The organism is Acinetobacter sp. Ac8 (assembly GCF_055392545.1).
Genome location: NZ_AP043689.1, coordinates 1,725,999 through 1,783,669, shown reverse-complemented (window position 1 = coordinate 1,783,669; position 57,671 = coordinate 1,725,999). Strand labels below are relative to the sequence as shown.

The 57,671-nt window shown below is 40.6% G+C and carries 50 protein-coding genes and 1 pseudogene (1 of these 51 only partly in view); 21 read left to right on the top strand and 30 right to left on the bottom strand.

Features of this window, described 5'->3' with window-relative positions; all coding sequences use genetic code 11:
- Positions 1 to 141, top strand: the 3' end of a protein-coding gene (locus ACZ5QH_RS08370; protein ID WP_234622947.1) for a 3-hydroxyacyl-CoA dehydrogenase NAD-binding domain-containing protein. Its footprint begins 816 nt before the window's first position; the window shows 141 of its 957 coding nt (coding positions 817–957); its start codon lies beyond the left edge, outside the window; the stop codon is at positions 139 to 141.
- Positions 142 to 1,290: 1,149 nt separating this feature from the next.
- Here ACZ5QH_RS08370 and paaG read toward each other — a convergent pair.
- A complete protein-coding gene (paaG, locus tag ACZ5QH_RS08365; RefSeq protein WP_303577338.1) occupies positions 1,291 to 2,079 on the bottom strand; it encodes a 2-(1,2-epoxy-1,2-dihydrophenyl)acetyl-CoA isomerase PaaG in 789 nt (262 codons plus the stop codon).
- A 40-nt stretch (positions 2,080 to 2,119) separates the two neighbouring features.
- Complete coding sequence (locus tag ACZ5QH_RS08360; RefSeq protein ID WP_303577339.1) at positions 2,120 to 3,922, bottom strand: acyl-CoA dehydrogenase C-terminal domain-containing protein; 1,803 nt, start codon at positions 3,920 to 3,922, stop codon at positions 2,120 to 2,122.
- Positions 3,923 to 4,251: 329 nt separating this feature from the next.
- On the opposite strand from ACZ5QH_RS08360, the gene ACZ5QH_RS08355 reads away from it, so the two are divergent.
- On the top strand, positions 4,252 to 4,686 hold the full coding sequence (locus ACZ5QH_RS08355) for a PaaI family thioesterase (protein WP_303577340.1): 435 nt from the start codon (positions 4,252 to 4,254) through the stop codon (positions 4,684 to 4,686).
- A 25-nt stretch (positions 4,687 to 4,711) separates the two neighbouring features.
- Here ACZ5QH_RS08355 and ACZ5QH_RS08350 read toward each other — a convergent pair whose 3' ends face one another.
- Genes ACZ5QH_RS08350 through ACZ5QH_RS08325 form a run of 6 tightly spaced genes read right to left on the bottom strand, consistent with a single transcriptional unit; the run spans position 4,712 to position 11,173 of the window.
- Positions 4,712 to 5,920: an MFS transporter gene (locus ACZ5QH_RS08350; protein WP_303577341.1), complete on the bottom strand. Its 1,209-nt coding sequence runs from the start codon at positions 5,918 to 5,920 to the stop codon at positions 4,712 to 4,714.
- Between the two features lie 18 nt (positions 5,921 to 5,938).
- Positions 5,939 to 7,255 (bottom strand): outer membrane trimeric porin-like protein DcaP, encoded by a 1,317-nt coding sequence (dcaP, locus tag ACZ5QH_RS08345; RefSeq protein ID WP_004721452.1) that lies wholly within the window; start codon positions 7,253 to 7,255, stop codon positions 5,939 to 5,941.
- Positions 7,256 to 7,296: 41 nt separating this feature from the next.
- The gene (locus ACZ5QH_RS08340) at positions 7,297 to 7,950 is read right to left on the bottom strand and encodes a 3-oxoacid CoA-transferase subunit B (protein ID WP_004820535.1); all 654 of its coding nucleotides are present in this window, start codon (positions 7,948 to 7,950) and stop codon (positions 7,297 to 7,299) included.
- Entirely contained in the window at positions 7,950 to 8,618 is a 669-nt protein-coding gene (locus ACZ5QH_RS08335; RefSeq protein WP_004721455.1) for a 3-oxoacid CoA-transferase subunit A, read from the bottom strand. Before ACZ5QH_RS08335 ends, ACZ5QH_RS08340 begins: the two co-directional genes overlap by 1 nt.
- A gap of 47 nt (positions 8,619 to 8,665) precedes the next feature.
- Entirely contained in the window at positions 8,666 to 9,961 is a 1,296-nt protein-coding gene (locus ACZ5QH_RS08330; RefSeq protein WP_016539715.1) for an MFS transporter, read from the bottom strand.
- A 57-nt stretch (positions 9,962 to 10,018) separates the two neighbouring features.
- Positions 10,019 to 11,173, bottom strand: coding sequence for an acyl-CoA dehydrogenase family protein (locus tag ACZ5QH_RS08325; protein ID WP_004721459.1), 1,155 nt, complete (start codon positions 11,171 to 11,173; stop codon positions 10,019 to 10,021).
- 312 nt (positions 11,174 to 11,485) lie between these two features.
- Here ACZ5QH_RS08325 and ACZ5QH_RS08320 point away from each other — a divergent pair, with 312 nt between their 5' ends.
- From ACZ5QH_RS08320 to ACZ5QH_RS08295, 6 genes are all read left to right on the top strand, one after another.
- The gene (locus tag ACZ5QH_RS08320) at positions 11,486 to 12,274 is read left to right on the top strand and encodes an enoyl-CoA hydratase (protein ID WP_303577342.1); all 789 of its coding nucleotides are present in this window, start codon (positions 11,486 to 11,488) and stop codon (positions 12,272 to 12,274) included.
- Positions 12,275 to 12,303: 29 nt separating this feature from the next.
- Positions 12,304 to 13,065 carry an SDR family oxidoreductase gene (locus ACZ5QH_RS08315; protein WP_303577343.1) on the top strand — a complete coding sequence of 254 codons (762 nt, stop codon included), beginning with the start codon at positions 12,304 to 12,306 and terminating at the stop codon, positions 13,063 to 13,065.
- A gap of 88 nt (positions 13,066 to 13,153) precedes the next feature.
- Complete coding sequence (locus ACZ5QH_RS08310; protein ID WP_303577344.1) at positions 13,154 to 14,677, top strand: 3-hydroxyacyl-CoA dehydrogenase; 1,524 nt, start codon at positions 13,154 to 13,156, stop codon at positions 14,675 to 14,677.
- A gap of 14 nt (positions 14,678 to 14,691) precedes the next feature.
- Positions 14,692 to 15,897, top strand: coding sequence for a 3-oxoadipyl-CoA thiolase (locus ACZ5QH_RS08305; RefSeq protein WP_303577345.1), 1,206 nt, complete (start codon positions 14,692 to 14,694; stop codon positions 15,895 to 15,897).
- Positions 15,898 to 16,018: 121 nt separating this feature from the next.
- Positions 16,019 to 16,861 carry an IclR family transcriptional regulator gene (locus ACZ5QH_RS08300; RefSeq protein ID WP_004721464.1) on the top strand — a complete coding sequence of 281 codons (843 nt, stop codon included), beginning with the start codon at positions 16,019 to 16,021 and terminating at the stop codon, positions 16,859 to 16,861.
- Positions 16,862 to 16,950: 89 nt separating this feature from the next.
- Positions 16,951 to 18,126, top strand: coding sequence for an MFS transporter (locus tag ACZ5QH_RS08295; protein WP_239045939.1), 1,176 nt, complete (start codon positions 16,951 to 16,953; stop codon positions 18,124 to 18,126).
- Between the two features lie 63 nt (positions 18,127 to 18,189).
- Here ACZ5QH_RS08295 and ACZ5QH_RS08290 read toward each other — a convergent pair whose 3' ends face one another.
- The gene (locus ACZ5QH_RS08290; protein ID WP_004721466.1) at positions 18,190 to 19,161 is read right to left on the bottom strand and encodes an NAD(P)H-dependent flavin oxidoreductase; all 972 of its coding nucleotides are present in this window, start codon (positions 19,159 to 19,161) and stop codon (positions 18,190 to 18,192) included.
- A 50-nt stretch (positions 19,162 to 19,211) separates the two neighbouring features.
- Between ACZ5QH_RS08290 and ACZ5QH_RS08285 the strand changes: the two are divergent.
- Positions 19,212 to 19,337 (top strand): annotated as a pseudogene (locus tag ACZ5QH_RS08285) (enoyl-CoA hydratase); the annotation flags it as partial.
- Between the two features lie 95 nt (positions 19,338 to 19,432).
- On the opposite strand, the gene ACZ5QH_RS08280 reads toward ACZ5QH_RS08285, so the two are convergent.
- On the bottom strand, positions 19,433 to 20,278 hold the full coding sequence (locus ACZ5QH_RS08280; RefSeq protein WP_004721467.1) for an IclR family transcriptional regulator: 846 nt from the start codon (positions 20,276 to 20,278) through the stop codon (positions 19,433 to 19,435).
- A gap of 190 nt (positions 20,279 to 20,468) precedes the next feature.
- On the bottom strand, positions 20,469 to 21,686 hold the full coding sequence (locus tag ACZ5QH_RS08275; RefSeq protein WP_262781827.1) for a CaiB/BaiF CoA transferase family protein: 1,218 nt from the start codon (positions 21,684 to 21,686) through the stop codon (positions 20,469 to 20,471).
- Between the two features lie 329 nt (positions 21,687 to 22,015).
- Between ACZ5QH_RS08275 and ACZ5QH_RS08270 the strand changes: the two genes are divergently transcribed.
- From ACZ5QH_RS08270 to ACZ5QH_RS08255, 4 genes are all read left to right on the top strand, one after another.
- A complete protein-coding gene (locus tag ACZ5QH_RS08270; RefSeq protein WP_303577346.1) occupies positions 22,016 to 23,167 on the top strand; it encodes an acyl-CoA dehydrogenase family protein in 1,152 nt (383 codons plus the stop codon).
- Between the two features lie 61 nt (positions 23,168 to 23,228).
- Entirely contained in the window at positions 23,229 to 24,479 is a 1,251-nt protein-coding gene (locus ACZ5QH_RS08265; RefSeq protein ID WP_004820519.1) for an MFS transporter, read from the top strand.
- A gap of 174 nt (positions 24,480 to 24,653) precedes the next feature.
- Complete coding sequence (locus tag ACZ5QH_RS08260) at positions 24,654 to 26,366, top strand: electron transfer flavoprotein-ubiquinone oxidoreductase (protein WP_303577347.1); 1,713 nt, start codon at positions 24,654 to 24,656, stop codon at positions 26,364 to 26,366.
- Positions 26,367 to 26,630: 264 nt separating this feature from the next.
- Complete coding sequence (locus ACZ5QH_RS08255) at positions 26,631 to 27,221, top strand: tetratricopeptide repeat protein (protein ID WP_434277656.1); 591 nt, start codon at positions 26,631 to 26,633, stop codon at positions 27,219 to 27,221.
- Positions 27,222 to 27,298: 77 nt separating this feature from the next.
- Here the strand turns inward: ACZ5QH_RS08255 and ACZ5QH_RS08250 are convergent, their stop codons facing one another.
- Complete coding sequence (locus tag ACZ5QH_RS08250; RefSeq protein ID WP_004721480.1) at positions 27,299 to 27,628, bottom strand: hypothetical protein; 330 nt, start codon at positions 27,626 to 27,628, stop codon at positions 27,299 to 27,301.
- A 730-nt stretch (positions 27,629 to 28,358) separates the two neighbouring features.
- On the opposite strand from ACZ5QH_RS08250, the gene ACZ5QH_RS08245 reads away from it, so the two are divergent.
- Both ACZ5QH_RS08245 and ACZ5QH_RS08240 read left to right on the top strand, forming a co-directional pair.
- Positions 28,359 to 30,041: an arylsulfatase gene (locus ACZ5QH_RS08245; RefSeq protein ID WP_303577349.1), complete on the top strand. Its 1,683-nt coding sequence runs from the start codon at positions 28,359 to 28,361 to the stop codon at positions 30,039 to 30,041.
- Complete coding sequence (locus tag ACZ5QH_RS08240) at positions 30,038 to 31,042, top strand: SUMF1/EgtB/PvdO family nonheme iron enzyme (protein WP_303577350.1); 1,005 nt, start codon at positions 30,038 to 30,040, stop codon at positions 31,040 to 31,042. The genes ACZ5QH_RS08245 and ACZ5QH_RS08240 overlap by 4 nt, the downstream gene beginning before the upstream one ends.
- A 127-nt stretch (positions 31,043 to 31,169) precedes the next feature.
- Here ACZ5QH_RS08240 and tatC (ACZ5QH_RS08235) read toward each other — a convergent pair whose 3' ends face one another.
- The 17 genes from tatC (ACZ5QH_RS08235) to ACZ5QH_RS08155 form a co-directional block, all read right to left on the bottom strand.
- The gene (gene tatC / locus ACZ5QH_RS08235) at positions 31,170 to 31,943 is read right to left on the bottom strand and encodes a twin-arginine translocase subunit TatC (RefSeq protein ID WP_239045947.1); all 774 of its coding nucleotides are present in this window, start codon (positions 31,941 to 31,943) and stop codon (positions 31,170 to 31,172) included.
- The gene (tatB, locus tag ACZ5QH_RS08230; RefSeq protein WP_303577351.1) at positions 31,940 to 32,458 is read right to left on the bottom strand and encodes a Sec-independent protein translocase protein TatB; all 519 of its coding nucleotides are present in this window, start codon (positions 32,456 to 32,458) and stop codon (positions 31,940 to 31,942) included. The genes tatC (ACZ5QH_RS08235) and tatB (ACZ5QH_RS08230) overlap by 4 nt, the downstream gene beginning before the upstream one ends.
- A 17-nt stretch (positions 32,459 to 32,475) precedes the next feature.
- Entirely contained in the window at positions 32,476 to 32,700 is a 225-nt protein-coding gene (gene tatA / locus ACZ5QH_RS08225; protein WP_303577352.1) for a Sec-independent protein translocase subunit TatA, read from the bottom strand.
- A 143-nt stretch (positions 32,701 to 32,843) separates the two neighbouring features.
- The gene (locus ACZ5QH_RS08220) at positions 32,844 to 34,607 is read right to left on the bottom strand and encodes an alkaline phosphatase D family protein (RefSeq protein ID WP_303577353.1); all 1,764 of its coding nucleotides are present in this window, start codon (positions 34,605 to 34,607) and stop codon (positions 32,844 to 32,846) included.
- 106 nt (positions 34,608 to 34,713) lie between these two features.
- Positions 34,714 to 35,727, bottom strand: coding sequence for a lipase secretion chaperone (locus ACZ5QH_RS08215; protein ID WP_303577354.1), 1,014 nt, complete (start codon positions 35,725 to 35,727; stop codon positions 34,714 to 34,716).
- 77 nt (positions 35,728 to 35,804) lie between these two features.
- Positions 35,805 to 37,028 (bottom strand): alpha/beta hydrolase, encoded by a 1,224-nt coding sequence (locus ACZ5QH_RS08210; RefSeq protein ID WP_303577355.1) that lies wholly within the window; start codon positions 37,026 to 37,028, stop codon positions 35,805 to 35,807.
- 714 nt (positions 37,029 to 37,742) lie between these two features.
- Positions 37,743 to 38,783 (bottom strand): NAD(P)-dependent alcohol dehydrogenase, encoded by a 1,041-nt coding sequence (locus ACZ5QH_RS08205; RefSeq protein WP_303577356.1) that lies wholly within the window; start codon positions 38,781 to 38,783, stop codon positions 37,743 to 37,745.
- A gap of 198 nt (positions 38,784 to 38,981) precedes the next feature.
- The gene (locus ACZ5QH_RS08200; protein ID WP_303577357.1) at positions 38,982 to 40,163 is read right to left on the bottom strand and encodes a maltoporin; all 1,182 of its coding nucleotides are present in this window, start codon (positions 40,161 to 40,163) and stop codon (positions 38,982 to 38,984) included.
- A gap of 188 nt (positions 40,164 to 40,351) precedes the next feature.
- Complete coding sequence (locus tag ACZ5QH_RS08195) at positions 40,352 to 41,866, bottom strand: aldehyde dehydrogenase (NADP(+)) (protein ID WP_303577358.1); 1,515 nt, start codon at positions 41,864 to 41,866, stop codon at positions 40,352 to 40,354.
- A 30-nt stretch (positions 41,867 to 41,896) separates the two neighbouring features.
- Positions 41,897 to 42,895, bottom strand: coding sequence for an ABC transporter permease (locus ACZ5QH_RS08190; protein WP_034616067.1), 999 nt, complete (start codon positions 42,893 to 42,895; stop codon positions 41,897 to 41,899).
- Between the two features lie 55 nt (positions 42,896 to 42,950).
- Entirely contained in the window at positions 42,951 to 44,459 is a 1,509-nt protein-coding gene (locus tag ACZ5QH_RS08185; protein ID WP_303577359.1) for a sugar ABC transporter ATP-binding protein, read from the bottom strand.
- 61 nt (positions 44,460 to 44,520) lie between these two features.
- A complete protein-coding gene (locus ACZ5QH_RS08180) occupies positions 44,521 to 45,630 on the bottom strand; it encodes a sugar ABC transporter substrate-binding protein (protein WP_303577360.1) in 1,110 nt (369 codons plus the stop codon).
- Positions 45,631 to 45,872: 242 nt separating this feature from the next.
- Positions 45,873 to 46,586 carry a ribose 5-phosphate isomerase A gene (rpiA, locus tag ACZ5QH_RS08175; RefSeq protein WP_303577361.1) on the bottom strand — a complete coding sequence of 238 codons (714 nt, stop codon included), beginning with the start codon at positions 46,584 to 46,586 and terminating at the stop codon, positions 45,873 to 45,875.
- A gap of 47 nt (positions 46,587 to 46,633) precedes the next feature.
- Complete coding sequence (locus ACZ5QH_RS08170) at positions 46,634 to 47,473, bottom strand: MurR/RpiR family transcriptional regulator (RefSeq protein ID WP_004721513.1); 840 nt, start codon at positions 47,471 to 47,473, stop codon at positions 46,634 to 46,636.
- A gap of 39 nt (positions 47,474 to 47,512) precedes the next feature.
- Entirely contained in the window at positions 47,513 to 48,160 is a 648-nt protein-coding gene (locus ACZ5QH_RS08165; RefSeq protein ID WP_303577362.1) for an HAD family hydrolase, read from the bottom strand.
- Positions 48,161 to 48,176: 16 nt separating this feature from the next.
- Positions 48,177 to 49,694 (bottom strand): xylulokinase, encoded by a 1,518-nt coding sequence (gene xylB / locus ACZ5QH_RS08160; protein WP_303577363.1) that lies wholly within the window; start codon positions 49,692 to 49,694, stop codon positions 48,177 to 48,179.
- A 3-nt stretch (positions 49,695 to 49,697) separates the two neighbouring features.
- Positions 49,698 to 51,182 carry an aldehyde dehydrogenase family protein gene (locus ACZ5QH_RS08155; protein ID WP_303577364.1) on the bottom strand — a complete coding sequence of 495 codons (1,485 nt, stop codon included), beginning with the start codon at positions 51,180 to 51,182 and terminating at the stop codon, positions 49,698 to 49,700.
- 291 nt (positions 51,183 to 51,473) lie between these two features.
- Between ACZ5QH_RS08155 and ACZ5QH_RS08150 the strand changes: the two genes are divergently transcribed.
- The 6 genes from ACZ5QH_RS08150 (at position 51,474) to tatC (ACZ5QH_RS08125) (ending at position 56,426) form a co-directional block, all read left to right on the top strand.
- Positions 51,474 to 52,619, top strand: a complete 1,146-nt coding sequence (locus tag ACZ5QH_RS08150; RefSeq protein ID WP_303577365.1) for a fumarylacetoacetate hydrolase family protein — start codon at positions 51,474 to 51,476, stop codon at positions 52,617 to 52,619.
- Positions 52,619 to 53,572, top strand: a complete 954-nt coding sequence (locus tag ACZ5QH_RS08145) for a C-terminal binding protein (RefSeq protein ID WP_303577366.1) — start codon at positions 52,619 to 52,621, stop codon at positions 53,570 to 53,572. Before ACZ5QH_RS08150 ends, ACZ5QH_RS08145 begins: the two co-directional genes overlap by 1 nt.
- 25 nt (positions 53,573 to 53,597) lie before the next feature.
- The gene (locus tag ACZ5QH_RS08140; protein WP_239045964.1) at positions 53,598 to 54,359 is read left to right on the top strand and encodes an SDR family NAD(P)-dependent oxidoreductase; all 762 of its coding nucleotides are present in this window, start codon (positions 53,598 to 53,600) and stop codon (positions 54,357 to 54,359) included.
- 566 nt (positions 54,360 to 54,925) lie between these two features.
- A complete protein-coding gene (tatA, locus tag ACZ5QH_RS08135; RefSeq protein ID WP_004721526.1) occupies positions 54,926 to 55,144 on the top strand; it encodes a Sec-independent protein translocase subunit TatA in 219 nt (72 codons plus the stop codon).
- Between the two features lie 17 nt (positions 55,145 to 55,161).
- Positions 55,162 to 55,644: a Sec-independent protein translocase protein TatB gene (gene tatB / locus ACZ5QH_RS08130; RefSeq protein ID WP_303577367.1), complete on the top strand. Its 483-nt coding sequence runs from the start codon at positions 55,162 to 55,164 to the stop codon at positions 55,642 to 55,644.
- Positions 55,641 to 56,426, top strand: coding sequence for a twin-arginine translocase subunit TatC (tatC, locus tag ACZ5QH_RS08125; protein WP_034616039.1), 786 nt, complete (start codon positions 55,641 to 55,643; stop codon positions 56,424 to 56,426). Before tatB (ACZ5QH_RS08130) ends, tatC (ACZ5QH_RS08125) begins: the two co-directional genes overlap by 4 nt.
- 118 nt (positions 56,427 to 56,544) lie before the next feature.
- Here the strand turns inward: tatC (ACZ5QH_RS08125) and ACZ5QH_RS08120 are convergent, their stop codons facing one another.
- A complete protein-coding gene (locus tag ACZ5QH_RS08120; RefSeq protein ID WP_464016790.1) occupies positions 56,545 to 57,660 on the bottom strand; it encodes an NAD(P)-dependent alcohol dehydrogenase in 1,116 nt (371 codons plus the stop codon).
- Positions 57,661 to 57,671: the final 11 nt, after the last annotated feature.

Here is a 57,671-nt window from a genome sequence, read left to right as displayed (position 1 = left end):
TTGTCTGAAGAAAAAATTGAGATGCTGAATGAAGAAACTCAGCAGTTTGTTAAAAAGCTAGGCGATAAAAATCTTCAATTACTTCGTGATCAGGCATTACTGCGATCTTTAAAGATGCGTAAAGAATTAGATTTGCCTTAATAGGGTTTTACAAAAGTGAGCTTCACTGATTCTCCAGAATTCTCATCTGGAGAATTTAGTCTTCAAAAATTTAGCCAAGGGAATCAGGATCATTGACCTTCCCGATCCAAAATTGAATCAACAGATCAAAGCACCCCAAGCAACAATTTCAGACTGAACCTTGTTGCTTATTTTTGAACTACATCAAAAATGCCCATCAGCTTTTAGATTGTTCGAAAATTCGAATAGACATGCCAAGTTTCATATCATTATTGTTCTACTAAAAGCAGTTATCGTTGTCTTATCCGCTACTTTAATCATTAAGTCGCCCAAATAAGGGAAGTATTATGCTCAACAATAAAATAAAGTTAAAACAAATGTGGTAAAGCAATTTCAGTACAACGAATGAAAAATATAAACAATTCCTAATTCAAATGGTGACCCAATATGCGAACTTTCTATACGATTCTGATCGGTATAATACTATTCCTTGTAATGCTTTTTATAAGTCGAATATTACGTGGTCGCTTTAGTCCAACATTATTTTTTATTCTGTTCATCTTGATTTGGTTTGTAGCAATGAGCTGGAATATGTATATGGGCATACAAGCAGGATATGCAGTTAAAGAAGAATTCTTAATATTTTTACTTAATTTTGGTATTCCTTCTCTTCTCGCAACTTACTTCATATATAAAAATAAAAGCTCTATTTAGCTTGCTAAGGTTAAAAACCATCATGTAAACAACGATCAAAACTAGGGTCTGTTGACATTTCATAAATAGCTTGCGTTGTAGGTTAAAATTGAGCAGGCAAGGCATGAAATGAAGAGAATAGCGAGACTATTTTCAAGTTTCATAACGCAGGCTGAGATAATTTTAACCACAACCCTGAGCAAGAACAAAGCACTACTTTGTTTGCAGCGCAAGGCGCAGCGGGGGGACTAGCGTGTTTTTTGTCGCTTCGTCGTTACCTTGCGAAACAGTGTTTCTCATCATTTAGAATGACTAAATTTCGTATTTCGCGCCTAAAATCGCCTAAAAAATACACGTAGTCGCAAGCATAGACGAATTGTAAACAGACCCTCTTATTACTTATTGTAAAGCACTCTCCCAAGAGAGTGCTTTTTGGGTTAACTTTTACTGGTTAAACATGATTAGGTATAGATTTAATCAAGTAAAATTAGCTTTCCTTTTTTCGATAAAGGCCGCAACACCCTCTTTATAATTGTCTGATTGTCCAGCAATACGCTGTAACTCTCGTTCCAACTGTAACTGTTCAGCCAAAGTATTTTGCGAGGCAGTATTTAAGGCCTTTTTAATTAGCGAAATCGAACTGCTTGGTTGCTCTGCCAAACGTTCTGCCAATTCAATCACACCCTGATCAAAAGCATCATCTTCATAGACCTCCCAAATAAGCCCCCAACTCAAGGCTTTCTGGGCAGATAACTTATCCCCGAACATGGTCAAACCTTTGGCTCGGGCAAGCCCCAGCAGATGTGGCAAATTCCACGTCCCACCTGCATCTGGGATTAAACCGACTTTGCAAAAAGACTGTATAAAAGCAGCAGATTGTTTGGCCACAACAATATCGCAAGCCAAAGCCAAATTCGCACCAGCACCAGCCGCTACGCCATTGACCGCAGCCACAACAGGTTTAGCCATATTGGAAATTTTAACGACTAACGGATTATAAAATTTTTCTAAGGCAGCACCTGCATCATAATCAGCTGCGCTTATCACCTCTTTATTTCTGGCTCTTAAATCCTGACCCGCACAGAAGCCCTTGCCTGAACCAGAGATTACAATGGCTTTAATCTCAGTAGAAACCGCCCACAGGTCTAAAATTGCAGCAATTTCACGATGCATTTGCTCATTAAAACTATTCAGCACCTCGGGACGGTTTAAGGTTAAATAGCCCACCTGATTTTCCTGCCGAATCAAAATATGTTGAAAATCCATTTATTTTTACTCATTTAAATAAAAAACAGCCTGACCCTGCTTAAAAAGCAAAGTCATCTTGTTCTAATTCCATTACCGCTTCAGCACCTGATGCAATAGCAGCCGCATGACTTTGGGTACGGTGTAATAATTTTTGAAAGAAAAATTTCGCTGTGGTTAATTTAGCCTGATAAAATTTTTCGTCCTGCGTTGCTTGGCTTAACTTTTCATCTGCTACTTGCGCCATACGTGCCCAAAGATAAGCAAACACGACATAGCTAGAGAAATACAGATAATCAACTGAAACAGCGCCAATTTCTTCTGGGTTTTGCTGTGCTTTTTTGGCAACACTGTCTGTAATTGATAACCACTGTTGCTTGAGTTCCGCTAGTTTTTCCAGATAAGCTGCCAATACGGTATTTGATTGGTTGGCTGCAATAAACTGCTCAATTAAATCAGTCATATTTTTTAATAGTTTGCCATCCGACTTGAGCACCTTACGTGCCAGCAAATCTAAAGACTGAATCTCTGTGGTTCCCTCATACAAGGTTGAGATACGGGCATCACGAACAATTTGCTCCATGCCATGTTCAACAATAAATCCATGCCCACCAAAAATTTGTACGCCGTGTTTTGCCGCTTCATTGCCTGATTCAGTTAAAAAAGCTTTGGCAATCGGGGTTAAAAATGCCAACAATTCATCTGAGATTTTCTGTTGTTCAGGATCATTGGATGTTTCAACAATATCAACATGCTGAGCCAGAAAATATGCCAACGCTCGACCACCTTCAGAAAAGGCTTTTTGCGTCATTAACATCGAACGCACAGCTGGATGCACAATAATCGGATCAGCATTTTTATCTGGATATTTTGCGCCTGATAAAGCGCGCATCGCCAAACGTTCTTTGGCATAACTCAATGCACCTTGAAATGAAATCTCCGAAGCCGCCAACCCTTGTACAGCTGTTCCAATACGTGCTGTGTTCATAAAGGTAAACATACAATTTAACCCACGATTTTCAGGGCCAATTAAATAGCCCTTGGCCCCATCAAAATTTAAAACACAGGTTGCATTGCCATGAATCCCCATCTTGTGTTCAATCGCACTACAGATAACATTATTTCGATCTTGACAATCACCTGCATCATCGAGGTTAAATTTAGGTACGATAAACAGTGAAATCCCTTTGGTCCCCGCTGGTGCTTGTGGTAGTCGGGCTAAAACAATATGAATAATATTTTCTGAAAGGTCATGTTCCCCAGCAGAAATGAAGATTTTCTCGCCCGTAATTGCATAACTTCCATCTGAGTTTGGTTCGGCCTTGGTGCGGATCAAACCTAAATCTGAACCTGCATGTGATTCAGTTAGACACATTGTCCCTGTCCACACGCCACTAATCAGTTTGCTTAAAAATTGTTGTTTCTGTACTGCTGTACCATGATGTTCAATGGTGCGCATTGCGCCATGCGATAAACCTGGATACATTGCCCAAGCCCAGTTAGAACTACACAGCATTTCTGAGATTGCAATACGCAATAAAGTAGGTAGACCTTGACCGCCATACTCAGGATCCGCCGTCAGTGAGGTAAAACCCAATTCAGTATATTTATGATAAGCCTGTTTAAATCCCGCTGGGGTTGTAACAACACCCTGATTTAAATGACAACCTTCCTGATCACCATTTTGATTGATGGGTGCAAGCTCATGTTCACAAAAGTCTGCTGCGGCATCTAAATATTGATTGATCAATTCACGACTGACCGTTTCCTGATATTTGGGTAGTTTTTGGTAGTTTTCTTCTGTTTGCAGCATTTCATGCAATACAAATTGCATATCACGCAGTGGTGCTTTGTATAAAGGCATAGTATTTCCCTTTCAGTTCTTCTGCCAATGATGCAGATAGAGATGATTTCCCTTAGATGACAATTTTATTTTACGATTGCTTAAAAATATCAAATAAATTTCTTATTGCAAAATTTATTTTCATTTTTATTAGATAAATTTATTCAAAAATACCACCAAAAATATAACAAACCGACACAACAAGTTGTATTTAAACAACAATATTTAAATAAATAAAAATTCAAGCATAATATTTGATTAAAAAATAATTTTGTATAGCAAAATATTATTTCGTAAAATTAAATTTTATAGTATGGTAATTAGATCGCTTAACACTCCAAGGATGATTTATGGATAACCCTCAATACACAGGTCTTGAATTCTTAACTGCTTTAAAAAATGGTAAAATTTCAGCGTCGCCCATGGCGCAAACCATTCCTATGCAGTTAATCGAAGTTTCTAAAGGCAAAGCGACGTATAAGGTTACGCCAAGTCAAGCTCATCGAAATATACAAGGAACAATCCATGGCGGTTTTTGTGCGACTGCTTTAGATACTGCAACGGGAAGTGCAGCACATACCTTGCTGGAACATGGTGTGGGTTATGGCACGATTGATCTCAATGTGAAAATGATTCGCCCAATGCAGATCGATACCGCCTACTACGCGCAAGCTGAACTGATTAATGCTGGACGTAATATCGTCACCACAGAAGGTAAAATTGTGGATGAAAATGGCAAAATTTATGCGTTTGCGACGGCAACACTGATGATCATACGAAAATAATAAAAAGACTAAGCCCTTTTGCGGCTTAGTCTTTTATCACTGTTTTCTTCATGGCATAAAAATCTATTCGATCAATTATAAAACTTAGAATTGCCATGGCTAAACCCACAGCCACACAGACACTCCATCCCCAATGTTTCCACGTGTAGACCGCAACCAAAGAACCCAGCGCAGCACCACCAAAATACAGTGTCATATAAATAGAATTAATTCGAGAACGTGCTTGTGCTGAAATTCGGTAGACCAGATTTTGGTTAAGTACATGAAAGGCCGATAAACCAAAATAAGCCAAAATCACACCTCCTGCATAAGCCAGCAAAGACTGTTGGGCAAAAAACAGTGGAATCCATGCAAGTACCAATAACCACATACAAATCACTGCAACTTTATTTTCCAATCCTTTGGCAATTTGTTTTCCCGCCCAAGGGGTTGCAAAAACACCCGCTAAACCAACTATGCCAAATAAACCAATTTGGAAATCATTGAAATGATAAGGCGCATTGGCAAGAATAAAAGTCATGGTGGTAAAGATCAGCGCCAATATACCGAAGCCGATCCCACCTGCCAGACCACGGCGAATTAAATGTGGCTGATCAACGGCCAATGTAAACAATGAACGATAAATTTGCAGCACTGTTAATTGATGAGATTTTCGAGCAACGGGTAATTTAAGCCACATCACTACTGCAAAAGCTAAAATCACCATACCACTGAGTAAATACACCGCATGCCATGACCAAACGGTCGAAAGTAAGCCTGCGATTGATCTGGCCAAGAGAATGCCTAAAAACAAGCCACTCATCAGTGTTCCGACAATTTGCGGGCTTTTTTGAGGACTCGCCAAACCAGCAGCAAACGGTACCAAGACTTGTGTCGTAATCGAAAAGAAGGTGGCTAAAAAGGTAAAACCATACAATACGGGCAAACTTTGACTTAAAGAAAGCCCGATCTGGGCAAAACCTGTGCAGCACATCAACAGACAAATATAGCTACGCTTTTCAAAAAAATCACCGAGCGGCACCAAGATAAACAGACCAACTGCATAAGAGAGTTGGCCGATCACAATTGTTAAAGCGACTTGCTCTGCATTGACCTGTAATGCCTCGGCAATAGAATAAATCAAAGGCTGGTTATAATAGTTCGAACCCGCACAAATTCCACATGCCATTGCCATGATGAAAATAAAGCTTTTTGACAAGATATGCGTTGTGTCAGGTTGAACTATTTTTTCCATTGCGCAGCTCACCTTATTTTAGAATTTGTACATCGACACAAAGTTAATGCGGGAAACATCTGCTGTTCTTCCATCAAACACTTCACGCTTACCTTGATGATATTCCATACCAATATCAATTTGCTCAGCAGGTGAATAAAACAGATTGGCAGCATAATCCGTTAAACGCTTATTTGCGTCAGGATTGAGTTTTGCATAGGCTGAATCATCATCAAAATCAAAAATCGATGCAGATAAATTTGCACGCCATTGCGGATTAAATTTATATGAATACCCAATATTTAAGCTATTGAGTTTATTCATCTCTAAATCTGTTTTTTGCGCATTTAAAGAAAAATCACCTGCCGCATTTAAACTGGTTGCATTTGTCAGGCCAGTTTGTGTGGTATATGGCATGAATTTTTGATCACCCACGATATATTGATAATTCGCCTGTACAGATTGCGCTGGGCTTAGTTGGTATTTTAAACCCGCACCCGCGCCCCAACTGACTTTTTTAACCGTATCTTTCGCAACATCTACTGATTTTTCATTGACAAAACCTTGAGCCAAAGCCGTTAAGGCACCTTCTTTTACCGTATATCGACCTGTCAATGTCGGGAATGCTGAAACCCGAGATCCAGTGTATTCCAATGCGACTTTTAAATCACTCTTGCCATTTATCTTCCAGTCATAGCGCACTTGAGGTGTACGGGTATAAGAGGTTCCCATAAACTGAGTATAATCGACGGACTCTGTACGTGTTTCCATATTGGACATCAAAGACCATGTTTGACCGAAAGTCCAATCTTTATAAGTAAAGAAAGCATGACGAATACGGAATTTACCATCGCCTGTACCCATGTTGGCACTGTCAAAGAAATCGGCTTCAATATTTCCTGTTACAGCCTTATCTGGACTGTTGAAATACACCCCGATTCGACTGGCATTGATCATGGCATCTGAGCGGGCATGATCGGAACGCTTGTCACTTTCAAACGGAGTCCGGTTTAAGCTATTGGTGGTTCTTCCTCCCGAATCTGGTGAGGACTTAAAATCAACTGCAGCATCAAGTCGAGCAATTCCATAGACTTTAACATTGTCGGTCCAAGTCACCCACGAAGGTGCTATTGGTTTCGCGGTTTCAAGTGCTTTATTTTTTTCTACATTTTCTTCAATTTTTGCTTGTTTGACCTGCAAATTATTTTGTGACAGCTTTTGAGCTTCGAGTTCTGCTTTGAGTTTTTGCAGCTCTGTCTCTAACAAATTAATCCGTTGTTCTGCTGTCACTGGCGAATTTGCAAAAATAGTCCCTGAAGCCACAGCGCAAGCTGTAGCTAAAATTAATTTTTTCATCTTTTAATCCTTAAAGAAGCTTTTTTTCCTACGCTTATAAACTAAGCGTCTCGTGCATCTATCAACGGGCAGCCCGTTACTGCCTGTAATTCATCAAAACTTAGTCCCGAAACCATTTCAGTGACATAGGCTTTGTGATCTTTTAATTCAATAATGCATAAATCGGTATAAATACGATCTACACACTGCTCCCCTGTAATGGGATAACTCAGTACATCGACAATTTTAGCTTCACCCTTTTTGGTGACATGCTCCATATAGACATAAATTGACTTGGCTCCCACCGCTAAATCCATTGCACCACCTACAGCGGGGACATCATCAGCTTTGCCAGTATGCCAATTGGCTAAATCGCCATTCACTGCGACCTGAAAAGCACCAATCACGCAGATATCCAGATGCCCACCACGCATAATGTCAAATGAATCTCCGTGATGCATAAAGCAACCACCATCCAGTAAAGTCACTAACTCCTTTCCAGCATTGACCAAGTCCTCATCTTCTTCACCTGCTTTGGGTGGCGGGCCAAAGGCCAAAACCCCATTTTCTGAGTGTAGAAAGATTTCTTTGTCTTGAGGTAAATACTTCGCAACGTTGGTGGGTAAACCAATACCTAAATTGACATAAGCTCCTTCGGGAATATCCTGAGCAATCAACTGAGCGATATCTTCACGAGAACGTTTTTGAACTGACATTAGATATCTCCTACTTTGACAACATGCTGTACAAAAATCCCAGGTGTGATAATGCACTCAGGATCAAGGCTTCCTAGATCTACCGTATGATTCACTTGAACAATGGTTGTTTTTGCCGCTTTTGCCATAATCGGGCCAAAGTTCCGTGCTGCCTTACGATAGGTCAAATTCCCCCAACGATCGGCTTGATCGGCATAAATCAACGCAAAGTCAGCTTCAAGCGGATACTCAAGTACATAGTTTCGACCATTAATGGTTCTGGTTTCTTTGCCTTCTGCGACTTTTGTGCCATAGCCTGTCGGTGTAAATATTGCACCTAGACCTGCACCTGCCGCTTGAATACGACAGGCTAAGTTGCCCTGTGGAACCAGTTCTAACTCAATCTTTCCTGCACGATATAAGTCTTGAAATACGGTCGAACCCGCTGACTTTGGAAATGAACTGATCATTTTTCTGACACAACCTGCAATGATCAGCTTGGTCAAACCACGATCACCAGAGGCAGCATTGTTATTGACAATGGTCAGCTCTTTTTTACCTAAATCGATTAAGGCTTCAATCAGTTCCGCAGGCTGACCTGTCACACCAAAACCACTGGTCATGATTGTTGCACCATCAGGAATTGCCTTTAAAATCGGTTCAATGTCACTGGTGATTTTATTTATCATTTCGCTTGTCCCTTTTCATCCTTAAATTGACGTGACAGGTCAAATTGTCACTCTGCCTTTTGCGGGTTAAATAGTCGGTCTTTAATAAATAACAGTGGAATTACACCGCATATAAAGTACGCTCCAGCCATCACCAACAGTCCTAAACCAATCGAACCATGTTGTGATAAATAACCGATGGTTAATGGAGAGAAAATTGAAAGTACTTTACCGATGTTATATGCACCGCCAACCGCCGAGCCTCGAATTGAGGTTGGAAAACTTTCAGTCATATATGTGGCATTGATTGCATACGGTATGCCGTATAGAAAACCAAAGAACAGCATGAGCCATAAAATATTGGCAGGCGTGTTAAGGTAAACAATCACGGGAATAAATAGAGCTGTGCCAATTGTGCCGAATGCAAATACAGCGCGGCGACCCAATTTATCCGCAATAATCCCAGCAATAATTTTGGCAAACATCATGATTAAGAAAGTGCCGACCATATACATCGCCATTTCTTTAAACTTGATTCCTAGATCAGATTCCAAATAAGCCGGCAGCCAGTTACTCACCCCGTAATAACCAAATTGCAAAGCACCAGTACTCAAAATCCACAGCACAAACATGGTGCCATGTTTCTTATCTTTCAAAATTTCCCAATACGGATTCTGACGTTTAACAGGCTGTGCATTTTGTGGCGTTGCAATGACTTTTAATTGGCGTGCTTTTTTCCATGACTCAGGCTCAGGTACGATAAAATGCATCAGTACTGATAAAATAATCGGGGTAATTGCAAGCCAATACAGGAAACGCCAGCCATGTTCAGGAATAATATGACCTGCCAATAAAGTCGCAAGTAAAGACCCCAAGGTATAACCCGTCATCAGTGTTGCCAACACTGTAGAACGATGTTTGGTCGGTACCATTTCAGACATTAAAATATTACAGGCAATATAAAGTGCGCCTAAGCCCATTGCACCGACTGTTCTTAAAATCGCAAATTGCATATATGAATGGGTAAAACCCAATGCACAGGTCAGAACAGAAGAAAAAGCAATAAAGAATACAATCACGCGCACTCGGCCAAAGCGATCACAAGCCCATCCACCAACTAACCCCCCCACGGCGGAACCTAACAGTGTCAAACTGCCCAATGTTCCTGCTTGTACACCGCTCAGATGAAACTCAGCCTTTAAACTGGTCAAACTTAACGCTAAAAAGCCTAAATCTGCGCCATCACAAAGCAAAGTAAAAAATGCAAAGATAAAGGCCGTAATCCAAATCTTTTTGGGTGTCTGAATCACCTCTCCAGCCCCATTATTACCGCTATTATTTTGTGTAACTGTTTCCGTTGTCATGTCCATATCCTCAGAAGGAATATGAGGCATCCCCTGCCTCATGGCATCTAATTGTTATTAGGCTGTAGCGTCCCTAATCATGTTTTTTGCGATAATCAATTGTTGAACTTGCGTGGTTCCTTCATATAAACGGAACAAACGCACATCACGATAAAAACGTTCAATCGCATATTCACTGATATAACCAGCACCACCGTGAATTTGTACGCAACGATCTGCGACCCGACCACACATTTCAGTGGCAAACATTTTTGAACAAGATGCTTCTGTACTAATGTTTTCACCATTATCACGGCGACGCGCAGCATCGAGCACCATACATTTTGCCGCGTAAATCTCAGCTTTTGAGTCTGCAAGCATGGCTTGGATCAATTGAAAATTAGCAATCGGCTGACCAAATTGTTTGCGCTCAATGGCATAGTGAAGTGCGTCATTTAACATCCGTTCAGCCACACCGACGCTATATGCACCAATATGTAAACGACCTTTATCTAAAACCTTCATGGCTGTTTTAAAACCAATACCTTCAATCCCACCAATCAGTGCTGATGCTGGAACGCGGCAGTTTTCAAAAATCACATCACAAGTATGAGAACCCTTTTGTCCCATCTTTTGATCGATTTTCCCCAAACTAATCCCAGGCGTATTGGCTTCAACTAAAAATGCAGAAATACCACTTGCACCTTTAATATCAGGATTGGTCCGTGCCATCACGGTAAAAGTAGCAGCATGTGGTGCATTGGTAATAAAGCGTTTAGTGCCGTTTAAAACGTAAAAATCACCATCTTTGACCGCACTGGTTTTTAAAGAGGCGGCATCTGAACCAGCCTCAGGTTCGGTTAAGCAAAATGAACCAATAATTTCACCGCTGGCATAACGAGGAAGATATTTTTGTTTTTGCTCTTCTGTGCCATCAATCAAAATCGCACTTGAACCAATACCATTGTTGGTACCAATCAGTGAACGGAATGCCGGAGAAGTTTGTCCAAGTTCAAATGCAACATTCACCTCCTCTTCCATGGTAATTCCCAATCCACCATATTCTTCTGGAATGGTTAACCCAAACAAACCTAACTCACGCATTTGTTGCACGATATCCTCAGGAATTTTGTCCTGCTCGGCAACCTCATGTTCACGTGGAATCAATTCATTTTTTACAAAATCACGAATTGTTGTGAGCAACTGTTGCAACATTCCTTCATCACGGATCATCTATGATCTCCCTTCTTTTGTAGCTTCATTGCATCCATTAGCTATTCCAGCTGGGTAATGGATACCCTGTTTTAAATCTTGTTTACTGCGAATGTGTTTCATAGTACGAGATTAAAAACACAAATTTCAAGCTTTTTTGAAAATTAATTTCATTAAGCGAAATTTTACGATCTACCAATATTAAATATCAATCACTTAGAAAAATATGCTGACGATAAAGTGTCAAGAGGAGTAAAAACTACTTGAAATAAATTTCAAAACACGCATTATTAAAGAAACATAGTTTTGATCTGCGAAACAAGGAATCAAAAAATGAGTGAAATAACAGGGAACAGTTTCATTGAAGTTGACTATTCTGTTCAGAAAGTAGCGATCGTGAAGATTAATCGTCCAGAGGCTAAAAATGCCTTAAATACACAGGTACGTCAGCAACTGGCTCAAGTGTTTACTGAGTTAAGTTTTAATGACCAGATCCATGCCATTGTGCTTACAGGTGGTGAAGAAGTTTTTGCCGCAGGGGCAGACTTAAAAGAAATGGCAAGCGCAACCTCTACAGAAATTTTGCTACGTCATACAGAACGTTATTGGAATGCAATTGCGCAATGCCCTAAACCCGTGATTGCTGCTGTAAATGGTTATGCACTGGGTGGCGGTTGTGAACTTGCCATGCATAGCGACATTATTATTGCGGGTAAAGGCGCAACTTTTGGTCAACCTGAAATTAAAGTCGGTTTAATGCCTGGTGCTGGTGGAACCCAACGTCTCTTTCGTGCAGTGGGTAAATTCCACGCGATGCGTATGATCATGACAGGTGTAATGGTCAAAGCAGAAGAAGCATATAGCATTGGACTGGTTTCCCAAGTTACTGAAGATGACCAGACTATCTCAACCGCTATTCAAATGGCGCAAAATCTGGCAAAAATGCCACCCATTGCCCTGCAACAAATCAAAGAAGTTGCATTAATGAGCGAAGATGTTCCATTAAATGCAGGTTTAGCATTGGAGCGTAAATCATTTCAATTGTTGTTTTCGACCGAAGATAAAAATGAAGGAATTCAAGCGTTTATCGAAAAACGTAAACCTTCATATCAAGGCAAATAAGTTTAATTGATAACAACAATGGAATAGAAATGGCTAGAAAAGTATTGATTAGTGCAGGCGGTTCAGGAATTGGACGATGTATTGCAGAAGCATTCTTAGCGCATCACGATGAAGTTTTCGTTTGTGATATCAATGCAGAAAGCTTAGCGCAATTCCAAAAGACCTATCCTGCACTACATATTTATGCATGTGATTTATCTAACCATGATGAAATCAAATCTATGTTTAGTGATGTCATCAACAAACTGGGGCATATTGATGTTCTGGTCAATAATACAGGGATTTCTGGTCCAACCATCGCAGCAGAAGAACTGAGTTTTGCTGACTGGAGTGCAGTATTAAACCTTAATTTAAATAGTACCTTTGCGATCACCCAACTCGCTATCCCCTTTTTAAAACAGTCGGAAGCAGGTGTCATTATCAATATGTCATCGATCGCTGGACGTTTGGGTTATCCATATCGTTTGGCTTACGCGACCTCTAAATGGGGATTAATTGGTTTTACCAAAACATTGTCGATGGAACTTGGTGCAGACAATATTCGAGTCAATGCCATACTTCCAGGTGCAGTGGATGGGGAACGAGTTCAACGGGTGTTACAAGCGCGTGCAGATGTCGCTCAAACGTCCTTGGATGCCGTTACGCAAAATGCACTTAAAAATCAATCGCTCAAATATTTTGTCAATCCAAAGCATATTGCCGATTTGTGCATATTTTTAGCCTCGGAAAGCGGTTGCTCTATTTCTGGACAAATTTTACCGATTGATGGTGATAAACAATGTCTGAGTTAACCCACCAGACTGTACTGATTTCTTTCGTTTCTATTTTTTCCGTCTCTAATTTTTCGTTTAATCTGGATCAGTTATCAGGATGATCGACATGACTTATGGTATTCAAAGCATGGCTGTAATTGGTGTTGGCATTATGGGCAGTGGTATTGCTCAAATTGCCGCACAATCAGGTCATACCACTTATTTATATGACACCAAAGAAGGTGCTGCGCTACAGGCCAAAGAAAAGCTGGCAGCAACATTTCAAAAGCTGGTCGATAAAAATAAAATCAGCGCTGAACAGGCGGAAAATGCCAACAAACATTTGATCGTTGCAGCGCAACTTGAAGATTTAAAAGCCTGCGACTTGATTGTGGAAGCGATTATTGAGCGTTTAGATATCAAACAAGCGTTGATGCAACAACTCGAAGAGATCGTTTCAGACACCACTATTTTAGCCTCAAATACTTCATCGCTTTCAATCACAGCCATTGCAGCAAACTGTAAAAAACCACAACGTGTAGTCGGTTTCCATTTTTTTAATCCGGTACCACTGATGAAAGTTGTGGAAGTGATCCAAGGATTAAAAACGGATCCACGCATTGTAGCTGCATTAAATGAGCTATCACGTGCATTTGGTCATCGACCTGTTGTTGCCAAAGATACCCCAGGATTTATTATTAATCATGCGGGGCGCGCCTATGGCACCGAAGCGTTAAAAATCTTAAATGAAAACGTCTGTGACATCAGTGAAATTGACCGCATTTTAAGAGATGGTGTTGGTTTTAGAATGGGACCATTCGAACTCATGGATTTAACAGGACTGGATGTATCACATCCTGTAATGGAGTCGATTTATCATCAATACTATGAAGAAGCCCGTTACAAGCCCAATCCATTGACCAAACAAATGCTTGAAGCCAAACAACTTGGGCGTAAAGTTAATCAAGGCTTTTACCACTATGAAACAGGCACAAAAACAGGTGAAAAACCTGCACAGTTTGTTGAGCGTTTAACCAACTATCCAAAAGTTTGGATTGCAGCTGATTTTGCTGAAGATAAACAACAACTGGAAGATTATTTAATCCAGCAAAATATTGTCTTAGATACAGGTTTAGAACCATTACCTGAGAGTTTATGTTTACTCGCTTGCTACGGTGAAGATACCACCCAAGCAGCGACACGTTTAAAAGCCAATCCACAACAAGCTGTTGGCATAGATATGCTATATGGCATAAGCAAACATAGAACGTTAATGCCGTCACTGGCGACAAGCACTGAGTATCGTCAAGCAGCCCACTCTATGTTTAATTTAGATGGTGCTATGGTCAGCATGATCGCTGAAAGTATTGGCTTCGTGGCACAACGTGTTTTAGCCATGGTGATTAATTTAGGTTGTGATATTGCACAACAAAATATTGCCAGTGTCGATGATATCAATGCCGCAGTCCGTTTAGGTTTAGGCTATCCATTTGGCCCTATTGAATGGGGTGATCATATCGGTAGCCAAAAAATCTTACTCATTCTCAATCGTATCTCAACACTGACCTATGACCCACGTTATCGCCCTAGCCCATGGTTACAACGTCGTGTCGCATTAAATTTACCGCTTACTTTTAATTCTGGATTTTGAAAAGGAACTTCTCAATGTTAAATGCCTATATTTATGATGGTTTACGTAGCCCGATTGGTCGTCATGCAGGTGAGCTTGCTTCAGTACGTCCAGATGATTTAGCTGCGGCAGTTTTGCAAAAGCTTCTTGAAAAAACTGGGGTTCCGGGTGCAGCGATTGAAGATGTTATTTTAGGCGATACCAACCAAGGTGGTGAAGACAGTCGTAATGTTGCCAGAAATGCCCTATTAATCGCGGGCTTACCTGTGACTGTTCCCGGCCAAACTGTAAACCGTTTATGTGCAAGTGGTTTGGGTGCTGTGATTGACTCTGCACGTGCCATTACCTGTGGCGAAGGCGACTTGTATATTGCAGGTGGTGTAGAAAGCATGTCACGTGCTCCATTTGTGATGGGTAAAGCTGAATCTGCCTATAGTCGTGAGGCCACAATTTACGACACCACAATTGGCTCACGCTTTCCAAACAAAAAACTGATTGCACAATACGGTGGTCACTCAATGCCTGAAACTGGTGACAATGTCGCAGTTGAGTTTGGCATTACCCGTGAACAGGCAGATTTATTTGCTGCCCAATCACAAGCAAAGTATCAAACAGCCAAACAAGACGGTTTTTTTACTGATGAAATTACCCCAATTGAAGTCTTTCAAGGCAAAAAGTTACCACCAAAACTGGTTTCTGAAGATGAGCACCCTCGCCCAAGCTCAACGGTTGAAGCCTTAACCAAATTAAAACCATTATTTGAAGGTGGTGTCGTCACTGCTGGAAATGCGTCGGGTATTAACGATGGTGCTGCTGCATTGCTCATCGGTTCCGAAGCAGCGGGCCAAAAATATGGCTTAAAGCCAATGGCAAAAATCTTGTCAGCAGCAGCAGCAGGTATTGAACCTCGTATTATGGGTGCTGGTCCAATCGAAGCAATCAAAAAAGCCATTGCACGTGCAGGGCTAACTTTAGATGATATGGATATCATTGAAATCAATGAAGCTTTTGCTTCACAAGTATTATCTTGCTTAAAAGGTTTAGATGTTGATTTTAATGATCCGCGTGTCAACCCAAATGGTGGTGCAATTGCCATTGGCCATCCACTTGGGGCTTCTGGTGCACGTCTTGCACTGACAGTTTCGCGTGAGCTGATCCGCCGCAATAAGAAATATGCTGTCGTTAGCTTATGTATTGGCGTAGGACAAGGCTTAGCCATGGTGATTGAAAACGTGTCATAACATTGACTTTTTAATCACTAACCGAGTATCCATTCATCACAACAGCGCAGTGATGAATGGATTTATTTTGCAGAGCGAAATATAATAGCCAAACTGTTGCTTTATTATATTTGAGTATTGAATGTCTCAGAATTCAGAAACTGAACAACCTATAAATTTTGATGAGATACGTCTTGATCCTATTTCACATATTCATCGGGAAAATAACCCCCAATTTATCGCTTCTTTAGCACGTGGTTTAGAGCTATTACGTTGTTTTTCTGCCAACAATCAAGTCTTAGGTAACCAAGAACTGGCAAAAATGACGGGTTTACCAAAACCAACCATTGCGCGGATAACCAATACATTAGTGTCATTAGGCTATTTAAAACAACTACCTAATTCCACCAAATATACCTTGGATATCGGTGTTTTATCTTTAGGCTATGCAGCCTTGTCCAATATTTCTATCCGTAATATTGCACATCGCTATATGGAAGAAATGAGCCAATATGTACAAGCACCGGTTGCGATGGCAACCCGTGACCGTTTAAACATGGTCTATATCGATGTGGTTCAGATCGAAACTGCTTTAAATATGCGCCGTCCCATCGGCTCAACCCTACCCATTCACAGCAGTTCCATGGGTCGAGCTTGCTTGGCGGCTACACCTGAACGTGAGCGTAACTTTTTACTGGATGCGCTTAAACAAAAAAATGCTGAAAACTGGCCTGCAATTAAACGTTCTTTAGAACGAGCTTTCCGAGATTATCAAGATTACGGATATTGCCTTTCTTTAGGTGAATGGCATAAAGAAGTAAACTCTGTTGCTGTACCTTTAGTCAGCTCCAAACATGGTCTTTATGTGTTTAACTGCGGTGCACCAAGTTTTCATTTAAACCCTGAAAAACTTGAAGGTGAAATTGGACCCCGTTTAATCCATATGGTGCACAACATTCAAGATGCTTTGAGTGAAACGCCTTAACAACGATGTTTAAAATCAGATGCTTAAAATCAGCAGATACATGGTTGTGTGGATTAAAAATTCCGATTTCATAATGACAAACCATAGGCATGATGAAAAACACTCTCTATACCCCAACCATTATTTTAATGGCAGTTGCAGCAGGCATCTGTACTGGTGGGAATTATTTTAGCCAACCACTGATTCATTCCATTAGTCTAAGTTTAAATTTAGCAGATACCACCACAGCATGGGTGCCTACTTTAGCGCAAATCACCTATGCAGCAGGTCTGCTATTTTTAATGCCTTTAGGCGATATTCTCGAAAAGCGTAAGTTGTTATTTATATTTATGCTGCTTGCCTCAATTGGGCTAATTATTAGTGGTTTTTCCCACAATATTTATCTGTTAATGCTCGGTACCATCATTACAGGATTATTTTCTAGTTCAGCCCAACTGTTGTTACCACTGGCTGCCAGTCTGGTTCCAATTCAACATAGTGGTCGTGTTGTTGGTTTTTTACTGAGTGGGTTAATGATGGGTGTCTTATTGGCACGCTCATTATCAGGGATGATGTCGACGCTTTTTGCTTGGAATGTTATTTATCTACTCAGCGGTTTTTTATTATTGCTCATTGCGATTATTTTGTACCGTAATATTGGCTTATTTCCTCCAACCAAATCTGAAAATTATCTCAAAACAATTCACTCACTGCCGCAAATCTTTATTCAAAATCGTCGCCTAAGAATCAGAACCTATATTGGTGGATTAACCTTTGCCTGTGTAAGTTTAACCTTTACCACCATGTCTTTACTCTTAGCTCCCGCACCTTATTTTTTCAGTGATTTTACGATTGGCTTATTTGGATTTGTCGGTGTTTTAGGGACATTCGTTGCCAATTTTTCAGGTAAATTTATTGATCAAGGCTATATTCATAAAATTTCGATATGTTGTGGTATCGGTCTGATCTTAAGTTGGCTATTGTTTTTGTTGCTCCCTTATCATTTTATCTTTTATATCATTGCCTTACTTATCCTTTACGCCTCACTCTCGGCTGTTCATGTCACCAATCAAAGTATTGTCTTTAAGCTTAACCAACAATTACGTTCACGTTTCAATGCGATTTATATGACAGGTTATTTCGCTGGCGGTGCTTTAGGGACCACGGGTGGAAGCTATGCATGGAAACATTTTGGCTGGACAGGTGTATGTATCTTGGGCTTAGTTTTTGCCCTGCTGTGTTTATATTATTGTCTTGCAGATGCTAAAAATCAGCACAATTCATAGTGTTGTGCTGATCTTTAAAAGCAGTCTTTCATCATCGAGATAAAGCTGAACTCAAATAGATATTTATAAAAGCCCGAATAAACGCCCACGAATAATGTCTTCTGCATCTTTTACAATACGGTTGACCAGTTCATCACATGTCGGAATGTCATGGATCAGACTGGCAACCAAACCACATGACCACGCCCCAGCATTGACATCACCATCGATCATCACTTTAGGATAAACACCTGCAACTTCTTCAATGATATCTTCAAATTTAATCTGGTCACCAAGTGCTTTTTCTTTGGCTACAATTTTTTCTACAGCCGCATTATTCATAACACGCTCAGTATTACGCAAAGCACGCATAATTAAACGGGTATCTCTTTCCGTAGCATTCAGGATCGCCTGTTTCACATTTGCATGCACTGGCGCTTCTTGAGTTGCAATAAAACGCGTTCCCATATTAATGCCATCCGCCCCCATGGCTAAAGCGGCAGCAAGTGAGCGTCCATCAGCCATACCACCTGATGCAACAAAAGGAATTTCTAAGGTATCGGCAGCTAAAGGCAATAAAATCATATTCGGTACATCATCTTCACCGGGGTGCCCACCACACTCAAAACCATCGACAGAAACAGCATCACATCCAATTTTTTGAGCTTTTAGACTATGCCGAACCGAAGTACATTTATGAATTACTTTAATTCCAGCAGCCTTTAAATAAGGCATGACCTGTTCAGGATTACGACCTGCTGTTTCTACAACTTTTACCCCACCCTTAATAATTGCCTCGACAAAACCCGGATAATCAGGTGTATTGACTGTGGGTAAGAAAGTTAGATTGACACCAAAAGGCTTATCGGTCATTTCTCGACATCGGGCAATTTCTTTTGCTAGATTTTCAGGTGTTCGCTGGGTTAAACCGGTAATAATGCCTAACCCACCCGCATTTGAAACTGCAGCAGCCAGCTCGGCAAAACCGACATAATGCATACCGCCTTGAATAATCGGATGTTCAATTTCAAATAATTCTGTAATTTTGGTTTTCATATTCTTTCCACTCACTATTTTATATTTAGAGGCTCATTTCTTAGCATCCTATGCTTATCGATGATTTATTAAATCTGATCGATCATGAGTCCACTGTATTCTCACTTTGTTTGCAAGGTGACGAATTTAAACAAGCACTGAGTGCATTGATGAAAAAAAACACCCATTTTCCGTAAGCAAACTATTTAACATGCATCTTATTAACATGCATCTTATTAAAAAGGCCAACAATGCAGATTGTTGCTGGCCTTTCAGTTTTAAAGCAATAAAATTAACTAATTTCAGTGCGGATATTATTCACCATATGCAGAAGACGCGGTGCAATATCCTCTTCAAGTTTTTCGCGGTTCATAATAAAGCTTGGTCCGCCGCAGTTAAATACCAGTAGACCATGTTGTTCATGAATCAAGGGGACTGCCACTGAATTGACATCTTTATGCCATTCACCAATTGAAAAACAATAACCAAAATCTTGATAATCTTTAAATGCCTTATCTAAATCACGGTTAATCTTGATCCAATCGTCTTTATGTTTGCTACGGATTGCATCAAGTAAAAACTCTCTTTCATCTTCAGGCATTGCAGCCAGACATGCACGTCCCATTGAACTTAAATGAATCGGTAAATAAGTACCGACTTGGCGACGCATGGTCATATTGCCCTTGCCTTGTACCACATCCAAATAAATCATATTTAGACGATCACGCGTTGCCATTGCCACAGCAGCACCCGCATAATCCGCTAAGTTTTTCATATAGGGGTGTGCAATATTACGGATAGACACATTAGAAAGCATGGAGTAACCAAACGCCAAAACCCCAACTGAAAGTTGAAATTTGCTAGAATTTGGGACCTGCTTGATATAGCCCAAACGTGACAATGTGTGCGTTAAACGGGTAATGGTCGGTTTAGGCAAACCGGTCATTTGTGATAACTCTTGATTACCCAAATGCTGATGTTTTGGGGTAAAGCAACGTAAGAGTTCTAAACCACGTCCTAAAGCTGTAATAAATTGACGATCATTTTCATCTTGCATATCTTCAATCGGATGCAATAACTCATGCCTCAAAGGCGCTAATAATTTTTCTGTTTGTTCTGCATCTACGGCATCATTCATGGTTATACCAATTCACATATTTGTTTCGCACTGCGAAAATTATAATCTATTTTTTCTATAAATAGCAAAAAGCAATCATCTGATTCACTTTGAAAATAAAACGATGCATCCATCTCGATGTGAAAAGTCTAAATTTGCTTATTTTATTGAAAAAACTGGCTTTAGACTGCTCACATCATCTATTTAAAAACTATCCTATCACGCCTTTGGCTTTTAACTCATCAAGTTTTGCTGGAGAGATAATACGGCCTAAGATTGTTTGAGTATGTTCGCCTAATAAAGGAGGCGCATTTCTATACTCTACAGGTGTACGTGAAAGCTTAATCGGAGAACCCACCACAGTAAGTTTTTCACGTTGAGGATGTTGCATTTCTACCAGCATCTCTCGCGCAATCACTTGAGGTTCATTAAAAGCTTGTTCTAGATTATTAATCACACCAACGGGCACTTTAGCAGCATAAATTGCACTTACCCACTCATCGGCAGTCTTGCTTAAAAAATGCTTTGATAAAATTTCGATCACTTCATCACGATGCTTAACACGATCTGCATTACGGGTAAATCGAACATCATTGGGTAACTCTGGCAAACCAATACTTCTACACAGTTGGATAAACTGGGTGTCATTACCACAAGCAATGATAAACTCTCGGTCAGCGGCTTTAAACAATTGATAAGGCACAATATTGGCATGCGCATTGCCATAACGTACCGGCACTTTACCAGATGAAAGATAATTCATTCCTTGATTTGCCATTGTGGCAATTTGCACATCAAGTAAAGCCATATCAATATGTTGCCCTAAACCTGTTACATGACGATTGAGCAAAGCAGCTTGTATGGCAATGGTTGAATATAGTCCCGTTGATAAGTCTGAAAATGCGACACCTACTTTTTGCGGACCACCACCAGGCAAATCATCTTTTTCACCCGTGATGGACATCAGTCCACCCATTCCCTGAATGATAAAATCATAGCCAGGTTCTTCTGCTCTCGGTCCATTTTGACCAAAACCCGTAATCGAGCAATAAACCAGTTTAGGATTAATTTCTGATAAAGAAGCATAATCCAAGCCATATTTTTTCAAAGAACCAGCTTTGTAGTTTTCAATGACCACATCGGTATCTTGAATAAGTGCTTTGATGAGTGCCTGCCCTTCAGGATTTGCAATATCTATTGCAACAGAAAGTTTATTGCGATTGGTCGACTGATAATAAGCGGCTTCTCGTGTCTCTTGTCCGGCATCATCTTTCATCCAAGGTGGTCCCCAAGAACGCGTATCATCACCTAGTTTCGGTCTTTCAACCTTAATCACTTCTGCGCCTAAATCGGCAAGAATCTGTCCACACCACGGTCCAGCCAGTACTCGACTTAAGTCAAGTACACGAATTCCATTTAAAGCACCCATGTTTATTCCACTAACCTTTGATTAATTTCCTACAGGAAAATTTATTTAATATAAATTTCGCATAGCGATATATATTTTTAATATACACAGAAAACTTAAAAAATAAAACTTAATTTTTTCATCAAAAGTGATGATTTTTATTCAACAAATATAGATTAATTAAATCAAATAATTAGCCAACTGAAAAACAAGCACAATATACCGCATTGCGAAATTAATTTTCAAAATATATTGTTTTCTACTGATCCTTTGATTACTATCGCATCAATATGCAGGGTTTTAGCAACATCTCCTCGATGTTTTCAACATGTTGTACAAAGGACAAGACTATGATTCGAGATCAGGAAACACTCAAACAACTGGTAGATATGATTCGACAGTTTGTAGATGGTGTCCTCATTCCTCATGAGAATGAAGTCGCAGAAACAGATCAAATCCCTCAAGCCATCATTGAGCAAATGAAAGCTTTAGGTTTGTTTGGACTGACGATTCCAGAAGAATATGAAGGTCTTGGCTTGACCATGGAAGAAGAGGTGTCTATCGCTTTTGAACTTGGACGTACTTCGCCTGCCTTTCGTTCACTGATCGGCACCAATAATGGAATCGGTTCGAGTGGTCTGATTATTGATGGTACCGAAACTCAAAAATCATTTTTCTTGCCCCGTTTAGCACGTGGTGAAGTGATCAGTTCTTTTTGCCTAACTGAACCAGATGCAGGCTCAGATGCTGCCTCTTTGAAAACCCGCGCAGTAAAAGAAGGTGAGTTTTATATTTTAAATGGCACCAAACGCTTTATTACCAATGCACCTCATGCAGGGGTATTTACGGTGATGGCACGAACCAATCCAGACATTAAAGGTGCTGGTGGAATTTCTGCTTTTATTGTAGATCGCAAAACCGCAGGAATCTCTCTAGGTAAAACAGATAAAAAAATGGGGCAAAAAGGTGCGCATACCTGCGATGTGATTTTTGAAAACTGTCGGGTTCCTGCCTCAGCACTGATTGGTGGTGTCGAAGGTGTAGGATTTAAAACCGCAATGAAAGTCTTGGATAAAGGTCGTTTACATATCGCCGCAATCAGTGTCGGTGCTGCCATACGTATGTTAGACGATACTTTAAAGTTCGCCCTTGAGCGTAAGCAATTTGGACAAGCGATTGCTGAATTTCAACTGATTCAAGCCATGCTTGCTGACTCCAAAGCAGAAATTTATGCAGCGCAATGTATGGTTTTAGATGCGGCAAGACAACGTGATGCTGGGCACAACGTCAGCACAGAAGCATCATGCGCAAAAATGTTTGCCACTGAAATGTGTGGTCGCGTGGCCGATCGCTGCGTACAGATTCATGGTGGCTCTGGCTATATCAGTGAATATGCCATTGAACGTTTTTACCGAGATGTACGTTTATTCCGTCTCTATGAAGGCACCACCCAAATTCAACAAATGATTATTGCGCGAAATATGATTCGTGCTGCGTCTTAATTAATTTTTAGGCACTTTAAAACGATTTGAAGTGCTGTAAATCAAATGTAGGTAATGGATTATGGCGACAAACTACAATACACATCTCTCTTCAATACAGCCTCATACTTGGAAAATTGCATTTATTTTTGCATTTTTAGCCTTGTTGGTGGATGGTGCCGATCTGATGCTGCTGTCTTATAGTCTCAACAGTATTAAGGCAGATTTTGGTTTAAGTTCCGTGCAGGCAGGTATGCTGGGTAGTTTTACCTTGGCGGGTATGGCTGTTGGTGGGATATTTGGGGGATGGGCATGTGACAAATTTGGTCGAGTACGGATCGTGGTTATTTCTATTCTCACCTTCTCACTACTTACATGTGGACTAGGCTTTACCCAAAGTTTTCTTGAATTTGGGCTATTACGCTTTTTTGCTTCTCTCGGACTAGGCTCGCTTTATATTGCCTGCAATACCTTGATGGCGGAATATGTACCTACACGTTACCGTACAACGGTATTGGGTACCTTACAAGCAGGTTGGACGGTTGGCTATATTGTTGCAACGCTACTCGCTGGATGGATTATTCCAGATCATGGCTGGCGTATGCTGTTTTATGTTGCCATTGTACCGGTGTTGATTGCTGTTTTAATGCATCTTTTAGTACCAGAACCACTCGCATGGCAACAGTCTCGTTTACAACAACCAACACGTGACAAAAATTCTGAAGAAACTTCAGCATTTAAACTGATTTTTAAAGATAAACGAAATCGTAATATGTTTATCTTGTGGGCGCTCACAGCAGGCTTCTTGCAATTTGGTTATTATGGGGTAAATAACTGGATGCCTTCATATCTAGAAAGTGAATTAGGCATGAAGTTTAAGGAAATGACCGCATATATGGTCGGTACCTATACCGCCATGATCCTCGGTAAAGTCCTTGCGGGGATGATGGCTGATAAACTTGGTCGTCGCTTTACTTATGCCTTTGGTGCGATTGGGACTGCTATTTTTCTACCACTGATTGTTTTTTATAACTCACCCAGCAACATTTTATATTTACTGATCGCTTTCGGATTTTTATACGGTATTCCTTATGGTGTAAATGCCACCTATATGACGGAAAGTTTCCCGACAGCGATTCGTGGTACAGCGATTGGTGGTGCTTATAACGTGGGGCGTCTTGGTGCAGCACTTGCGCCTGCAACGATTGGCTACTTGGCATCGGGTGGTTCTATTGGTTTAGGTTTTGTGGTGATGGGAGCTGCTTATTTAATTTGCGGCGTTATTCCTGCCCTATTCATCAAGGAAAAACTCTACGATCCGCAAAAATCGTAAAAGTAGACCTTGTAAAATCAGTTATCCCATTTTAAAGCCAGCTAAATCTAGCTGGCTTTTTTGTGGATATCATTTTGAATTTGCTCATCAAGCAGCCCTTTTTTGATGCTTTTTTATTTGATATTTTTACCCCAATAAATTAAAATACCGCCAAGCGAAATAGGATTTCTTTTTATGAAAGATTTACAACGAGAGTCAATGGAGTTTGACGTAGTGATCGTAGGCGCAGGCCCTGCGGGTCTTTCTGCTGCGATTAAAATTCGTCAATTAGCGCTTGAAAACAATCTTCCAGACCTTTCCGTCTGTGTGGTTGAAAAAGGCTCTGAAGTCGGTGCGCATATTCTTTCTGGTGCTGTACTTGAACCTCGTGCAATCAATGAACTTTTCCCTGACTGGAAAGAACAAGGTGCACCTTTAAATGTACCTGTGACTGAGGACAAAACTTATTTCCTCATGTCTGCCGAAAAGTCACAAGAAGCACCACACTGGATGGTGCCTAAAACCATGCACAATGATGGTAACTATGTTATTTCATTGGGTAATGTCGTGCGTTGGTTAGGTCAAAAAGCGGAAGAGTTAGAAGTTTCTATCTTCCCTGGCTTTGCTGCTTCAGAAATCCTTTATCATGAAGATGGTTCTGTAAAAGGCATCCAAACTGGTGATATGGGTATTGGTAAAGATGGTGAACCGACGCATAACTTTACTCCCGGCTATGAACTTCATGCGAAATACACAATTTTTGCAGAAGGTTGCCGTGGACATCTCGGTAAACGTTTGATTGCAAAATACAACTTAGATCAAGATGCTGATCCGCAACATTACGGTATCGGGATCAAAGAACTTTGGGAAATTGACCCTGCTAAACATAAACCAGGTTTAGTAATGCATGGTTCAGGCTGGCCTTTGGCAGAAACAGGTTCTTCAGGCGGCTGGTGGTTATATCACGCTGAAAACAACCAAGTGACCTTGGGGATGATTGTTGATTTATCTTATGAAAATCCACACATGTATCCTTTTGCTGAAATGCAACGTTGGAAAACACATCCACTGATCAAGCAATATCTTGAAGGTGGTAAGCGTATTTCTTATGGCGCACGTGCAGTTGTTAAAGGCGGTCTAAACTCTCTGCCTAAACTAACCTTCCCAGGCGGTTGCTTAATTGGTGATGATGCTGGTTTCTTAAACTTTGCTAAAATCAAAGGCTCTCATACTGCGATGAAATCAGGTATGTTATGCGGTGAAGCTGTATTTGAAGCAATCCAAGCGGGTCATGAGAAAGGTGGCGATTTAGCGGTTGCGCGTGTCGCTGAAGGCGAAGATTTCTTTGCCAAAGAATTGACTGCATATACGGACAAGTTTAACAACAGTTGGTTAAAAGAAGAGTTACATCGTTCGCGTAACTTTGGTCCAGCAATGCATAAATTCGGTTTATGGATGGGTGGTGCATTTAACTTTATCGATCAAAATATCTTTAAAGTGCCATTTACCCTACATGACTTTGCACCTGACTTTAGTGCATTAAAAACTGTAGATGCTGCGACATTTAAACCTACTTATCCAAAGCCAGACGGTAAATTAACCTTTGATCGTTTATCTTCTGTATTTGTATCGAATACCGTACATGAAGAAAATCAGCCAGCTCACTTAAAGCTGACCGATGCTTCGATTCCAGTCAATGTCAACTTACCAAAATGGGATGAGCCTGCTCAACGCTACTGCCCTGCTGGTGTTTACGAGATTATGGAAAATGATGATGGTTCTAAGCGCTTCCAGATTAATGCTGCAAACTGTGTTCACTGTAAGACTTGTGATATCAAAGATCCATCTCAGAATATCACATGGGTAACACCGGAAGGTGGTGGTGGGCCTAACTATCCAAATATGTAAGCTGGATACTTAGGACGATGCTTTAATGCTGCTCACCACTAAACATGCGAGTGTTTAGATAATTTTGTGTAGTATTAATAGCGTCTTTTACCCCAATTTGTCGAGTGATATAAGCTCTTCATTTTCATTATTTAGGTAAGCTTAGTTCCCTAGGGAGCTAAGCTTGAAAGACCAAATAGAATAAGTCTTGGCTCAAATTAAGTTGACTATAACTTAATTTTGCACTTTAATTTTATTGATTAAAAGACACAAATGATTGAAAAAATGATGAAATTTAAAATTAAAAAACTGCTGTATCCTCTGATTATTCTTACATTGTTCCCCGCTACAGTTGTATTTGCAGAAAGTTTTGAAGCGCTACTCGAAAAAGCCAACAATGGGGACGTAAAAGCGCAATACCAAGTGGGTTATCTTTATAGCAGTGGCAATCAGGGTGTGTCCTTTGATGAAGAAAAAGGTGTTTTTTGGTTTAAAAAAGCCGCTGAAGCGGGTGATGCAAAATCTCAACTTAGTTTAGCAATGAGTTATTTATGGGGATCAGGTGTCAGTAAAAATTCCCGTAAAGGTATTGAATGGCTGACCAAATCTGCAAATCAGAACAATGCCATGGCACAATACAATTTAGCTGAAGAATATGCAGATGGGAAAAATATAAATAAAGATCAAGATCTTGCAAATTATTGGTATCTTAAGTCGGCTGAAAATGGTGATGTGTCAGCACAATTTAAATTGGGATCTCTATACTTAGATGGAAATTCAGGTCTGCCTCAAGATATCAACAAAGCGAAAGCATGGTTAAAAAAAGCCGCAGATCAAGGCTATGAATTAGCGCAACGGCAATTGGCTGCACTATGATTGAAGACAATAAAACCACGACCTTACTACTTTATATAATTAATTTTTAATGATTATTTATTTTGACTGATAGTTTTTCAAATCAGCGGTTTTACAACATTTAAAACCTCATGACTTTTAACAATTAAACAAATACATTGATCAAAAATGGCTTTTGAATTTTGTATAAATTCATCTTCCATCGCATCTAAATGTAAGTGGCTTTCTTTTTGGACTTTTTTGTACAAAGCAAATAAATCATGCTTATACTGAGACTTACAACTGAGATTGAAATCCTTAAGTTCTTGCTCAAGTTCTAAGCGCATATTTTCAATAAAATGCTGACGTGAAGCTTTATTATTCTGAATATAAAATAAGCGTGTTTGTTCATAAGTGCCTTTATGAAATATCATTTCATAAATTTTCATCGTAATACTTACCTATATATTCGTATTATTACTCTTAAAATACAGCTCATACAAATGCATTATTTAATAAAATTTATCTGAGTCCGTATTGAGATAATATATTTTCTGTCTTTTATAAATATCTTTATCCATTGCTTTTTTATTCAGCCTTAAAAACTCCTATTTCCCTTGGGGAAAGGAAATAGGATCAAGGCATCAAGAATCTTTAAAAAAAGATCTCCCTCTAATTCTGTAGAATTTATCACATTAATCTTCAATTAATCAATACACCATCAACATAAAAACAGACAGTTCTGTATATTTTTGTTTAAAAAATATTCATTCGCAACCAAAGTGACTTGTTTATTTACATCGGCGTTTAAAGTTTAATCAGATTAAATTGTAGAGCTGGATAGATTCAAATTGTTGCTATGCTAAAACCAATGATATTACAAAAGTGTATTTGAATATCATGTATTAAACTATTACGAATATAAAACTTTCCGAATATGCCTAAAGCATATCCAAGGCCTTGTTATAAGCTGATGGTGCTCATTTTTTTAAGCCTAGAAGTATTTTGGTTTTATTAAACAGCTCAACATGCTTACTTTTAAATGATTTCAATATCTTTTTGGAAGTATATTGAGGGCTTTTCTTTTTTTTAGATTAGCAATCAAATTTTAATTATTTTTACCATAAAAATTAACGCTCTAAACTCAGCCTAATTTTTTAGAAAACCAAGTCGACACGTATGTCTCATAAAAATCTGCTTACAACACTTTCCATTGCATTATTCAGCCTTTCAATTTCAGCATGTAATAATAATGATTCGGACCATTCAAATACTGTGGTGGAAACCAAGAAACAACCAAACATTTTATTTATCATGGCAGATGATTTAGGTTATTCGGATTTAGGCGCTTTTGGTGGAGAAATACACACCCCAAATATTGACGCACTGACCAAAGAAGGTCGGATTTTAACGGACTACCATACTGCCCCGACCTGCTCACCGACGCGTTCACAATTGATTTCGGGGACAGACCATCACTTAGCGGGCATTGGGGCTATGGCTGAGCTCACCCCCGCTCACTTAAAAGGCCAGCCGGGTTATGAGGGCTACTTAAATGAGCGCTCACTCTCAATTGCAGAGGTGCTTAAAGATAATGGCTACCGAACCTATATCAGCGGAAAATGGCACCTCGGTTTAACCGCTGAAACCAACGCACATGTAAAAGGCTTCGATCACTCATTTACGCTATTACAAGGTCTAGATTTACACTTTAAACAAGCGCCTAGTGCCTACAAACGTAATGCCACCTATACAGAAGATGGTAAAGTTGTTCCAATTTCAGCATTACCTGATGATTTCTTCTCAACCAATTATTTCACCGATAAATTAATTAGCTATTTAGAGTCAGGAAAAAATTCAGGCAAACCATTCTTTGCCTATGCTGCCTACACAGCACCTCATTGGCCATTACAAGCCCCAGCTGAATATCGTGACCGTTATCGTGGCGTGTACGATGCTGGTTATGATGTGATTCGTAATGGTCGTATTGCCCGCCAAAAACAACTTGGTCTAATTCCAGCCAACTTTACTGCAGCCGAACCGATTGCGACACAAAATGCACCACAAAAATATGGCAAATGGAATGAACTGTCCGCAGAGCAAAAAGTCTTAGAAGCGCGCAGAATGGAAATCTATGCGGGAATGGTTGAAAACCTTGATGCCAATATTGGACGCGTGATTGAGTATTTAAAACGCAATAACTTATACGACAATACTTTAATTTTCTTTGTTTCAGATAATGGGGCTGAAGGCTTTATCCGTGGTAATTATGGAGCCGAATCAGGTTTTGATAATCGGGTGAGTAATGTCGGTACATCCAGTTCTTATCACTATGTCGGTCCGCGTTGGGCTGAAGTCAGTGCTGCGCCTTTCCATTTATGGAAAGATACTGCAGGTGAAGGTGCAACCACAGCACCAGCCATTGTTAAACTTCCTCATCAAAACAAAGCGCAAGCAACCTATCATGGTTTTGCTTCAGTGCTCGATGTTTTCCCAACCGTTTTAGATTATGCCAATATTGCCGTCCCACAAGGTCAATATAAAGGCCGTCAGATTAATACCCCAAGTGGCTACTCTTGGAAATCGGTGCTTGAAAATAAAGCGCAGACGATTCGCCCTGTAAACTTTAGTTTTGCTGATGAATTGCATGGCAGTAAATATGCGCGTCAAGGCGAATGGAAAATTGCTTTACAAGGTAAAGCAGAGCTAGGAACGGGAACTTGGGAATTATATAACTTAAAAAATGACCGTGGTGAAACCCAAAACCTTGCACAAAATAACCCAGCAAAACTACAAGAACTGCTTGATGTATATAACAAATATACCCTACAAAATGGAGTCAAGGAATACAATATTCAATGAAGTTTAGTCCCCTTTTAATTGCACTGTGTAGCCTGTTTCTTGTAACAGGCTGCAATAAGGTTACGCCCGACTCACATCATTCTTCCAAACAAAGCAGCAAAGTTTCTGCACAACTTGGTTCATTGCAGCAATGCGAACACTATTCAGGTTTACCCGATGCATGGCAAAAAAAGCCAACAGCCGGGATGGTTTGGATTGCCAAAGGTTCATTTCAGCTAGGCTCCGATAAAGCCTATCCCGATGAACTTAATTTTGGGCAAAAACAACGACAAGTTGAGGGTTTCTGGATTGATCAAACCGAAGTGACTGTGGCGCAATTTAGCAGTTTTGTAAAAGCCACAGGCTATATAACCGATGCAGAGCAACAGAAACAGGCGGCTGTATTTTCACCAGATGCCAATCAGCCTAATCAGTGGTGGCAACTCAAATCTGATTACACTTGGAAAACGCCTAATGGCGCTTCGGGTCAAGCTCCACGCCCTGCTGAACCTGTTCGCTATGTGACCAAAAATGATGCTGAACATTATGCAGTTTGGTTAGGACGAGATTTACCTACTGAACCAGAATGGGAATATGCTGCCAAAGCAGGTTCAAAAGTCGATACGCCATTGCATCAAGCGCCTCAGGATGACCATCAACATCCTCAAGCCAATTATTGGCAAGGTGAATTTCCATTGCATAATTCTGTAGAAGACCATTTTTCAGGTGTAGCACCTGTCGGTTGCTACCCTGCCAATGCGTTCCAATTGTTCGATATGATTGGTAATGTTTGGGAATGGACCTCTTCTGTATATCAAGGTGCGCATGATCAACATATGGGAAATTATACGGATCTGCGTCAGCAAAGCATCGCAGCAACCCAATATGTGATTAAAGGTGGTTCTTTCTTATGTGCTTCAAGTTATTGCTCTCGTTATCGAAATAGTAGTCGATATCCGCAAGAGTTTGATTTGGCTGCAACCCATGTGGGATTTAGAACAGTATTACGCACCCATCAATGAGACAAAGATAAGCTAAAATCTAAAGATATGGTGAATTTATACACTTAAATATGAATTCGCCTGCTTTAAAAAAGAAAGGTTGAATAGAACAAAGCAACACTTAACCACTTTCCCTAAAAATCAGTGCTTATACACGTTTACGTTTTTCAATCATCTTGCCAAATACCAACCCCAATTCAAACAACATCCACATTGGAATTGCCAACATGATCATCGAAATAGCATCTGGTGGCGTAACAAACATCGCAATAAAAAAACAGCCCACAATAATAAAGCGTCTTTTTTCCACCAGCGTTTGCGTGCTGACCAAACCGATTAAAATCAATACCAGTGTAATAATTGGAATTTCAAAAGTGACCCCAAACACCAAAAAGAGTTTTAAACAAAAACTTAAGTAACTGTTAATGTCTGTCATTGGCGCAACGGTATCAGGTGAAACACTGATAAAAAAATGCAGAATCGAAGGCAAGGCAATAAAATAGGCAAAGGCAATTCCTGAATAAAACAAGCAAATACTGCTCAATAACAATGGGAATGCCAGATTCTTTTCTTTTTCATACAACGCAGGTTTAATAAATGCCCAAATCTGATAAATAATAAAAGGCATCGCCAGCATCAGCGCAATAAAGAAATTCAGTTTAAAAGGTGCCATAAATGTTGCAGTTACATCTGTAGCAATCATAGTCGAACTGGCAGGTAATTGGGCACGTAATGGTTCAGATAACATTGAATAAGTTCTGTTTGCAAATGGCAGCAAACAGAAAAAAAGCACAATCAATACCCCGATAATTTTAAACAAATGCTGACGCAACAGCATCAAATGTCGGGTGATCGGCATTGCTTCAAGCTGAGTCGCTTCTTCAGAAGCTTGCTCTTGCAGCTGCGGTATCATTGACGTCATACGGCCACCTTCAATTGCGATATTGATTTGGATTGAACAGGAACAATGCTGAGTTTGTCATCATTAGATTTAGCCTGTTTTAGCCAAATACTTGGCAAATAGACAGTAGGAATAGCACATGAAACAGGTTGATAAATCTGCTTCACCCTCAGCTGGGCTATTTGCTGTTCTTTTAATTGCGGTTGTTCTAATGGCTGTTTCTTTAATAGCGCTAGCGCTTGTTCTTGCTGTATAGCATCTCCAGGCATAGCCGATAATTGCTGTAGCTCATGCATCTGCGCCTGCATTTTTTGCTCTAATTCTTGAATGCGCTGCATCTCATTCTGCATCTGTTCGCGCAATTCGGATAAGCGTAATTCACGGTCAATGTCGTTCTGAACATTGCTGATGAGACGTTTCAATTTACTGTACCATTTCGCAACAAAACGCGCAGCTTCAGGGAGTTTATCTGGCCCTAACACCAACAGCGCAATAATCCCAAAAACCAATAATTCAGAAAATCCGACATCAAGCATGTGTTAGTTCTCCAGTTTTAGTGCTTTACCGTAGAGTTCACATCAGTATTGCTATTTTGATGTTCCTGTGTCCGTGGTTCATTCAGTGCAGCAGTGGTTGTTTCATCATCTTGAATTGATTTTTTAAAATCCTTCACCGCACCGCCGACATCTTTACCTAAATTTTTTAATTTAGATGTGCCAAAAAGTAAGATCACCACAATTGCAAAAATAAGTACGTGCCAAATCGATAATCCAGCCATGGTTTTTACTCCTGATATTCTTGTGTTATTTCATTATGTGTACAGAGACAGCTAAACCCCGCACTACTGAAGAAATTATCCGATAGCAATAACATCTAAATCTTCTTCAGTAGTCAGGTGATATAAAATTAAATAGGCTTTTATTAAGCAGTTTTCTTAATCGAACGGGTATTAACCAATTGATTATTCAACACCACTTGATGCCCACGTTTTGTATCCACAGTATATTGCGGCTCTTTAATGGTATCGACATAGATCCAGTCCGCTTGAACCTGCGTTGCAGTAAAGCTGACATTCAGATAACCACGTTGATTTAGATTGGTATAATCCAACTCATCAATCAGTGTGGTAAACGCCATTTCAAACTGCTGTAACTGTTCCACTGGAATATTGAGATACTTTTCAATTCCCGGCGATGACACTGAACTTGTCGCCAGCTCGACACCGACAAAATCACCCGCCTGACTATACAACTCTGATGACCATGCATTATGGGTATCCCCTGCCAGCACCACGACCTTCTTGTTCAATGCTTTTAAGGTGCCATACAGAATTTCTCGTTCAACATAATAACCATCCCAAGCATCTAAATTATAAGGTGCGACAGTGGTTAAACGTGCCTTTTCAATTGCGGTCAATGTTGGATCGCCCTGTAGCACACGCATTTTCAGTTGTACCAACTCCATGATCATCGTATTGATTTGATTTAAAACCTCTTGAGTTGCGTTTCCACTCAGAACTGCACTCAACGGTACCAGTAATTCAGCAGGGATTAATATCTTACCCATCAACACTTGCTGACCCAATACATTCCACGTTGCCTTGGATTGAGCCAACTTTTGCTGTAACCATTCACGTTGGGTATACCCCATCAAGGTTCGATTCTGATTGGTTAAGTCGGTTTGAAAACGTTGAAAATCCATACCAGAAGCGGTGATATAATCGGTATATTCCAGTTGCTTATCTCTGGCAAGGATACGGGTATCTAACATGGTCAATTGCACCAGTGTACCAAAGTCAAACTGGCGATAAATATTGAGATGATCATTTGCGGAAATAGGGCGAATCGGCATCCATTCAAAGTACGCTTGTAATGCTGCAAGTTTACGATCAAGGAAAGACCCTTCATTGGCTTGGTGATTTTCAGCGCCGTCTCGCCATGTATCATTTGCCAACTCATGATCATCCCAAATCACAATAAATGGGTGACGGTGATGCAATGTTTGTAAATCTTTGTCTTTACGATATAACGCATAGCGTTTGCGATAATCATCTAACTTGATAATTTCTTGATTATTGTCCGCAGCCAAAGTACGTCCTAACTTCACTGCATCTTCTGTTGCATACCCACCTTGACCATATTCATAAATATAATCACCCAAATGAATCACCACATCAACATCTTGCTTGGCCATTTCACGATAAACATAGAAATACCCTGCTGGATAATTCGCGCAAGAACATACCGCAAAACTGACCTTGGTCGGATTGATTGGTAGTGTTTTGGTTTGTCCAACTGATGAAAATTTATTGCCAAAGCTAAAACGATAGAAATAGCGTTGATCTGGTTTTAAGTTTATGGCATCAACTTTCACCGTGAAGTCTTGTGCTTTTGCTGTGGTGACTTTGTCTGTTTTAATGATTTGCTTGAATTGATCATCTAAAGCAATTTCCCAAGTCACTTGCAAACGTGCGCTGCTATCATTGGGCGTTAAGCGTGTCCATAAAATCACGCGATCTTGTAAAGGGTCTCCACTGGCAACCCCATGTTCAAAATTGACTTGTAGTGTTGTTGATTCTCGATCTGAACTGTCATTACATCCCGTAAAACCCGCAGATAAAGACAGTGCACCAAAACCGAATAGGCTTTTTTGAATAAGTTCTCGTCGTGTAATTTTGGCTGTCATACTTTACTCCTTAAACTATGGCTAGATTACAAATACTAAATAAGACCTAACTTTATTTATTCTCTACGGTCCTATTAACTAGATTGATTCATTGAATACACATGCATTAATTGAGAATATCTAGCGATTTTTCCGTATCATAAATTTTTTCCAAACTGATAATTCTCCGCTTATCATATCTGTCACTAAAAATTTCTTTTCTAAGCGCTTCAATTGATTTTTCCTGATCAAGCATATTTAAATCACGCTGCAAAATTTCACCTCGCTTTTGCATATATATTTCTGCTTGGTTTTTAAATTGCGCTCTTGATTGATCAACAGATTCCATCCGCTCGGTCACTTCAGGACCAAACACTTTTAACCGCTCCTTGCGTATCTCTTCCTGTGAACCTCCTCTATTTTTTATTTCCTGAACTTTACGAGATACATCGTTAAAGTCTTTATTAAACTTTATGGCCTTTCTCGATTTTTCGGGCAGGTTGCTTATCGCTGTATTGAGTTCCTGTTCGATTTCATCATCTGTCATCCCTGTAGATTGATTTATTTTTAATACAACCAACTCATAATCTTCAATTTTGTCACTTGCACCAAATAATGCCTTTATCTCAAAGGGAGTGAAAAATCTTGCTCGGATAGATCTAATCGCATCTAACAGTCTTTTCGCATTTATATAATTCGCTTGATTTTTCGAATGAGCCTTATGGGTTAAAATGACCTGATCGGTATATTTGACATACCTAATCCATAAATCCTTTACGATACTTTGAGTCGGATCAACCAACAGCTTATTGAAAAAATTTAAACCAAAATTGGTAGGATCAGATTCAGTTGGATTATTTTTTAGCAACTTATCAAAACAATCCTTGGTCATATTATCCAAAACAAAAGTTTGATTTGTATCAAAACTTAATTCACAGTAAATATTCCCTCCAAACGCATCAACCGCAATGGGTATAAAACCATTGCTTGGTTTTATACCACCTATATTTAAAGCGGTCGCTTGATCTGGCTTTAAATCCTCCTGATTATTTGTCTGTTTATCTATTGGCTTAAATACAAGCCATAGAAAACAAACAATAACCACTAGAAAAAAAGATGAAACTAAAATACTTTTTTTCATTTAAAATCCCTGATTTTTTGTTTTAAATAAAATCAAGCTATATTTATTCTTTATAGATCAATATAGCCCAAAGTCAATCACATATTATTTTTCTTTAAATAATTTGCATGATCTTTTAAAACATCAATTGGGTTTGGAATTGTTGCCCATTTCGTCGGTGTTTGAACCCAACCCCAATTCCAAGGCCAGCCTGAAACTGAGAATGATTCATCGTATTTACTAAATGTTCCTGACTGTTCTCTATGTTTCCAGTTATAAATTCCTTTTAAGTTTCCTAGACGACTACTACATACCGAGACCGTACCATCATGTGCTTGGTTGGGAAATAAATTTACCACTTCATCAATTTTTCCCGTCCATGATGTCATATAAATAGGATAGGAATTTCCATCGGATCCTTTGATAAAATATCGATCAGGTGTATTGGGTAGATTATAATCGCTTGGATTAGCTGTCTGTTTTAGACATTGAGCAGAAATGGGAATACCTTCAGGGAATAAAGTATTAAAATCTTGCATACTTTTGGCACTATTGGCTCGGATCCCTTCAAGCAAATTAATATAATTTAGACTGTTACGACGATAATCTTCATCTGGTAATTTTCTAACCCCCTCACCGCCCCACACCCAGAACGAGGTGTTGGCATTAAAGGTTTTAATATCATTTTCATCTAATCTGCCATCAATTATGATTTTATGAAGTGCACTTAAAAAATCATGTCTATAAATGATATTTTGCAAAAAATTTAGCACAGACTGTAGCGAAGAATAAGGCAACATACTGCTAATATCTAATTTTCCAGTTGCTTCATATTCTTGGATATTTTGATCAGCAAATGGACTTCCCCGATGTGGAGAACCAACAGTCGCGATGGAGGACACCAACTCAGGTTTAACCCCAAGCGCATAACGGGATGTCGGTCCACCTTGACTATGTCCTACTAAATTAAATTTAACGTCATCACGATAGTAAGTCGTTTGAATATACTGTAAATGCTTGATTAATTCTTCACCACGATATTCATTGCTATTTAAAGGACTTATAGAAACAGCTATGGCTGGTGTGGACTGTTCAGCCAATTGAGTTAATGTTGAGCCCCAGTAGTCATAAATAGAAAATTTTCCTAAAAACTTTACATGTTCTGCCCCTGCTAAGCCATGTACAAGCACAATTGGTTGAGGACTATTTTTATTTTCATAGCTGTCTACAATTGGATTTACATTAAAACCCGCAAAAGAATGGCTTGAATAAACTACTGTTGCAATTAAAAATGCCCACTTGGATAAAGTAAAATCTTGCATACGTACTCCAATTTATAAAAATTTTCTTGTCATGGTCTATATCGTCGTCTCAAACTAAAATACATACCAAGATTCACAAATCCTTCGTGCTGTCTTATTGATTGGTATTGATTTAAATCATTTCTTAAAGTTATAAAAGTTGTGGAATTTTATTGATAAATATTCACAACACAGTGTTAAAGTATAAAATTTAGAAATATGCGTATTGACATTTCACCACAAATTCATTGACAAATTACGACAAATATAAAGACCGATATGTATAAAGTATTTTCTTTTAGGGTTTTAGTAAATTCAATGGAATTAAACATACAAATAAAAATCACTTGAATAATAAAAAATGATTATATTAAATGCTTAATTATTATTTATGATGATCAAAAAATTCAGACTATAAATAAAAAATTAAAATCATACCATCCAAGGTTATTATTTAATTTTCATTTGATTAATATAATAAATACAACCAAACCAACTCATTATTTATACAAGTGATTTATATCTAGTCATTGATCATAAATAAAGCATATATTTTTGTATAAACTTTTAGAAACTATTGGTTATCAATTCATTTTTTGTACTTTTGAATCATAGGTTGTCCTAACATAGGGCGACATGGATGTCGCTGTTGGGTGGAAGTACATATTTCTAAATGCTTCATTTTTAAATATAAATATCCCACCTCACATATCTAAGTGACTAATAATTAATAAATTACAGATCAAAATCAATAATAATTTTAATCACATCTGCAGGTGCCGATGCCGCCAACTCAAATGCTTGAATACTTTGATTAAAATGAATTTTTTTTGAAATTAACGGCTTCACATTAATTTGACCAGAAGCGATCAGCGCAATAGAACGCTCATAATCATTTGCATAACGGAAAATTGAAATCGTCTCAATCTCTTTGACCTGCATGGCAACAATATCCATCAGCACAGCATGTTGTGGCATTCCAACAAAAACCAGTTTGCCCGCAGGTTTTAGACAATCGGGCGCTGCTGCAATTGCGCTTGCATGACCACTACAGTCAACAAATAGGTCGACACCACCAACAAAGTGCCGTTGCACAAAGCACTTTAAATCTTCCTGTGCGACATTACATGCAATTAAACGCTCACCATAATGCTGGACTAAAAAATCCAGCTTCTGTTGTTTTATATCCGTGATGATAACTTGACTACAGCCTGATGCGAGTAATGCTAATGCCATTAAAGCACCAATCGTCCCTGCACCAGTAACCACGGCAGTATCTCCAGGTGAAATACCCACTTTGCGAGCCACATGTACACCTGAGGCCAAAGGTTCAACCAACACTGCTTCTTCCAGACTGACATGATCTGGTAACTTAAAGGTTAAGTTTGCAGGATGAACCACAGATTCACGCAATACACCATGTACAGGCGGGGTTGCCCAAAACTGAATATTCGGATCAAGATGATACAGACCCTGCATCGCTTCTGGAGAATTTGGCTCAAAAACCCCAGGCTCCATACATACACGATCGCCTATTCTTAAATGTTGAACTGCTGAACCTACTTCAACAATGATCCCACTCGCTTCATGCCCCAGAATCATTGGTGCATTGACAACAAAATCACCAATTCGACCATGCTGATAATAATGTACGTCACTGCCACAGATACCCACTTTGGCAATTTTAATGCGTACATCAGTTGCGCTTAGATATTCATTGATCTCAATATCACGAATTTGCAGTTTATCTTTTTCTTCCAGTACCAATGCTTTCATTGTGATTGCTTCCTTGGGTGTTGTTTTCCGTTGTTGCTTTTTTTTGTTTTTGACTTTCTGCTGCTACTGACTTATTCCACTGGGTTGTGTAGCAATGGTTGATGACATTTTTAATTGAGCCATATTTTCAATTGAGTCGTATTTTTTAAAATGAGCGATCTTATAAGACCACTCATTTTTGAATAATCAATTAAAGCCTTACCACCAATATTCCAATTGAGCACCAAAGTTTGAACCACGATTCACATTGTGAAAATTGTTATTCGGCATCACCAAGTCACGCATTTTTTGCTCATTATCGTTCCAAAATGCATAGGTATAATAAAGGCGCAGTTCTGGACGATCATAATAGCCTGTGCCCTTTATCGACCAGGTTGGTGCCAGTGTCAATTTGGTCAGATTACGGGTTTGGTCATTGGCCTTAATTTGGTCATAGCCAATTTCAGTGGAAATTTTAAAATGATCTTGAACCACATACGCCACCCGAGAGCCCACTGAAATCCAATCACGATCTTGTTGATTCTTTAGTTGGTCTTTTTGGTAGATAAATTGAGCTTGTCCATTGAATTTCTTACTGTCTGAGGTCCAATCCAAGATTTCAAGAAAGCGCAGTGAAGAAGTATCACGATCCAGCTCAGGGTTACCGGTATAACTCAGCCCGATTCCAGCGCCTTGACCATATTGTAGCGCCACGGTATTTTTACCATTCAATACCTCAGCTGTGACATTTTGCACGGTCAATGCCCAGCCCATCTCATCTGCATCAATCAATGACAAACCAGTATTGATTGTATTTTTAGAACCGATTGGAATCCCTTTGACTGTCACATCATGTCGATTGATATATTTTTCCTGAAATACATTGTCTTTTCGGGAAAACACATAACTTAAGGACAAGTCATTGATTTTATAATCATCAATACCGAAGCCAGTAGCACTCTGATTCCAATAAAAGAAATCAGTCATGTGAATGTCATTACGTTGATAAAATCGCCTACCTGCCCAGAGATTTGCCCCATTCAGATAGGAAATATTTCTCCAATCCAAATAAATTTGATTCATTCGGGTAAAACCATTGTCGTCATTAAAACTTAATGTTTGCCCATATTGGTTATAGAACTGAAGCATTCCTTTGATGTTCAGTTCGGAATTATCTTTTAATTTGATCAGGTTCTGTTGAGCAAAAAACTCACCATATTGTTCACATTCATTGCCAAGACGATACTTGGTCGGCGCCCCAGTGAGTCGAAAACACTCTTGTGTTTTGCCATTTTCAGTTGCACCGATTCCCGTACGGAAATAGCCACCAAATTCGATCGCAGATGCAATTTGCGACAATAAAAAAACCGCTGTTCCAACAATCCATACGTTTGTTTTCATGTTAAATTCCTTTTTTAAGCATGAGTTTGCCTTATCCCTCTGATTCATTCAGTTGGATGGAGTAAAGAGCGCACTCGTTAAAGTTATATTTATTTCAATTCGATTTAGAGTTTAATAATGAGATAAAATCATCTCCTTTAATTCATCTCATTGCCTTTATTTTCAAGCACATTAGGCTTGATTTTTACTTAACGTAAAGCCACAGGAAGTAAGTCTTCCGCAATATTTTGATAACACACAGGACGCATAAAGCGACGAATCGCCAGCGTGCCTACAGAGCTTGCACCAAAGTTTGTTGAAGCTGGATAGGGTCCGCCATGAACCATGGCATCACATACCTCAACCCCAGTTGGGAAACTATTTGCAAGAATACGACCTGCTTTACGTTCCAGCACAGGCAGTAATTGACTTGCAACGTGATGATCTGCTTGATCAAGATGAAGCGTACAGGTAATCTGCCCCTCAAGGGACTTCGCCACGTGCATCAATTCATCGATATTTTTAACAATAACCACTAAACCCAGTGGTCCAAATACTTCTTGTTCTAAGGTCTTATTCTCCAGCCATGCTTTGCCTGTTGTAACAAACAGATAAGGACTCGCATTACGCAAATCACTGCTTGAACTAAAGACTTCACTTACATCTGCTGTATTTGCCAAACGTTGTTGCCCTTCACGATAAGCCTCGGCAATCGCATCGGTTAACATAACCTGTGCTGGAACAGATTCAAGTGTTTTTACAACAGTTTGAATATATGCATCTGCTGCTAAACCTTCGATCAACACGGCGACCCCAGGATTGGTGCAGAATTGACCTGCGCCTAATGTCAATGATTCAGCCCAGCCTTTGGCAATTTCAGCACCACGATTGGCAATCGCATTGGGCAAAATAAACATTGGATTGACAGAACCCAGTTCACCAAAGAACGGGATCGGTTCTGGACGTGCAACACAAAGATCATATAAAGCACGTCCACCACGCAACGAACCTGTAAATCCAACCGCTTTAATCAACGGATGTTGTACTAAGCTTTGACCAACATCTAATGCTCCACCGTGGACTAAACTAAATACACCAGCGTGCAGTCCACATTTTTCAATCGCAGCATGAATCGCTTCAGCAACAATCTCCGCTGTACCTGGATGTGCCTCATGCCCTTTAACCACAACTGGACACCCTGCGGCCAATGCCGATGCTGTATCCCCGCCTGCTGTTGAAAATGCCAGCGGAAAATTTGATGCACCAAACACTGCAACTGGTCCGATTGGGCGTTGCATCAAACGAATATCTGGACGTGGCAATGGCTTTCGATCCGCAAGTGCAACATCATGCCGGCGATCCAAAAACTCACCTTTCAAGATATGTGCAGCAAAAAGTCGCAGCTGCCCCACAGTACGCCCACGTTCTCCTTCCAGTCGAGCCTTGGGCAACCCTGTTTCTTGGGTTCCAATCTGGGTAATCGCATCTGCTCGAGCTTCGATTTCATCAGCAATGACATTGAGAAAAGTCGCGCGCTGCTCAAGCGTTGAGTAACCATAAGTGCAAAAAGCATCTTCTGCCGCTTGGCACGCTTGATTGACAAGTTCACGATGACCGACAGAAAAACGAGATACTGAACCATCAATCGGGTTATTGGTAAAAGTCTGATCAGTCGCAATCCACTTCCCTGCGATTAAGTGCTGACCATGTGGTTGAAAAGACATTGTGCTTTTTCCTCGATCAAGTTGAGTAAATTAACCAAAATAACGGACGCGGAAAGCATCAATCAGTACTGCAATAAAAATCATGATTCCTCCAATCATTCCGACATAAAAAGAAGGCACATTGATAATTGCAAGTCCGACCTGAATGATCGTGAGTAGCAATACACCACCCAATACACCTTTCACATTGCCACGCCCACCAAATACACTGACACCACCAATAATGGGCGCCGCAATCGCATAGAGTAGATAGCTTGAGCCTTGATTTGATGTAATCGCCATTTGCCATGAAGCCAGTAAGAATCCCGCAAGAGCAGCAAGAAACCCAGAAATGGTATAGGTCATAATTTTGATACGCTTCACTCGGATTCCTGCAGAGAGTGAAGCAGCAGGATTTCCACCTACAGCATAGATTGAACGACCTAAAACGGTATGTTTCAACATCACGCCAATAATCAACAACATGATCAGAAATACCACTGGCATTAATGGCCAAGTCCCGAGGGCTGCTTGCCCAATCCAGGTATAAGCTTCTGCAAAATTATTCAGTGTTTTGCCTTGTGTTAAGGCCAAAAGTGCACCTTGAAGGATGATCATCATTGCTAGAGTTTGGATCAGTGCAACCATTTTTAATTGGGTGATACACCAACCGTTAAAGAACCCAATAAAAGTACCGACCAATAAGCCCAGTAAAATCGCGGCAAACCAAGGTAATCCCCAATCAGAATAAGCAAGTGCGCCCACAGCAGCGGAAAAACCTGCATTTGCTGGAATTGAAAGATCGATTTCAGCAATCAACAATGGCAATGCAACAGCCAAACCCAAAAGCCCTAAAACGGTTGCCTGCACCATGATATTTTGCAAATTAAAAACGGTAAGAAAGTATTCATTAAATGCACCAAAAATGATGACCAAAGCGATCAACCAAATCCAGACCACGTTGTGGAGCACCCAACCTAAAATTTCGCGGGTATTTTTCTTTGCTGTAATGTTGGTGATCTTATTGTCTGCTGCTATTTCATTGCCCATTGCATCTCTCCTTACTCATTGCATCTATCCTTATTATTGCCTCGTGACATCACGCCTAAACGGATGCGCGTAGACGGTCGACGGTAATCTCCTGACCCGTCAATGTTTCTTTTACAGTCCCTTGATCAAAAATACACACCCGGTCGACCACACGAACCAATTCGTCCATATCGGTTGAAACAATGATGACCGCAACACCAGCACGACTAAGTTCATCAATGATGCGCAATACATCTTGTTTCACCCCAATATCAATTCCACGTGTCGGTTCATCCACCATCAGCAATCGTGGCTTTGCTGCCAACACTCGCCCCAAGCACACTTTTTGTTGATTACCACCACTCAATGTATCCACTGCATATTCAGCATTGGGGGCTTTCACCCCCATTGCGTTAAAATAATGCTGAATCACCGAATCCTCTGCCTGTTGATCGATAAATCCCAATTTTGAGCGTTGTGATAAAGAAGAAAGCGCAATATTCGATCCAATTGACATCTGTCCCACCGCCCCATCATGACGACGATCATCAGAAAGATAAGCAATTCCCATATCAAAGGCTTCATGTGGAGATGTGGCTAAAGGTTGCGCATCTTCGCCATGCATTGAGATTGAGCCTTTTGCAGGATGCAATCCAAAGATTGCCCGAGCAATTTCTTTGGCACCTGCGCCAGGCAAACCTGTAAATCCAATCACTTCGCCTGGACCAATGTTCAGTTGTTGCAAGGCCAAATCTTTGCCATATGTATTTTTTAAACAAACAGCAGGGATTTGACCGGTGTAATCACATCGCTCCCGTTGAAAAAGCGCAAGATCTCTCCCGATCACCAACTCAGTCAGTTGTTCAGCACTCATGTTACTCACATTGTCAGAACCACCTGCCAAACTGCCATCACGTAATACAGTCACCGCGTCACAAATTTCAAGAATTTCGTCGTTGTAGTGTGAGATAAAGATAAACGTTACCCCCGTAGCTTTTAATTTATGCATAAAATCGAATAACTGACGGCGATCAGCAACGGTTAATGCCGCTGTTGGCTCATCTAAAATAATCACCCGACCCCCAGAGAACATCGCCCGTAGAATATTTAACTTACGTCGTGCCACCGCATTTAAATGCCCTGCTAGCGCTTTGGCATCGATATTGGTTCCTTCAAGCATGCGACTTGCATTGCCACGCAAAGTTTTCCAATCAATAAAGCCTTTTTTATTCGGCCAAATGCCCAGCATCAGGTTTTCTTCTGCGGTCATGTTGTCAATGATCATTGGCTCTTGTGTCACCAAGAAAACCCCAGCGGCTTCCATTGCTTTGACATCAACATGCTCAAGTACACGACCGTTTAAAATAATTCGCCCAGATGTAGGGGTGACTTGTCCCGAAATAATGCCAACCAATGTGGATTTACCTGCACCGTTTTCACCCAGCAAGCCATGAATAGAACCTTTACGAATTTCAACCGTGACACCACGTAGTGCTTGAACCACACCATAACTTTTGGTCACGTTGTCAATGCTTAGGATCTTCTCATCAATTGCCTTCTCTATATTCCGTTCATGTAATCCCATTTTTTCTCTCAACATTGCTTATTTGTCATCACTGGAACAAGTCTGCTTTACTCAATACGAATTAAGCATAGGGAATGCCCCAATCCTTCTCAGCCACTGCCCCCCAATGTCTTGCATCGCTTGCATTGTCCTTATTGATGACAAAAGCAGGAATAATCAGTGTTGGTCCTGTTTTACCTTTTACGATGACGCCTTTTTCCCAAAAGTACTTGGTGTTGTGGTATTCACCCAAAGGCACTTCTGCATTCTTCAATGAATGCTTAGTTAGCATTTCAACTGCAATCTCACCATAAGCGATTGGGTCTTGGGATACACATGCATCCATATAGCCTTCCTGAATCCATTTCAAAGCAATTGGTTCACCATCAATCGTCACGAAAATAACATGGCCTTCCTCACCGACCTTCTTCCAACGATTTCTTTGTTGCAATGCAGTCGCAATACCGCGAGCAGGAGAATCTGAAGGTGCATGTACAGCATCTAGATCAGGATGCTCAGATAAGGTAGATAAAGTTACTGCCAGCATTTTTTCCAGTTGTCCTTCAGTCGGTCGAGACAAATAGGTAATTTCTGGGTATTTCGCAAAAACTGAATCCATGCCTTCTTTACGTAAACGCCATGCCACAGAAGCCAAAGCACCAAAACAATTCAAGACTTTACCTTTTGGCTTTCCGTACTTTTTGACCAGACGACTTACAATCTTCTCTGCAGCAATGACACCGCCTTGAAAATTATCAAAACTCACAGTAATTGCGACATCACCACCATCCGCAGGCGTATCGATGATACCGACAGGAATTTTTTGCTGGTTATAGCGCTGGATGGCAGAAACAATCGCCTGACTGTCTATTGAATCTGAAATAATCGCCGATGGTTTTGATAAGAGTAAGCTCTGCCACTGCTCAAGCTGACGGGTACTGTCAAAGTTTGCATTGGTGGCTTGAAACTCGCCTGAGTTGGCTTGCACCGCACGTTTAACAGCTTCTTCCTGAATCACAAAGAAGTAGTAATCAAGACTTTTATTGGAATATGGAATTGAAAGACGAGTTGCGGTTGATGTAGAACGACTACATCCTATCAACCCTCCCCCCAAACTCAGTCCTATACCTGCTGCAACTGCGCTTTTAAATAGATTACGACGGGTTATTCCGCCCTGATTTGATTTTGTCATTGGAATATCTCCGTTATTCCTTATTTATTAAATCTAGTAATACTATATTTTTAATTAAACTGTCAATAACATCCCATACAGAATATTTAAAAAATAATCTTTAGATACAATAAATAGATACTTAAAATTAAACAAAAAAAGCTTAAATATATAATAAACACGGATATTTAAGAGAAATATCAACCATTTTATTCTGGTAAATCGATTTTAGTTTTATAACAACAAAATATAGTTTTACTATATTATCGCATTTTGACGTAAGAGGTCCCATCAAAACACGCCACCACCATCCCCACCGCTTCACGGGTAAACAGACCATTTTCGACCACACCCGGAATTCGATTAAGCTCAATCTCTAATGGTGATGGATCTTTGATTATTGGCCCACAATGGCAGTCTAGAATAAAATGACCACTGTCTGTTATAACGGGTTGTCCATCACGCATTCGACGTTCAATCCGTATATTGTCAATACCATGTTGTGCAAGTACACGTTCAACCATTGCTAAGGTTTGCTTCCATGCAAATTGCACCACCTCAACTGGAAGCGGAAAGCCACCCAAACAATCGACAATCTTGGTTTCATCACAAATACAGATCATTTGTTTGGAAGCATGAGCGATGATCTTCTCCCAAAGCAAACAAGCACCGCCGCCTTTGATCATATTAAACTGATGATCAACTTCATCTGGACCATCAATAGTCAGATCAATTTCACCGATCTCATTGGGATCCGTAATTTCAATCCCCACCTGTTGTGCCACCTCAATGGTTGAACGAGAAGTGGTGGTACACGTCAGGGTTAATCCATGTTCTCGGATGTGTGCACCCAACTCTCGAACAAAAAAATGCGATGTCGTTCCAGAACCTAAGCCCAATTTCATACCATCATGGATAAAATCCTGAATTACTCGGCGTCCTGCTACTTTTTTTGCCTCATCCTGTTGATTACTCATTCAGTACTCCTGTTACTTACGCAGCTTCACTGCTACTTTTTAATTGATCAAATCTTGTCCGTGTGCCATAAATCAAGCGCCGGCAATTGATCAGGAAATTGACTACCACTTGCGATTGCAATGGCAGTGACTAACATATTGGTCACCAGATGATGGTTCAGACGTGAAGCCAACGGCGTCATAAGCTCAGTATGCTCATAAGGCTGCACGGCAATCAGCACATCTGAAATCTGTGCCAATGGACTATCATGTGCCGTAATCGAAACCACTTTTGCACCACGTTTACGGGCAATGCTGGCAATCTCAACCATTTTCCGCGTATGTCCAGACTGCGAATAAATCAAAATAACTTCTTCAGGTCTGGCGCTATCGGCATGAATACGTTGGTGCTTTGTACCAAGCAAGGCCTGACAGCGGATACCCAGTCGTTGAAATTTATGTTCTGCATCCACAGCATTGATTTCAGACATTCCTGTAGCATAAATGCCAACCCAATTTGCTGCTTGTAGGCAACCTGCTCCCGCCGTGATTTGCTCTGGCACTAAATCTTCAGCCAAGCGCTGAATTGCATTCAGTGAATTACGGCAGGTTTTCCGCACAATATTTTCAATACTGTCATTGGGAATAATTTGCTCATAAGCAAATGGTGCAGATGGCACTAAGCTCTGCGCCAACTGAAGTTTTAAATCCTGATAACCCTCAAAACCAAAACGGCGGCAAAAGCGCATAATGGTTGGATCACTGACAGAACAGACTTCAGACAGACTCGCCATACTCATCTGGATCACTTCAGATGGTGATGTCACCACAAAATCAGCCACACGTCGTTCAGCACGATGCATATTTTCACTTTCTTGAAGAATCCGCTGTAACAAACTGACGGTCATCCCACCACACTCCTCGCCGCCACTTGACAGCACATCAAATCAAACTTGTAATAAATCCGCCAAACGACTTAAACGTTGCTTGGCAGAAATCTCCACTTCTGGGCCACCGCCCCAAGGTACAACAAAAAAAGGCACATCGGCACCCACTGCGGCTTGTTGATCAATGGGTGTATCGCCAACATAAGCCCAGCCACCAGAAACCAAATTCATCGCGTCCGCCACAGCCAACAAATGTTTTGGATCTGGTTTACAGGCAGGTACCGCATCCGCACCCAAGGCCACATCAAATAATTCAGATAAGCCCAATTGCTGCAACACTTTAGCAGTGATTGCATGGGTTTTGTTGGTACAAATGCCCAATTTTATCCCAGCCGATTTTAACGCCTCAAGATCTTCACGTACGTGTGGAAAAATTCGGGTATGCCCCGCAGGATTGGCCAGATACGCCTGTTGGTAACATTGTAGAGTTTGCTGTAATGTTACTTCGTCATAGGCAACATCCAATTCATCTAAAATATCGATAATCAGCCGACGTGGACCATTGCCAAGAAATGTTTCAACAAAATGCGCCTCAAGCTTGGGCCAACCATTTTGAGCAAAGCCAATATTTAAAGCCTCCGCAATATCAGGCGCACTATCAATCAGTGTGCCATCTAAATCAAAGATAAATGCAGAATAAGCAGTCATAAAAAACTCCTGAGAATTATTGGTCAAAAATTGGAGAACTTAACGCGGTAAGCGTTTGCCCCAATACGGGATAGAGACTGCGATACATTTCATGCGCTTGTGCATACACCTCAGTGACTGCCAAATTTGGCTGTTCTCTAGAAATTGCCCGAAAGTTTTTGATCGCACTCTGTGCATCGGGCCAAACCCCCATTGCCAAGCCAGCAACCAATGCAGCACCAAAGGCAGCACCTTCAGCGGCACCATCGGTCGTCACCACCTCACAACCAAATACATCGGCCTGAATTTGTCGCCAAAGAGTAGACTTTGCACCACCCCCAGAAGCTTTAATCACATGCTTTTCAATCCCTAATGGCTGCATTAAGGAATACATATCCGCCAAGGCATGCACCACCCCTTCCATCACAGACCGAGCAACATCACCACAATCATGTCGCGCAGTGAGACCGATAAGCGCACCACGCGCTTTAGGGTCGGCATGTGGGCAACGCTCGCCATACAGATAAGGTAAAAACAATAAGCCCTTTGCACCCGCAGTACTCGCTGTTGCTTTGGCAACAATTTGTTCAAATGAAAGATGTTGCCCGTCAGCAATATGACAAAAATTCTCACGAAACCAATTCATTGCACTGCCAGCATTGAGGGAGACACCCATACAATGCCATTTATCAGCAGCCACATTGCAGAAAACCTGCAAACGACCTTTCGGGTTTTCTTGTGCTGTATCTAAGGCAGCAGCAAGGATCCCACCTGTACCAAGTGTGGTTTGCAGTTCACCCGGCTCAATCACCCCAGAACCAAAAGTCTGAATTACCGAATCCCCGCCCCCACCCGCAACAGGCAATCCCTCTGGAAGACCGAAGAGTGCTGCACCTGCTGCTGAGACGTGTCCTGAAATTACTTGTGATTCAAATACCGGTGGGAGTATTGCAGGATCAATTCCTATCTTTTCAATCAAGCCCATCGCCCATTGTCGTGAACGCACATCAAACAAGCCTGTGCCAGAAGCATCAGAAACTTCAGTGGCAATCACCCCAGTCAGACGTAAACGCAAATAATCTTTCGGGTTCAACATGCTACGCATACGCGCAAACAGTTCAGGCTCATGGCGTTGCATCCAAAGAATTTTGCCACCGGTATAGCCCACCAACATTCTGTTATTGGTTGCCGCAAGCAATCCGTCTAAGCCACCAGCAGCCACGACAATATCATCACATTCAGCTTGATTACGTTGATCATTCCATAAAATAGCTGGGCGTAAAACTTGCTGTGAAGCATCAAGTGGAACCAAGCCATGCATTTGCCCAGACAAGCCAATACACAATATTTGCACTGGAGGCGCTTTGGCCAATGCCCCTGCGACAGCCTGACGAGCACCCTCCACCCACAATTCAGGATCTTGCTCAGTCCAACCTGGTCGAGGTCTAGACAATGGATAAGTTGCGATATCGGCTGCAACAACTTTTCCTTCAATATCGATCAATAAAGCCTTACATCCTGAAGTTCCTATATCTATCCCTAGAAGTACTTGCATAAATCAATTCTCCACGCCGTGGTGTAAACGAATATGTTTGAAATTAAAATATTCAAGCAATCCTTCACGACCATGTTCGTAGCCAACACCACTTTGCTTACGACCACCATAAGCAGCATTCATTATTCCAGCGTCAACGTTATTGATCGCAACATTGCCATAGTCAAGACCCGCTGAAACCCGATGAATTTCTGTCAAATTTTGAGCATAACAATAAGCTGCTAAACCATAAGGCGTATCATTGGCATAGTTGATTGCCTCATCCAAATCATCAAAAGGTGCAACCCCAACCAAAGGACCAAACGTTTCTTCGCTCATGACTTGCATACTATGCTTACAATCCGCGATCACAGTTGGACGAAAAAAATGTCCTTTGGCATATTGAGTCCCCTCTGGTGCTTTACCACCAGCCACCAATCGTGCGCCTTTAACCAAAGCATCTTGGAGATGGATACGCGTTTTATCCAAAGGTTCAGCAGATGCCATTGCGCCGAGATCAGCGGCTGGATTTTCCAAGCCGTTATCGACACTCAATGCATCAGCTGCTGCTGCAAGTTGAGTAACAAACTCCTCATAGACTGCGCGATGCACATAGATGCGATTAATCGCAATACAGATTTGTCCACAATTACGGAAGCTACGACGTGCTGCACCTTTGACCGCTGCATCAAGATCGGCACTCGCAGTGACAATCATTGGGCAATTGCCACCCAACTCTAAAGACAGTCGCTTCACTTGTGGGCAGCTTTGTTGAATATGCAAACCCACTGCACTTGAGCCCGTAAATGCAATTTTATCCACTTGCGGATGCTCGACCAGTGCCTGCCCCACTTGTGAGCCTTTACCTGTCAATACATTGACTACACCTGCAGGAATACCTGCTGCATGACATTTTTGTGCAATTGCCAAAGCAGTAAATGGCGTCAATTCAGCAGGTTTAATAACGATGCTACATCCAGCAGCAAGGCTGGCACATAATTTCCATCCCACCAACTCAGCGGGATAGTTCCACGGTGTAATTGCAGCAACCACACCAATCGGTTCACGTACCACTAAACTTTGGAATCCTTGTTGATCATTGGGAATAATTTCACCATGCACTCGCGTGGCTTCTTCAGCATAAAAATGACATGCTTCAGCGAGTTTTAGAATTTCACCTTTTGCTTCATTAACAGGTTTGCCTTGTTCCGCTGTCATGATCATTGCCATATTTAAGGCATCTGCAGCAATAAGATCACCTAAACGATGCAAAGCGATCGCACGCGTTTTTGGCACAAGCTTAGACCATGAAGCAAATGCATGACGTGCAGCAGAAACAGCCGCATCAATCTCATCCGTTGTTGCTGCAGCAATATGACCAATCACCTCACCCGTTGCAGGGTTTAGCACAGGCAAGCGAGGTCCTTTACCTTTAGAAAATTTTCCGTCGATATATAAAGTACTGTCGAGTACAGCGATTGATTCAGCTAAAGCATTATTTTTCATCATTTACTTCACGCCTTCCTATGCGAGTAATCTTGTTATTCATTGTTAAAATATATAGTAAAACTATTTTTATGCAAGAATAATTTATAAATTATCTAAAAACCCTTTGGGAAAACATCAAAATCAACAATAAAAATAAAATAATTTATAATTAAAAAACAATTATATAAATACATAATTTATTAATATAAGCGAATAATCTCTGCATATACTCAATACACTACTTGACCAAAGCTAAAATTAAAAAGTAGTATTACTAGATAGAACAAATGATAAACAAAGGAAGGATTCTCCATGTTACCCACATCACTCAACAGCGCCAAAATGGTTGGACGTGTTTGGCTTCCTCACAAAGGGCCATCGGTTGTCATCTTACGTGACAACATAATGATTGATGTCACCGAGTCGGTCATCTCAATGGCTGATTTTCTTGACCATGATCCTGCTGGTCGTTTTGACCAACTCACAGGTGAAGTACTTGGAAGAGTTGAAGATTTGGTGCTTGATCCTACAGAAATGGGTTACCACGCAGATCGTCCTTGCTTACTTGCACCTTGTGACTTTCAATCCTTAAAAGCTTGTGGGGTTACTTTTGCCAAAAGTATGGTTGAACGTGTCATCGATGAACGAACCTCGGGTGATCCAGCTCGTGCCGAAGCATTACGTCAACGTATAGGTACACTAATCGGCGGCAGTTTATCGAATATTCAAGCGGGTTCTGAGCAAGCAGCCGAAGTTAAAGCGACCTTGATTGCTGAAGGTTTATGGTCACAATATCTCGAAGTCGGGATTGGGCCAGATGCCGAAGTCTTCACCAAGTCACAACCCATGTCTGCTGTAGGTTATGGTGCACAAGTGGGAATTAATCGGATTTCAGCATGGAACAACCCTGAGCCAGAAATAGTGTTGGCGGTGGATAGCCAAGGCAATATTCGTGGTGCAACGCTGGGCAATGATGTCAATCTACGCGATGTTGAAGGCCGTTCAGCGCTATTACTCGGCAAGGCAAAAGACAATAACGCATCATGTTCAATTGGCCCGTTTATTCGTCTATTTGACTCAGATTTCACCCTTAGCGATATTGAGAATGCCACACTTCACATGTCTGTAACTGGTGCAGAAGATGGTTTTAGCATGTCGGGACAGTCCAATATGGCGGAAATCAGTCGTAAACCCGCGCATCTGGTCGCACAAACCTACAATGACTCGCATCAGTACCCAGATGGCTTTATGTTATTTTTAGGCACAATGTTTGCACCAACACAAGATCGAGAAGGTCAAGGTTCTGGCTTTACCCATAAATCAGGTGACGTAGTCGAAATCTCAACTCCGCTTTTAGGCACATTACGTAATACTGTTGTTTATGCTGATCAAGCACAACCATGGACTTATGGAACCCGTGCACTGATGCGTAATTTAGTAAAACGAGGTGTGCTCTGATGAAATTAGTGGTCACTGATCAAGCCTTTGGTAATACACGACATGAGCAAGCAGCCGCGCAAGTTGCTGGGGCAAGTTTTGCAGCATTTCAATGCCGTAGTGAAGCAGAAACACTACAAGCCGTTGCAGGAGCAAATGTAGTACTCAACAACTTTGCACCCATGACCCATCGTGTGATGCAGGCCATGGCAACTGGTGCAACCATTGTACGTTATGGCGTTGGTGTCGATAATGTTGATCTCGTCGCCGCAAAACAACTCGGGATACAGGTTTGTAATGTGCCAGATTATGGTATTGAGGAAGTCGCTGATCATGCGGCTGCCATGACCTTGATGATAGCACGTAAACTCAATCAGTATGACCAAGGTATCCGCGCAGGTGAATGGAAGATCGACCAGATGGTTACAGGTATTCGTTCGTTGCGTAATACCACTGTAGGTTTAATCGGGCTGGGACGTATTGCGAAAGCTTATGCCTCACGCCTCGCAGCCTTTGGTTGTCATATGATTGGCTTTGACCCATATGTCACCGAAGCGCAAGCAAAAACACTAGGCGTTCACCTGATGTCACAGGATCAAGTGATTTCTTCTGCCCATGTTTTATCGCTACATGTTCCACTGACTCCTGCAACACGTCATTTAATTGATGCGGAGGTGATGGCAAAAATGCCTCAAGGTTCAATCATTATCAATTGCTCAAGAGGTGGACTGATTGATGAATCAGCATTAGCCACAGCCTTGGCCAATGGGCAAATCTCAGGCGCAGGACTCGATGTCTTTGCACAAGAGCCATTACCAGCAGACTCGCCTTTACGTACAGCACCTCATTTAATCATGTCACCACATGCAGCGTTTTTTTCTGATACATCGGTAGATACCTTACAGCGCTTAGCCGCTGAAGAAGCATTACGCAGTTTACGTGGTGAATCGTTACGATGCCCACTCATCACATAAAATGGAAAAGACAAAGAGAAAAGATATGGATTATCGCAAGAAAATGGACTTAAGCAATAAACTGGCACTGGTCACAGGTGCAGGTCAAGGCATAGGCGCAGCAATTGCTGAAGCACTTGCTGCGACAGGCGCCGAAGTTATTTGTACCGACATCTTACTGGATCGTGCAACAACAACTGCACAAGCGTTAAAGGCCAAGGGCTATCTTGCACGTGCGGAAAGCTTAGATGTCACGGATAGTGCAGCGATTAACGCGCTTGCTCAAGCATTACCAGCGCTGGATATATTGGTATGTAATGCGGGCATTGTGACGAATACCCCAGCTGAGCACATGACAGATGAGGAGTGGGATAATGTCATCAACATCAACTTGACTGGCATCTTTAAGACTTGTCGTGGCTTTGCCCGTCAAATGCTGGATGCTGGGCGAGGATCGATTATCAATATTGGTTCAATGTCAGGACAGATTGTCAACGTGCCACAACCGCAATGTCACTACAATGCCTCAAAAGCAGGCGTGCATCATTTAACGAAATCGCTTGCAGTTGAATGGGCTCAACGTCATATTCGAGTGAATGCTGTTGCCCCCACCTATATTGAAACACCGTTATTAAAAAACCTTGAAAACCAAGATCACTTAGTCAATCAATGGCTGGATATGACACCTGCTAAACGTATGGGGCAAGCGCATGAAATTGCGTCTATTGTACAATTTCTGGCTTCAGATGCCTCAAGTCTAATCACAGGTTCAATCATTACGGCGGATGCTGGCTATACCTGTATTTAAAATCAACACGCTCAATGCGATCTATTAAGCTTGGGCCTAACTCGAAAATAAAGGAAGATGATCTTATTCAAGCATTGGAACAGAATCAGATTATGGGGTATGGTACAGATATAGTGGATCAGCAATCCAGTTGAGCGGCTTGTTGTTTAATCAAGCCGAATAGCCCAAAGCAACTCAAGCCTCATCTGCTTAATTTATCCATTACAGGAGAGGTGACTAAAACAACCACTGAAACATAGCAATGATTATTTTCAATGCTATTTCGATATTAAAAAACGATTTAAACAAGAATATCCCAAGGATTAAACGGAATTTAATTGACTGGACAAACAAAGTGAAAATGATACTGAAAGAGAAAAAATTCTTGTGAATTTATTGAAATTTTCTCTTTTAAAAACTTAACTTATACCCTACTCGCTCAAAACCTATTCATTTTAAATGCACTGCTTTTAAATGTAAGACCCTAAATGATTAGGTTATTTAAAACAATGAATTGTATCAATGGATGTTGATCTCTATACAGTAAAAATCAATTCTCATGGACAGGAATAACAAGGGAGAACACTATGGCTGGTTTATCAATTTGGCATGTGATCATTTTTGCAATTGTGGTTATTTTATTATTCGGGACATCTAAGCTTAAAAATATTGGTAAAGATGTTGGCGGCGCAGTCAAAGACTTTAAAAAATCAATGCGTGAGGAAGAAAACATCGCATTAAAAGAGACCAACACGCTTGAACATGAGGAGACTAAGAAACCATCCGACTCAACCATTAACAGCTAAGTTTAGGGATGATATAGATGTTTAATGTTGGAATGTCTGAACTTTTTGTGTTTGGCATTATCGCTCTTTTGGTGCTTGGACCAGAAAAACTGCCAGAAGCCGCTCGTTTCGCGGGGAAATGGTATGCCAAACTCATGCATTTTGTGAACAATGCCAAACAAGATATTGACCGTGAACTCGGGTTATCCGAACTGCGTGCGCAAGTCCAACAAGAAATGCAGCGTATGGCCGAGCTTGAACAAAAAATGCAATCTCAACTTGCTGAACTTCGGCAGCAAACAGAGGCAAGCGACGCTAAACAACAGCTACAGAGTAGCGCTAATGAAAAAAAATCAAAGTTTAACAGTTTGATTTATTGTGATTTGTTGAGTAATCAAGCGTATTACTCAGTATTTACACCCTATTATTTACAAAACTATTTACAGCATCAACAAGCATCTGATGATCATCAGACAGAGCCTAAAGCCTCATCTCCGGTAAAATTAAAGGTGATCGCATGAATACACAGCTCCCTCAATCTTCATCACCCGCTGTGATTGCAAAAGACCTACCGTCTGAAGAACTACAGCAAATGCCACTGATTGAACATTTGGTGGCGCTTCGTCAACATTTGTTTAAAACGGTAGGGGTTCTATTCGCACTATTTTTTTGTTTATTGCCTTTTGCCAATCGAACGTATCAACTACTCTCAGAACCGTTAAGAGCTCAGCTTCCTGCCAATTCATCCATGATCGCAACAGATGTTACTGCAACATTTATGGCACCCTTTAAGCTTAACTTTTTTGTGGCGATTCTGCTGGCAATGCCTTTTATTATTTATCAGCTCTGGAGTTTTATTAAACCCGCACTTTATGAAAAAGAAAGATCACTGGCACTTCCCTTGTTGTTAGGTAGCATCCTATTATTTTACGCAGGGATTGCCTTTGCTTACTTTATTGTACTGCCTTCTATTCTGCACTTTTTCATCAGCGTCTCTCCCGAAACCGTCGCACCCATGACCGATATCAATAGTTATCTCAGCTTTTGTTTAAAGTTATTTTTGGTATTTGGGGTGACTTTTGAAATTCCAATGATCACACTTTTATTGATTTTGATTGGTGTGGTTAGCACTCAGAGTTTAATTGCAAAACGCCGCTTTATTATAGTGGGCTGTTTTTTTATCGCTATGTTTGTAACACCACCTGATGCAATTTCCATGATTATGCTTGCGATCCCAATGTGGTTATTGTTTGAGCTGGGTTTATTATTTGGAAAATTACTGGAAAAGCGAAGAAAGCGCTAAACTCATCCAACTAGCTTAAAACACTAAACCTCCAATCTAAGACTAAACCCAAAATTTAAACTTAAAAAACTTATAATCAAAGAAATGGCATGCTCCTCAATGAGCATGCCATGCAAGATTATGCAATTTTAATAATCGGTTTGAGTGTAATACCCTTGTGACTATCTATCGCAGCTTGATTGATTTCATCAAATGCATAGAATTTTACAAGTTGGTCAAAGGGAAATTTCCCTTGTTGATATAAGCGGACTAACTCAGGGATAAATTTCTTGGGCGAACCACTCCCCTCAACGACACCTAAAATCGTTTTCCCACCCAATAACAGATCATTTACATCAAATTGTGCAGTTGTGCCTAATTGAGGTGCACCTACCACGGCGATTTTGCCTAAAATCCCCAGCGCATCAACACCTTGTTTTAATATCTCAGGTCGCCCAGTAGATTCCAATGCAAAGTTGGCTCCACCATCGGTAATCTCTTTAATCGCAGCCACAGGATCTTGAGTTTGACTATTGATCACATGGGTTGCACCCAATTGTTTTGCCAGCTCCAAACGAGATTCAACAATATCAACAGCGATAATGATCGAAGCACCACACACTTTTGCCGCCAGCAAAGCACTCAGACCAACAGCGCCAGCACCCCAAGTCACAAAACTACTGGCTGGTGTCACTTTTAAAGCATTTATACATGCACCAGCACCTGTTTGAATACCACAACCTAATGGTCCTAATAATTCGATTGGTACATCTTTGGTCACTTTAACCGTGTTATTTTCACGACTTAAAGCATAGGTTGCAAAGGAGGATTGGGCAAAAAAATGATCATTTACCACGCCATGATCGTGGGTACAAAGTGCATGTTGTCCTTCTGAATCTGCCCCACTAAAATTTCGTCCAAAAAACTCTGAACAATAGGCAGGATTACCAGTATTACATTGGGTACATTTTCCACAATACCCGTAACTTAAGACCACATGATCGCCCACTTGAAGCTCGGTTACATTAGGGCCAATGGCCTCGATAATTCCTGACCCTTCATGTCCAAGAACAGCAGGCAGCGGAACCGGATAATATTGATCACGTACAATCAAATCGGTGTGGCACATTCCTGTAGCAACCACTTTTACCAATACTTCATCACCTTGAGGCTGACGTATTTTTAAAGCTTGCAACTCAAAGTCAGCACCTTTACATGGGGTCACTGCGGCAATAATATCTTTTAATTCACTCATGGTATAACGTC

What these genes read in the sequence shown, in the direction of transcription:
- ACZ5QH_RS08205 (WP_303577356.1), bottom strand. Translation starts at nt 38,783, where the DNA reads ATGAAAGCATTGGTACTGGAAGAAAAAGATAAACTGCAAATTCGTGAT.
- ACZ5QH_RS08275 (WP_262781827.1), bottom strand. Translation starts at nt 21,686, where the DNA reads ATGGGTGCTTTAAATGGAATTCGTGTACTTGACTTAAGTCGAGTACTG.
- ACZ5QH_RS08185 (WP_303577359.1), bottom strand. Translation starts at nt 44,459, where the DNA reads ATGGGATTACATGAACGGAATATAGAGAAGGCAATTGATGAGAAGATC.
- ACZ5QH_RS08220 (WP_303577353.1), bottom strand. Translation starts at nt 34,607, where the DNA reads ATGACAGCCAAAATTACACGACGAGAACTTATTCAAAAAAGCCTATTC.
- ACZ5QH_RS08245 (WP_303577349.1), top strand. Translation starts at nt 28,359, where the DNA reads ATGTCTCATAAAAATCTGCTTACAACACTTTCCATTGCATTATTCAGC.
- tatB (WP_303577351.1), bottom strand. Translation starts at nt 32,458, where the DNA reads ATGCTTGATGTCGGATTTTCTGAATTATTGGTTTTTGGGATTATTGCG.
- ACZ5QH_RS08165 (WP_303577362.1), bottom strand. Translation starts at nt 48,160, where the DNA reads ATGACTGCTTATTCTGCATTTATCTTTGATTTAGATGGCACACTGATT.
- ACZ5QH_RS08330 (WP_016539715.1), bottom strand. Translation starts at nt 9,961, where the DNA reads ATGACAACGGAAACAGTTACACAAAATAATAGCGGTAATAATGGGGCT.
- ACZ5QH_RS08265 (WP_004820519.1), top strand. Translation starts at nt 23,229, where the DNA reads ATGGCGACAAACTACAATACACATCTCTCTTCAATACAGCCTCATACT.
- ACZ5QH_RS08170 (WP_004721513.1), bottom strand. Translation starts at nt 47,473, where the DNA reads ATGACCGTCAGTTTGTTACAGCGGATTCTTCAAGAAAGTGAAAATATG.
- tatC (WP_239045947.1), bottom strand. Translation starts at nt 31,943, where the DNA reads ATGACGTCAATGATACCGCAGCTGCAAGAGCAAGCTTCTGAAGAAGCG.
- ACZ5QH_RS08340 (WP_004820535.1), bottom strand. Translation starts at nt 7,950, where the DNA reads ATGTCAGTTCAAAAACGTTCTCGTGAAGATATCGCTCAGTTGATTGCT.
- ACZ5QH_RS08295 (WP_239045939.1), top strand. Translation starts at nt 16,951, where the DNA reads ATGATGAAAAACACTCTCTATACCCCAACCATTATTTTAATGGCAGTT.
- ACZ5QH_RS08195 (WP_303577358.1), bottom strand. Translation starts at nt 41,866, where the DNA reads ATGTCTTTTCAACCACATGGTCAGCACTTAATCGCAGGGAAGTGGATT.
- ACZ5QH_RS08200 (WP_303577357.1), bottom strand. Translation starts at nt 40,163, where the DNA reads ATGAAAACAAACGTATGGATTGTTGGAACAGCGGTTTTTTTATTGTCG.
- ACZ5QH_RS08310 (WP_303577344.1), top strand. Translation starts at nt 13,154, where the DNA reads ATGACTTATGGTATTCAAAGCATGGCTGTAATTGGTGTTGGCATTATG.
- ACZ5QH_RS08355 (WP_303577340.1), top strand. Translation starts at nt 4,252, where the DNA reads ATGGATAACCCTCAATACACAGGTCTTGAATTCTTAACTGCTTTAAAA.
- ACZ5QH_RS08255 (WP_434277656.1), top strand. Translation starts at nt 26,631, where the DNA reads ATGATGAAATTTAAAATTAAAAAACTGCTGTATCCTCTGATTATTCTT.
- ACZ5QH_RS08315 (WP_303577343.1), top strand. Translation starts at nt 12,304, where the DNA reads ATGGCTAGAAAAGTATTGATTAGTGCAGGCGGTTCAGGAATTGGACGA.
- paaG (WP_303577338.1), bottom strand. Translation starts at nt 2,079, where the DNA reads ATGGATTTTCAACATATTTTGATTCGGCAGGAAAATCAGGTGGGCTAT.
- ACZ5QH_RS08155 (WP_303577364.1), bottom strand. Translation starts at nt 51,182, where the DNA reads ATGATGAAAAATAATGCTTTAGCTGAATCAATCGCTGTACTCGACAGT.
- ACZ5QH_RS08210 (WP_303577355.1), bottom strand. Translation starts at nt 37,028, where the DNA reads ATGCAAGATTTTACTTTATCCAAGTGGGCATTTTTAATTGCAACAGTA.
- ACZ5QH_RS08150 (WP_303577365.1), top strand. Translation starts at nt 51,474, where the DNA reads ATGTTACCCACATCACTCAACAGCGCCAAAATGGTTGGACGTGTTTGG.
- ACZ5QH_RS08270 (WP_303577346.1), top strand. Translation starts at nt 22,016, where the DNA reads ATGATTCGAGATCAGGAAACACTCAAACAACTGGTAGATATGATTCGA.
- ACZ5QH_RS08140 (WP_239045964.1), top strand. Translation starts at nt 53,598, where the DNA reads ATGGATTATCGCAAGAAAATGGACTTAAGCAATAAACTGGCACTGGTC.
- ACZ5QH_RS08120 (WP_464016790.1), bottom strand. Translation starts at nt 57,660, where the DNA reads ATGAGTGAATTAAAAGATATTATTGCCGCAGTGACCCCATGTAAAGGT.
- ACZ5QH_RS08290 (WP_004721466.1), bottom strand. Translation starts at nt 19,161, where the DNA reads ATGAAAACCAAAATTACAGAATTATTTGAAATTGAACATCCGATTATT.
- ACZ5QH_RS08190 (WP_034616067.1), bottom strand. Translation starts at nt 42,895, where the DNA reads ATGGGCAATGAAATAGCAGCAGACAATAAGATCACCAACATTACAGCA.
- ACZ5QH_RS08250 (WP_004721480.1), bottom strand. Translation starts at nt 27,628, where the DNA reads ATGAAAATTTATGAAATGATATTTCATAAAGGCACTTATGAACAAACA.
- ACZ5QH_RS08215 (WP_303577354.1), bottom strand. Translation starts at nt 35,727, where the DNA reads ATGAAAAAAAGTATTTTAGTTTCATCTTTTTTTCTAGTGGTTATTGTT.
- ACZ5QH_RS08350 (WP_303577341.1), bottom strand. Translation starts at nt 5,920, where the DNA reads ATGGAAAAAATAGTTCAACCTGACACAACGCATATCTTGTCAAAAAGC.
- ACZ5QH_RS08280 (WP_004721467.1), bottom strand. Translation starts at nt 20,278, where the DNA reads ATGAATGATGCCGTAGATGCAGAACAAACAGAAAAATTATTAGCGCCT.
- rpiA (WP_303577361.1), bottom strand. Translation starts at nt 46,586, where the DNA reads ATGAGTAATCAACAGGATGAGGCAAAAAAAGTAGCAGGACGCCGAGTA.
- ACZ5QH_RS08320 (WP_303577342.1), top strand. Translation starts at nt 11,486, where the DNA reads ATGAGTGAAATAACAGGGAACAGTTTCATTGAAGTTGACTATTCTGTT.
- ACZ5QH_RS08325 (WP_004721459.1), bottom strand. Translation starts at nt 11,173, where the DNA reads ATGATCCGTGATGAAGGAATGTTGCAACAGTTGCTCACAACAATTCGT.
- ACZ5QH_RS08260 (WP_303577347.1), top strand. Translation starts at nt 24,654, where the DNA reads ATGAAAGATTTACAACGAGAGTCAATGGAGTTTGACGTAGTGATCGTA.
- tatC (WP_034616039.1), top strand. Translation starts at nt 55,641, where the DNA reads ATGAATACACAGCTCCCTCAATCTTCATCACCCGCTGTGATTGCAAAA.
- ACZ5QH_RS08305 (WP_303577345.1), top strand. Translation starts at nt 14,692, where the DNA reads ATGTTAAATGCCTATATTTATGATGGTTTACGTAGCCCGATTGGTCGT.
- tatB (WP_303577367.1), top strand. Translation starts at nt 55,162, where the DNA reads ATGTTTAATGTTGGAATGTCTGAACTTTTTGTGTTTGGCATTATCGCT.
- ACZ5QH_RS08335 (WP_004721455.1), bottom strand. Translation starts at nt 8,618, where the DNA reads ATGATAAATAAAATCACCAGTGACATTGAACCGATTTTAAAGGCAATT.
- ACZ5QH_RS08240 (WP_303577350.1), top strand. Translation starts at nt 30,038, where the DNA reads ATGAAGTTTAGTCCCCTTTTAATTGCACTGTGTAGCCTGTTTCTTGTA.
- ACZ5QH_RS08145 (WP_303577366.1), top strand. Translation starts at nt 52,619, where the DNA reads ATGAAATTAGTGGTCACTGATCAAGCCTTTGGTAATACACGACATGAG.
- tatA (WP_004721526.1), top strand. Translation starts at nt 54,926, where the DNA reads ATGGCTGGTTTATCAATTTGGCATGTGATCATTTTTGCAATTGTGGTT.
- tatA (WP_303577352.1), bottom strand. Translation starts at nt 32,700, where the DNA reads ATGGCTGGATTATCGATTTGGCACGTACTTATTTTTGCAATTGTGGTG.
- dcaP (WP_004721452.1), bottom strand. Translation starts at nt 7,255, where the DNA reads ATGAAAAAATTAATTTTAGCTACAGCTTGCGCTGTGGCTTCAGGGACT.
- ACZ5QH_RS08180 (WP_303577360.1), bottom strand. Translation starts at nt 45,630, where the DNA reads ATGACAAAATCAAATCAGGGCGGAATAACCCGTCGTAATCTATTTAAA.
- ACZ5QH_RS08360 (WP_303577339.1), bottom strand. Translation starts at nt 3,922, where the DNA reads ATGCCTTTATACAAAGCACCACTGCGTGATATGCAATTTGTATTGCAT.
- xylB (WP_303577363.1), bottom strand. Translation starts at nt 49,694, where the DNA reads ATGCAAGTACTTCTAGGGATAGATATAGGAACTTCAGGATGTAAGGCT.
- ACZ5QH_RS08300 (WP_004721464.1), top strand. Translation starts at nt 16,019, where the DNA reads ATGTCTCAGAATTCAGAAACTGAACAACCTATAAATTTTGATGAGATA.